Below are 57,134 nucleotides of genomic sequence, written 5' to 3'. Positions count from 1 at the left end.
CAGGGCGTGCAGCAGCGCGAACGCCTCGGAGCCGGGGAGTTCGGTGAGTTCGTCCTCTTCGAGGGGGGCCGCGCCGAGCAGGTCCAGGGCGGCTCCGGCGCGGTCCTGGAAGGCCAGGAACTCCTGGCGGAAGCGGTCGGCGGGGTCGATCCGGCGGGCGTGCAGACCGTGGGCGATCTCGGTGGCCCTGTCGGCGGCGAGGCGGCAGCCGAGCACCGCCTCCGGCGCGGCACTCCCGGTCGCGAGCAGCAGGACGCGCACTCCCCGCCGGGCACCTGCCAGGGCGGTGGCGGCGGCGAGCGTGGTGCGGCCCGCGCCGCCGGGGCCTGTGACGAGGACGGTGCGCACGTTCAGAGCTTCTTGGCCTCGTCGGCGGGCGCCTCGGGGCCGCTCTCGACGCGCTTCTTCAGTCCGGCCAGGGCGCGGTCGATGATGACCTTCTCGGCCTTGCGCTTGATCATGCCGAGCATCGGGATCTTGACGTCGACGGTGAGCTGGTACGTCACCTCGGTGCCGGCGCCGCCGTCGCGCGGGGCGAGGCGGTAGGAGCCGTCGAGGGCGCGCAGCATCTGCGACTTGACCAGTGACCAGCTGACCTCGTTCTCGCCGGTCCAGGTGTAGGCGAGGGTGTGGTCGTCCTTGATCGCGCCGGCGTCGAGCAGCAGGCGCACCTGCTCGGCGCGGCCCTGGGCGTCCTTGGCCAGCACCTCTGCCTCTTTGACCTCTCCGGTCCACTCCGGATAGCGGTCGAAGTCGGCGATCACTCCCATCACCTCGGCGGGTGCCGCCGCGATCGTGATGCTAGAGCTGGTGTGTTCGGCCATCGCCGTGACTCCTCCATGCCGATTCATGCCGGTCCGCCGACACGCGTCAAACTCGGTGTCTCTGCTGCTGAAGGCTACCGCGCGGGGAAAGGGCGGCGGACACCAGCAGGCCCCGCGCGACCGGGCCGTCGACTACCGGCCACCCCTCGCGGTGCCCGGGGCGGACCGCCCCCCGCTCGCGCCGCCCGGTTCACCACTCCAGGACGTACGGCGTCCCGGTCGCGTTGAAGTGCCCGACGTTGACGCATTCCGTCCCCCCGATGCGGACCCGGCGGGCCAGCGGCTGATGGACGTGACCGAAGAGGGAGTAGCGGGGGCGGGTGGTGCGGATGGCGTGCAGGAGCGCGGCACTGCCGCGCTCGAAGCGGCGGGCGACGGTGTCGTAGCAGAGCTCCGGGACGTCCGGCGGGATGTGGGTGCACAGCACGTCCACCTCGCCGACCGCCTCGATCTTGGCGGCGTACTCCTCGTCGCTGATCTCGTAGGGGGTGCGCATCGGCGTGGTCAGACCGCCGCCGACGAAGCCGAAGACCCGGCCGCCGATCTCCACCCGCTCGCCGTCGAGGACCGTGGTGCCGGGCCGGGCGTACTCGGGCCACAGGCGCGGGATGTCGACGTTGCCGTAGGTGGCGTAGGTGGGGGTGGGCAGCGCGGCGAAGAGGTCGGCGTACTGCTTGCGGACCGCCTCCTCGATAACCGACTCCCGGCTCGCGCCGTCGCGGTCCAGCTCGCCCCAGAGCCGGCGGCCCAGCTCGCGGGCCTCCTCGAAGCGGCGGGCGGTGCGCAGTTGGACCAGGGCGTGGGCGTTGTCCACACCGAAGAGGTCGGGGAAGATGCCGCGCGAGTGGTCGGCGTAATCGAGGAAGAGAACGAGGTCACCGAGGCAGACCACCGCGTCGGCTCCGGTGCCGGCCTCGGCGAGGTCCCGGCTGTTCCCGTGTACGTCACTGACCACATGCACGCGCATGGCGCCACCCTAGAGGGCCCCGGCCGCTGCCGGGAGAGGTCCTGGACCTGCGGTTACTTTCGGGTCACCAAGGGCCTGGTCTAGTCTTCGCGGTGCAGTCCGAAGGCGTGTCCCCAAGCGTGTGACGCATAAAACATCTGGGCGTGACCCCCTATCCCTGGAGCAATACCGGTGGGTAACGTCCGGGCAGTCCGATCCCCCTTGCATGATCATGGACCGCAGCCGGTGTACACACAGCGTCGTGGCGCCGGCGCCAATGAGGAGCAGCAGTCTTGCGCGAGTTCAGCCTTCCGGCCCTGTACGAGGTCCCCGCGGACGGCAATCTGACGGATCTCATCCGCCGAAATGCCGCGCAGCACCCGGATGTTGCGGTCATGGCACGCAAGGTGAACGGTGTGTGGCAGGACGTCACCGCCACCACCTTCCTCGCCGAGGTCCGTGCCGCGGCCAAGGGCCTGATGGCCTCCGGCGTCCAGCCCGGTGACCGGGTGGGCCTGATGTCCCGCACCCGCTACGAGTGGACACTGCTGGACTTCGCCATCTGGAGCGCGGGCGCGATCACCGTCCCGGTCTACGAGACCAGCTCCGCCGAGCAGATCCAGTGGATACTCGGCGACTCGGGCGCGGTGGCCTGCCTGGTGGAGTCCCCCGCGCACGAGGCCGCGGTCGAGTCGGTCCGCGACCGGCTGCCCGGCCTGGAGAACATCTGGCAGATCGAGCGGGACGCCATCGCACGGCTGCGGGCCGCGGGTGACGGCATCGCCGACGAGGAGGTGGACGCGCGCAGCGCCCTCGCCGACGCCGACTCCCCCGCCACCATCGTCTACACCTCCGGCACCACCGGCCGCCCCAAGGGCTGTGTGCTCTCCCACCGCAGCTTCTTCGCCGAGTGCGGCAACATCGTCGAGCGGCTGCGCCCGCTGTTCCGCACCGGCGATTCCTCGGTGCTCCTCTTCCTCCCCATCGCGCACGTCTTCGGCCGCCTGGTGCAGGTCGCCTCGGTGATGGCCCCCATCAAGCTGGGGCACGCACCGGACATCAAGCACCTCACCGACGATCTCGCCTCCTTCCGGCCGACGATGGTGCTGGGCGTTCCGCGGGTCTTCGAGAAGGTCTACAACTCGGCGCGCGCCAAGGCCCAGGCCGACGGCAAGGGCAAGATCTTCGACAAGGCGGCGGACACCGCGATCGCCTACAGCCGTGCGCTGGAGACCCCCGAGGGCCCGGCGTTCGGCCTGAAGGTCAAGTACAAGGTCTTCGACCGGCTGGTCTACGGCAGGCTGCGCGCCGTCCTCGGCGGCCGCGCCACGCACGCCATCTCCGGCGGTGCCCCGCTCGGTGAGCGCCTGGGCCACTTCTTCCGCGGCATCGGCTTCACGGCGCTGGAGGGCTACGGCCTGACGGAGTCCTGTGCGGCCACCGCCTTCAACCCGTGGGACCGGCAGAAGATCGGCACCGTCGGCCAGCCGCTGCCCGGCTCCGTGGTGCGGATCGCCGACGACGGCGAGGTGCTGCTGCACGGCGAGCACCTGTTCTCGGGGTACTGGAACAACGAGACGGCGACCCAGGAGGCCCTGTCCGACGGCTGGTTCCACACCGGCGACATCGGCACCCTCGACGAGGACGGCTACCTCGCCATCACCGGCCGCAAGAAGGAGATCCTGGTCACCGCGGGCGGCAAGAACGTCGCACCGGCCGTGATCGAGGACCGTATCCGGGCGCACGCCCTGATCGCCGAGTGCATGGTCGTCGGCGACGGCCGGCCGTTCATCGGCGCGTTGGTCACCCTCGACGAGGAGTTCCTGCCCCACTGGGCCGAGGAGCACGGCCACCCGGCCGATGTGACGCCGGCCCAGGTCGCCTCGGACCCGGAGCTGTTGGCCGCGGTGCAGCGCGCGATCGACGACGGCAACTCCGCGGTCTCCAAGGCCGAGTCGGTGCGCAAGTTCAGCGTGCTGCCGACCCAGTTCACCGAGGAGTCCGGCCATGTCACGCCGTCGCTGAAGCTCAAGCGGAACGTCGTGGCGAAGGACTTCTCCGAGGACATCGAGGCGCTCTACCGCGGCTGAAGCGGTCGTTGCGTACGGCCCACCGGACCGGTGGGACCGGGTGGACCGGTACGGCCGCAGGGGCCGCACCGGTCGGGGCTCGCTACAGCAGCTCCTTGAGGCGCTCCGCGAGCAGGTCCCAGCGCCATTTCTCCTCCACCCACGCGCGGCCGCGCTCGCCCATCCTGTGCCGCAGCTCCGGGTCGCGGAGCAGGGCGACGAGCCGTTCGGCCGCGGCGGCCGGCGAGCCGCCGGGCACCACCCAGCCGGTCTCGCCGTCCAGCACCGCGTCCGGTGCGCCGCCCGAGTCGCCCGCCACCACGGGCAGCCCGGTGGCGGACGCCTCCAGGTAGACGATGCCCAGCCCCTCGACGTCGAGCCCGCCGCGTCGGGTGCGGCACGGCATCGCGAAGACATCGCCCGCGCCGTAGTGCGCCGGCAGCTCCTCCCAGGGCACGGCGCCCGTGAAGCGCACCGCGTCGCCCACGCACTTCTCGCGGGCCAGCGCCCGCAGTTCCTTGTCGTACGGGCCGCCGCCGACGATCAGCAGCACCGCGTCGGGCACCTCGGCCAGGATCGCGGGCATCGCCTCGATGAGCGTGTCCTGTCCCTTGCGGGGCACCAGGCGGGAGACGCACACCACGACCGGCCGGCCGGCGAGCCCGAGGCGGGCGCGGACCGCCTCGCCGCCCGAGCCGGGGTGGAAGGTCTTCTCGTCCACGCCCGGCGGGAGCTGCACCATCCGCGCGGCGGCCTCGTCGGAGAGCGCGCCGGCGATCCGCGAGCGGGTGTACTCACCGAGGTAGGTGAGGGTGTCGGTGCCCTCGCCGATCCGGCGCAGCAGCTGCCGGGCGGCCGGCAGCTGCGCCCAGCCCGCCTCATGGCCGTGGGTGGTCGCCACGATGCGCCGGGCGCCGGCCGAGCGGAGCGCGGGCGCCATCAGCCCCAGGGGCGCCGCCGCACCGAACCACACCGAGGAGCAGCCGTGCTCGCGCAGCAGCGCGGTGGCCCGCCGGGTCACCCGCGGGGTGGGCAGCAGCATCGTCGTACGGTCGCGGATCACCGGGAACGGCTGCTCCGCGTCGAAGGCGGCGGTGGCCTCGGTGCCTTCCCTGCCGCGCTTCCAGGTCGAGGCGTACACGACGACCTGGGTGGGGTCGAGGCGCAGCGCCATGCTGTGCAGGAAGGCCTGGATGCCGCCGGGACGGGGCGGGAAGTCGTTCGTGACGATCAAGGTCTTGTGCACGATGGTCTCTCGGCGGTCGGGGCGGCGGGCGGTCCGCGCAGGCGGGCCCGGCGGGTCGGGGCCGACAGTACCGCTTGGCCCACGGACGACGGCGGGCCGCCTGCCCGCTGCGGGAGGGGCGTCCCCGCCACGCCGGGCATCTGTTCTACGGTCGTGACCGGCCACTACCGGCATCATGCAGTCAGGCGGGACCAGTGATCCATCATGCAGTCGGCGGCGCCGGCGGCCACCGGCGGACGACCGGCGAGGTGACGATGACCAGCACCAGCACCAGCACCGGGCCGCGACGGCGGTGGCTCCCGATCCTGGCCTGGGCCGTGACCCGCGCCGTGCTCCTGCTGTGCGCCGAGAAGGTGCTGGTGCTGCCGGGCCCGGATGTCACCAGCGATATCAGCGTGATCTACCGGGGCTGGTTCGAGGTCCTCAAGACCGGCACCTTCCCGCTGGACGACGTCACCTGGCAGTACCCGCCGGCCGCCGCCCTGGCGGTGCTGGGCCCCGGACTGCTGCCCTTCCTCGACTACACCTCCGCCTTCTTCGTCCTGGTCCTCCTCGCCGACGCCGCGGCCCTCGCGCTCTTCCTGCGCGCGGGCCGGCGCCCCGGCAACCGGCAGCTCGGCGCCTGGGTCTGGATCGCAGGGGTCGCGCTGCTCGGGCCGACCGCCTATGCGCGCTACGACCTGATGGTCACGGCCGTCGCCGTCGCGGGCCTCTTCGCGGCGGCCCGGCGGCCCCGGGTGGCGGGAGCGCTCATCGCGTTCGGCGCCCTGCTGAAGGCGTGGCCGGTGCTGCTCCTGACCGGCGCGGCGGTGCGCGGCCGGCGGGCGCGGTCCCTGTGGGTGGCCGCGGCCGGCACCGCGGCAGCGGTGACCCTCGCGTTCGTCAGCGCCGCTCCCGGCGCGCTCGCCTTCCTGACCTTCCAGCGGGACCGCGGTACGGAGATCGAGTCGCTCGGTGCGCTGGTCTTCCATGTGGCCCGGCACTTCGGGTGGAGCGGCGAGGTGCTGCTGAACTACGGCTCGGTGGAGTTCCTCGGACCGGGGGTCGCGTTCGTCAGCACCCTCGCCCAGCTGCTGACCGCGGCGGCCCTGGGCTGGCTGCTGCTGTGGCGGCTGCGTGCCCGGGAGTTCACCGCCGCGACGCTCGCCGACGCCGCCTTCACCGCCACGCTGCTGTTCACGACCACCAGCCGGGTGATCAGCCCGCAGTACCTGCTCTGGCTGGTGGGCCTCGCGGCGGTGTGCATGACCGCGCGGGCGAGCCGACAGGCGCTGCCCGCCGGTCTGGTGCTCCTGGCCACCGGTGTCACGCTGCTGGAGTTCCCCGTCTGGTTCGGCCATGTCGTGGCGAGCGACTGGCAGGGCGTCGGTGTGCTCCTGCTCCGCAACGCCCTGCTGGTCGCCGCCTCGCTGATCGCCTGCCGTCGGCTGTGGGTGTCGACGCGCGCCGGTGGGCGGGCCGCGCCCGCGAAGGACACCCCGCCGGCCGAGGAAGCGACCGCGTCCGGCGGCCGGGCGGACGCGGACAGCTGTGCGTCAGGTGCCTGTCGACCGTCGCCCGCCGCGGGCGGCGCCGACCCGCCCCGGACCGCCCGGACGAGCTGAGAAGCGCGGCGGCTGCGGGCGGCTCAGCGCAGCTGCCCCTTCACGTACGCCCGCCACCGCACCGTGAACTCCGCCAGCCCGACGCCCAGTTGGGAGCGCATGGCGCGGTCGAGACGGTCGGCACGAGCCGGCTGCCGCTTGCCGTCACCGGTCTCGGGGGACGCGCCGGCGGCGGGCCCTTCCGTCGCCGGCGCCTGGGTCGCCTCGATCGGGGCGGCCGCGCCCCCGGCGACGGCACTCCGGCTCCGGCCCACCTCCCGGTAGAAGCCGATGAGCTTCTTCTCTCCCCATTTGTCGGCGATCATCCGGCAGGCCAGCCAGCCGCCCTCGTAGGCCTTCGCCAGCCGGTCAGCGCCGGCTTCGAAGCCGAAGTCGTCATCGGTGGGCAGCCGGGCGGGGATCTTGCCGGTCGCGACGGCACGGGAGAGCTCGGGTGCGGCGGTGGCGGCCTTGCGGCGCGTGCCGCGGTAGGCGACCCAGTCGGCGAGGCCCTCGGAGAGCCACAGCGGGGTGGTCTGCGTGGTGACCGTGCGGGTGGCGACATGGGTGGTCTCGTGGGTGAGGACGACCGCACGGCCGAGGTCGTTGAGTTCCTCGTAGGCCTCCGGGTTGACGATCACCCGGTCCGCGGGGGCGCTGGTGGAGGCGCTCGCCTCCCCGGTCGTGACGGCCGCGATCTCCTCGTATCCGGACGGATCGTCGCTGCCCAGCAGCTGCGCCATCCCCACGACCGAGTCCGGGGCCTCCACCACCACCTTGCGCGACCACTTCCCCCGCCAGGCGGCGGAGACCGCGGGCACCGCCGCGTCGACCCGGTCCGCCAGCTCGCGCAGCCGCCGCGGCTCGGCGGCGCCGCCGAGGACCAGGCTGTGCCGGCCGTGGACGATGCGTACCGGTCCCTGGTCCCACAGCTGACGGGGGCCGGTCCGCCCGGCCGCCGCGCCGTCGGTGTCCGACGAGATCCGCCAGCGGCCCTCACGCTCGCTCAGCGTGAGGTACTGGAAGGAGGCGACCGGCACGGTGTCGTAGCCCTTCAGGCGGTAGCTCAGCCGCACCTTCGCGGCCAGCCGCTCGCCGGTGCCGCCCGCCGGGAGCGGGAAGTCGCCGGTCGAGACGAGCTCGTAGTGCCAGTCGGCGAGCGGTACCGAGCCGAGGTTGCCGAACAACTGTCGCTGCCGTGAGCGGTAGGTGGTGGCCTGCGGGTCGACGGACTCCAGGAACGCGTCGGCGTCCCGGCCCTCGACGGCCCGCGCCCGGGCGTCGAGCATCCGCTGGACGTCCGGGAAGCGGTCACGCGAGGCCGGCGCCGGCGCGCAGCCGAGGAGCTGGGCGAGGACCGCGAGCAGCACCGCGGCGCAGCCCGCCGCCACCGCTCGCGGCCGCGTCCGTATCGCCCGCTGACCTGACATGCGGCCGATCGTATGTGCGGCCGGGCCGGGGCAACACCGCGGGGGATCCGCCTCAGGGCCGGGTGATGGAGGAGATCGGCATCATTCCGACCGGGTCGTAGCGCACCCGCGCGCCGGGGTAGGGCGCGTGCACGACCTGGCCGTTGCCGACATACATCCCGACGTGGCTGGCGTCCGAGCGGTAGACGACCAGGTCTCCCGGCTGTGCCTCGCCCAGCGACACCTGCCGCCCGGCGCCCCGCTGCCCCTGCGACGTCCGCGGAATGGAGACGCCGGCCCGGCCGTAGGCCCATTGGGTGAGTCCGGAGCAGTCGAAGGCCGAGGGACCCGAGCCTCCCCAGGAGTACGGGGAGCCCACCGCGGCCCGCGCCGCGGCGACCGCCGCTGCGGCGCGCCCCGAGGACGGCAGGGCCTCCGAGAGATCCGGGAGGGTCCCGTCCCGCCCGAGGGCCCTGGAAGCCCGGTCGTAGGCCGCGCGCACGTCCGCGGGAAGCCCGTTCAGCATCCGCCGCGCGGCGGCGAGCTTGCCCTGCACGGCCTTCTTGTGACGCGCGACCGCCTTGCGGCCGGCCTCCAGATCGGCCAGCCGGGCGACGGTCTCCCGGCGCTGCTGTTCCAGGGCCCGCTGGGCCACCTGGAGTTCGTGCAGCTCCCCGGCCTGGGTGCGGTGCAGCCGGTCGAGCGCGGAGGCCTTCTCCAGATACCGGTCCGGCCCTTCGGAGAGCAGCAGCTGCAGGGTGGGGTCGATGCCGCCGGCCCGGTACTGAGCGGCGGCCAGCACGCCGAGCCGGCCGCGCATCCGGTTGACCCGCTCCTGGGCACGGGCGGTGCGGTCCTGCAGGTTCGTCACCTGGACGCGGAGGCTGCGGGCCCGCTCGTGGGCGCCGTTGTACTTCTCGGTGGCGCGCTCCGCCTGCTCGTAGAGCTCGGTGAGCCGCGAGGCCGAGGCCGCCGAGTCGCGCCCGGCGGGGTTGTCAGCGGGGTCGGCGACGGCCGGTGTCGAGGTGAGCGCCGCGGCGGCGGTCGCCAGGGCGGCCGACAGGACGGTGACACCGGTGAGGGTGACGGGGCCGGGCTGCGAGGTACGGCGATGGGACACCACGAGGGCCGCACTCCTTCCGTGTGCAGCCCCTGCCGCCCGGAGGGCGGTCGGTGACCGGCAGCTGCGAGGGCAGACAGTAACCGCGCCGGTCCACACCGGCCAAAGAACTCCGCCCGTACGCAAAACGCCGCCCCGCCGGTGACTGTGCAGGTCACCGGCGGGGCGGCAAGTCAGCGGCGCAGGCCGCAATTCGCCCGTTCGGGCGGCAGAACGGGGCGGTTCAAACGCGGACCCCGAACATGAACGGCATGTTGTTGATCGACTCGTAGCGCACGGCCGCGCCCGGCTTGGGGGCGTGCAGGACCTGGCCGTTGCCGGCGTACAGGCCGATGTGGTGCAGGTCGCCGTAGAACAGCACCAGGTCGCCCGGCTTGAGTGCGTCCTGCCCCTGGATCCGGGTGCCGGCGTTGGCCTGCTCCTGGGAGGTACGCGGCAGGGACTGGCCGGCCTGCTGGTAGGCCCAGGAGGTCAGGCCCGAGCAGTCGAACGAGGACGGGCCGGTGGCGCCCCAGACGTAGGGCGAGCCTATCTTCGCCTGGGCGGCGGACAGGGCGGCCGCACCCCGCTGCGAGGCGGGTACGTCGCTGCCGAGGTCGATCCGGGAGTTGCTGCGGTTGGCGCGGTCCTCCTTGGCCTGCAGCGCGGCGCGCTCCTTGGCCGTGAGGGTGTTGAGCAGCTCCTGCGCCTTGCCGAGCTTGCCCTTGATCTCGTCCTTCTTGTCACCGAGCGCCTTGCGGGTCTCGGTGAGGTCCTCGATCTTGCTCGCGGCCTCGGCGCGCGCCTGGGCGAGCCGGCGCTGCTTGTCCGCGATGGTCTTCAGCTGGTCGGCCTGCTTGCCGCTCAACTGGTCGAGGGTGGCGGCCTTCTCGAGGTAGGAGTCCGGGTCGCCGGAGAGGAAGAGCTGGACGGAGGGGTCGATGCTGCCGCTGCGGTACTGGCCGGAGGCGACGGCGCCCAGGCCCTTGCGCATCTGGTTCAGCTCGCCCTGGCCGCGGGCGACCTTGTCCTGGAGGCTCTCGACCTCCTTCTGGAGCTTCTCCTGGTCTTCCTTGACGCCGTTGTACTTCTCGGTGGCCTGCTCCGCCTGCTCGTAGAGCTTGTCGACCTCGGCCTTGACGTCCTTCTTCGTCTGCTGCGGATCGGCCTGGGCGGCCTGCGACGAGAGGGCGACGGCCGCGGCCGCGGTCGCGGTCAGCACGGTCACACGAGTACGGCTCGGCTGCTTGGGTCGACGGTGGGACGCCACGAAGGCGAGCTCCTTCTTCCTCCAGCCGCCTACCGGGAAGTGGGGGGGGTGAGACCCCGGCTCCGCGTGAACGCTGCGGACTCGGCGGTTCCTTCACTGTTCATCCCGGTTGGATGATCACCTGCATGAAGGTTCGAGGCCTGACCTTAGTAACCGAGTTGTGATCGCTTCAAATCCTCACGGGAAAAAACTGCGTCACACGCCCAAGCTTTACCAACATCACACGGGCAGTAATGGGCATTTGACGCTCAGATACCGTCCGCGGCGATTCTCCCGCCGGTTTCCCGCCGGATTCCGCCCGGCTCAGGTCCGCGCAAGTCGCTTGAGAAGCAAGGCCGATGCGACCGGCCGGGCGCCGGCCTTCGCCACGCCGTCGGCCACTTCCCGGTCGGTGGAGACCACGACGACCGGGCGGCCGGGCGGTTCGGCCCTTACGAGCTGACGAATCAACTCATCGGCCGTTACGCCCGGTTTGCTGAACAGCACCCGCACCCCGCGCGGCGGCGCGAGCAGCACCGGCGCCGCCAGTTCCGCACCGTCGAAGACGCAGGTCATCTCCGCGCCGGTCTGCGCCGCGAGCACGGCGAGCCCGCCCAGCAGCCGCAGCCGCTGCTTGTCCAACGGCATCGTCGGATAGCCGGTCTTGGTGACGTTGTAGCCGTCGACCACCAAGTGCGCCTGCGGCAGGGCCAGAAGCTGGTCGAGCAGCGCCGGGTCCATGTCCGAAAGCGCCCGGGTTGCGACGTCCTTCGGTGTCATCTGGCCCGGCGCCACCGCCTCGACGGTGTCGGCAGGGTGAACGCTGGCGGGTGGCAGCGCAAGCTCGCGGCGCAGTCCCTGAGCCGCGTCCAGCACCGTGTCGAGCAGCAGCCGCAGCCGCATGTCCTCGACGCTGCGCCCCTCTCGGGCGGCCCGCCTGCTGGTCTCCAAGGACGCCTCGGTCTCGGCGATCCGGGCCTTGAGCCGGCGCAGCTCGCTGTCCGCAGCGGTCTTCTCGGTGGCCGCCTGGGACCGCCCGGCCTCCAGCGCGGCCTCGGCCTTGCGTACCGCCGCCTCGCCGCGCTTGACGTCGCTCAGCGCGCTGCGCAGCTTGCGCTGGAGGGACTCGTTCTCCTTGCGGGCGGTGTCGAGGTCCACCCGGATCCGGTCGGCTTCCGCACGGGCTTCGGTACGGGCCTGCGACAGCTCCTCGCGGAGCCTGGCCAGCTCCCGCTCGGCCTCCTCGCCGGCCCGCTCGGCACTGGCCCGCTGGGCCTCCTCGCCGGCCGCCGCGACGAGCTTGACCCAGCCGTCGGGGCGCAGGACGTAGGCCGCCGCCGCGACATCCAGCGGGTCGGCGGCGGCGGGCGGGGTGCCGTGGTCGAGGGCCGCGGCCAGCTCCGGCTGGGCCTCGCGGAGCTTGCCGGCGATGCGTTGCCGGAAGACCGCGTCGCTCTCCAGCGCAGCGGCCATCGCGTTACCGGCGAACTTGGCGCGGCGGGAGGGCGTGAAGCGGGCGTACTGCCGCAGCGGCGGCGGGAGTTCGGAGACGGTCAGGCCGCCGAACGAGTCCGCGGTGAGCGCCACCACACGGCGCCGGACGCCCTCGGGCAGCGGGCGGTCCAGCACGTCGTCGGCCGCACCCTCGGATGCGGCGGCACGCTCCGCCCCCGGCTCCCCTTCTGGACGCTCCACCACGGCTGCATCGCTCCGATCTCAGGCGCTCGCGCCCGGCCGGTCCACCAGCTCGATCTGGTCGACCGCGTTGCACCAGCGGCAGCGCACGGACTCGATGTTCTCACTCAGGACCTCGCGCTCCTCCACCTTCGGCTCCCCGGCCAGGTCGAGGTGGAGGTACTCCACCACCTTGGACTGGCGGGTCACATCGAAACGCGTGAGGTTGCCGCACAGCGTGCAGCGCCACCGGGTCTCGGCCGTCGGCAGGGGAACAGCCATCGTGTCGTCCTCTTTCGTGCTCGTCGTGCTCGTGCAGTTGTGCGGTTTCACGCGGTGCGCCGTCGGACTGCGGAAGTACGCAAAGTACTGCCTGTAACCCTACGGCCTGACGGGGGGCCGGTGCGGGTCCGCCCAGGAGCCGGGACGCGGCGAGGCACTCTGTCCCGATTGCCCGCATTGCGCCATGATCACTTCATGACGGCCCCGTCTCTGTTCCCCGGTGTCCCCCGGCCCCCGCACCCGGCCAGGTCCCTCGCCGTGGTGTTCTCGCGGGTGACGAACGTGCTGATCGGCCTGTGCTGCACGGTCTTCGTGATCGGCCCGGTCTCCGGCCTCAATCGGATGTACGGCACGGGCGACGCCCTGCTGCAGGCCCAGACCGCCTACTTCGAGCGCTGGGGCGTGATCCCCGTCGACCTGTGGAGCGGCTCGGTCGCCGTGCTCGCCACCCCGCTCAGCGCGCTGTTCGTCCACGGCAGCTGGCTGCACCTGCTGGGCAACATGCTGTTCCTGTACGTCTTCGGCGGGATGACCGAGGCGCGGATGGGCCGACTGCCGTTCGCCGTCTTCTACATCGCCACCGGCTATCTGGCACTTCTCGGCTACGCGGCCGCGCACGCGACGTCCGCCCAGACCCTGGTGGGCGCGTCCGGCTCGATCTCCGGGGTCCTCGGCGCCTTTCTGTACCTCTTCCCCAAGGCCCGGGTGACCAGCCTCTTCCCGTTCCTGTTCTTCCTGCCGCTGCGCTTCCCCGCCTGGATCGTGCTGCTCTTCTGGTTCGGCCTGCAGTGGCAGGCCGCGCGCCACGATCCCGGCGGCCCCGGGGTCGCCTACCTCGCCCATGTGGTGGGGTTCGCGCTCGGGTTCCTGTACGCATGGGTGCGCTACGGGAGGGATAGTGTGGAGGCCACCCGGGGGAACGAACCGGCGACCGAGGGAGAGAGCCAGCCGTGATCACGTCGATCGTGCTCATCAAGACCAGCGTGGACCAGATCCCGGAGATCGCCGAGAAGATCGCCGCGCTGGAAGGTGTCAGCGAGGTCTACTCCGTCACCGGTGCGCACGACCTGATCGCGATGGTGCGGGTGGCCGCCCACGACGACCTCGCCGATGTCATCCCCGGCCGGATCAGCAAGGTGCCCGGCGTCGCCTCCACCGAGACGCACATCGCCTTCCGCACCTACTCCCAGCACGACCTCGAAGCGGCCTTCGCCATCGGCCTGGACGCGTAGCAGGCGCGTCCGAAGGCCGGCGGCGAAGACCGCCGGGTCCCGCTGTCGGGCGGGGTGTCGCGCCGGTCAGGCCGAGGTGTCGGGCACGCAACGCCCGTCCTCGGTCCGGTAGTTCCAGCGCGCACCGTCCGCCACCAGTTCCTTGACGGCCCGCACGAACCGCTCGACATGCTCCTCGGGCGTTCCCGCGCCGAAGCTGACCCGGATGGCGTTCAGCGACCGCTCCCCCGGCGCCGCCTCCGGTGCGCCGCACTCGCCCGGCTCCTGCGGCTCGCTGCCCAGCAGGGTCCGCACGAGCGGGTGGGCGCAGAACAGGCCGTCGCGGACGCCGATGCCGTACTCGGCCGACAGCGCCGCCGCGAAGTGCGAGCTGTTCCAGCCCTCGATGACGAACGACAGGACGCCCACCCGCGGGGCGTCGTCTCCGAAGAGCGAGAGCACCTTCACCTCGGGCACCTCGGCCAGACCCTCCCGGAGGCGGGCGATCAGCGCCTGCTCGCGGGCGACCAGGGTCTCGAAGCCGGCCTCGGTCAGCGCCTGGCAGGCGGAGGCGATGGAGTAGGCGCCGATGACATTGGGCGAGCCCGCCTCGTGCCGGGCCGCGGTGGTGTGCCACTCGACGTCCACGCCGCCGTCCGCACGCCGCGAGACCTTGCGGCTCGCGCCGCCGCCCGCGAGGTAGGGTTCCGCGGCCTGCAGCCAGTCCGCGCGGCCGGCCAGCACTCCGGCACCGAACGGGGCGTACAGCTTGTGTCCGGAGAAGGCGACCCAGTCCACGTCCAGGGTGGCGATGTCGACCGGGTGGTGCGGCGCGAGCTGGGCCGCGTCCAGCACGATGCGGGCGCCGTGCGCATGCGCCGCGGCGGCCAGCTCCCGCACCGGCCACAGCTCACCGGTCACGTTCGAGGCACCTGTCACGCACACCAGCGCCGGGCCGCGCCCTGCTGCCGCCCGGCCGGCCAGGGCCTTCTCCAGGGTCTCCACCGCCTGCTGCGGGGTGCGCGGCGCGTTCAGGTACGTCACGACGGTGTCCGCACGCTGCTCCCACGGCAGCAGCGAGGCGTGGTGCTCGGTCTCGAAGACGAAGACCTCGGTGTCCCGCGGCAGGGCGGCAGCCAGCAGGTTCAGCGAGTCGGTCGTCGAACGGGTGAAGACCACCTGGTCGTCGGCGCGGCAGCCGAGGAAGCCGGCGATGGTGGCGCGGCTGTTCTCGAACAGGTCGGTGGACAGCTGCGAGAGGTACCCGGCACCGCGGTGCACGCTGCCGTAGTACGGCGCGTAGCCGGCCACGTCGTCCCAGACCCGCTGCAGGGTCGGCGCGCTGGCGGCGTAGTCGAGCGCGGCGTAGTCGACCTCGCCGCCGGTCACGAGCGGGACGAGGACGTCCCGGCCCAGAACCGGCAGCGGGGCACAGAGCGAACGGTCGGCGGCGACGGCGGAAACAGACATGGCGAACTCCCCTGGGAGATAAGCGAATTCGCTGCGAAAAGGCCACGGGCACAGAAAGCCGCGGCGGCGCAGCGCAAAGAGAAAAGGGTGCGGAAAAGGGGCCGTCGGGCCCTATCGCATTCGCTGAATCACGGAGAGATCTCCCTCGACAACCAGGATCCCTGGCGAGGGATCCGCGCTTGCCACAGACCTCGCTGCCTGCGGCCTGGTCATCACCCGGGGCACCCCGCCACGGAAGGAGGGTTGCCGGACAGCGGGCCGGGGCCTGCATCGCTGTCACTCGTGACCTGCGCAGAATCATGCCACACCGGCGAACGGGCGCAAGCCCCGGTCCGAAGGACGGACCGAGGCCTGCGTCACACCGTGGCCGGTCAGGCGTTGCTTGCGGCCACCCAGCGCTCCAGGGCCCGCTTGGCCGCCCCGGAGTCGATCGACCGGGCCGCCTTCTCGATGCCGGCCCGGATCTGCTCCGCCAAGGGCGCGTCGGAAGGCTCCAGGGCCACCAGGGCGGCCGCGGAGTTCAGCAGCACCGCGTCGCGCACCGGCCCGCCCTCGCCCTCCAGCAGCCGGCGGGCCACATCGGCGTTGTACGACGCGTCCGCGCCGCGCAGCGCCTCCACCGGCACCAGGGGGATCCCGACGTCCCTGGGGTCGAAGGACTCCTCGCGCACCGCGCCGTCCCGCACGATCCACACCCGGGAGGTCGCCGTCGTCGTCAGCTCGTCCAGCCCGTCGTCACCGCGGAAGACCAGCGCCGAGGAACCACGCTCGGCGAGCACCCCGGCGAGGATGGGAGCCATCCGGGCGTCCGCCACACCGGTCGCCTGCGCGCGCACCTTCGCCGGGTTGGTCAGCGGGCCGAGCACGTTGAAAGTGGTACGGATGCCCAGCTCGCGCCGCGCGGGCGCGACATGCCGCAGCGACGGGTGGAACTTCACCGCGAAGCAGAAGGTGATGCCCGCCTCCTGGGCGACCTCGGTGACCCGCTGCGGGGTGAGATCGAGGTTGACCCCGAGCTTCTCCAGCACATCGGACGCGCCGCTGGCGGACGAGGCCGCGCGGTTGCCGTGCTTGACGACCTTCGCGCCGGTGCCGGCCACCACGATCGCGGACATCGTGGAGATGTTGACGGTCTTGGCGCCGTCGCCGCCGGTGCCGACGATGTCGACGCTCGGCCCCGGTACCTCGATCAGCCGGGCGTGCCGGTACATCGTCCGTACCAGCCCGGAGATCTCCGCGACGGTCTCGCCCTTGGCCCGCAGCGCCACCGCGAAACCGGCGATCTGCGCGTCGCTGGCCTCGCCCCGCATGATCCGGTCCATCGCCCACGCGGTGTCGTCCGCGGCGAGGTCACGGCCGTCGAGCAGGGCATTCAGCACGTCCGGCCAGGTGTGGGCCGCCACGCTGTCGCCGCCGACCGGGGTCACAACGTTCATGGTCCACACTCCTGGATCGTCTCCTGCTAATGCCGTCAGCCTACCGAGGCCCCGGCAGGCCGGAGGGCCCCGTCCATTCGCCGGACGGGGCCCTCTGGGTGGCGTACTACCTGCCGTGGCTACACGGCGCTGTGGGGATCAGTGGTGGCCGTGGCCACTGGTGATCTCCTTGTACTCCTCGGCCGTGGGCTTCGGAATGACGCTGTCCTCGCCGTAGTACGACTTCGACAGCTTGGCGCGCAGCTTCTGCCCCCGCGACACCTTGCGGGCGACGCCGTTCTCGTCGACCTCCGGACCGAGCTCCACGGGCTTGGGCTGCTCGTGCTGCGTGAGCGTGTGCAGCTGCTCCTGGTCGAGCGGCTCGTGCACCTCGATGAACTCACCGTGCGGCAGGCGCTTGATGATGCCGGACTCGCGTCCGTGCAGCACCTTGTCCTTGTCGCGACGCTGCAGACCCAGGCAGATCCGCTTGGTGGCGATGAAGGCCAGCACCGGAAGGACGAAGAAGCCGATCCGGACGAACCAGGTGAGGGAGTTGAGCGACAGGTGGAAGTGCGTGGCCCAGAGGTCGTTGCCACCACCGATCAGCATCACGAAGTACGCGACCAGCCAGGCGACGCCGAAGCCGGTACGGGTCGGGACGTTGCGCGGACGGTCCAGGATGTGGTGCTCGCGCTTGTCGCCCGAGACCCAGGACTCCACGAACGGGTAGACCGCGATGGCGACCAGGACCAGCGGGAAGACCACGATCGGGATGAGCACACCGAAGTTCACGGTGTGGCCCCAGAAGTTCCACTCCCAGCCCGGCATCACACGCACCAGACCCTCGGCGAAGCCCATGTACCAGTCGGGCTGGGCGCCGGTGGACACCTGGTCCGGCCGGTAGGGGCCGATCGCCCACACCGGGTTGATGCTGGCGATCGCGGAGATCACCGAGATCACGCCGAAGACCAGGAAGAAGAAGCCTCCGGCCTTGGCCATGTAGACCGGCAGCAGCGGCATACCGACGACGTTGTTGTTGGTCTTGCCGGCACCCGGGAACTGCGTGTGCTTGTGGTAGAAGACCAGGATCAGGTGCGCCACCAGCAGGCCGAGCATGATGCCCGGTAGCAGCAGGACGTGCACCGTGAAGAACCTCGGGATGATGTCGTGCCCCGGGAACTCCCCGCCGAAGATGAAGAACTGCAGGTACGAACCGACCAGCGGCATCGCCAGGATGACGCCCTCGATGAACCGCACGCCGGTGCCGGAGAGCAGGTCGTCGGGGAGCGAGTAGCCGGTGAAGCCGGTGAACATGCCCAGCACCAGCAGCAGGAAGCCGAAGAGCCAGTTGACCTCACGCGGCTTGCGGAAGGCGCCGGTGAAGAACACCCGCATCATGTGGACCATCATCGCGGCCAGGAAGACCAGGGCCGCCCAGTGGTGGATCTGCCGGATGAGGAGTCCGCCCCGGACGTCGAAGCTGATCTCCAGCGTCGACTCGAAGGCCTGCGTCATCCGGACCCCGTGCATGGGCACGTAGGAGCCGTGGTAGACGACCTCGGCCATGCTCGGGTGGAAGAACAGCGTCAGGTAGACGCCGGTCAGGATGATGATGATGAAGCTGTAAAGCGCGACCTCACCCAGCATGAAGGACCAGTGGTCCGGGAAGATCTTGCGCATGTTGGACTTGGCGAGGCTGTAGATGCCCAGCCGGCCGTCCGCCCAGTCGGCGACCCGCTCGCCCGCGGGCGCTTTGCCGCGGCGCGTGGTGGTCGCGCTCGTCTCGTTACTCATCCGCGCTCCCAGAAGCTCGGGCCGACGGGCTCACCGAAGCCGCTTGCGGCCTCCAGGAAGCCGTCCTTCTCCGTGATGTGCAGCTGCGGCAGGGCGTGACCCGCCGGACCGAAGATCACCCGGCCGCCGTCGGAGAGGTCGAACGTCGACTGGTGGCACGGGCAGAGCACGTGGTGCGTCTGCTGCTCGTACAGGCTGATCGGGCAACCCACGTGGGTGCAGATCTTCGAGTACGCCACGATGCCCTCGTGCGACCAGGACAACTCTCGCTTGTCCTTGATGTTCTGCGGCTGAATCCGCACGAGCATCAGGGCGTCCTTGGCGATCTGCTGGTTGAAGTCCTCGTCGTGCTCCTCCAGGCCCTCGGGCTTGGCGAAGGTGAGCGAGCCGACCGCGATGTCCTCGGGACGCAGCGGGAGGTTCGTCGACTGGTTGACCAGGCGTACGCCCTTCTTCCAGCCGGTGGTGCGCAGCTTCGTCCCGGGCAGCGGGCCGAGGTCGCGCAGCAGGACGACGCCGGAGAGCGGCACCAGGGCCAGCGCGCCGAACATCGTGTTGCGGATCAGCTTGCGCCGGCCGAACTGCGACTCCTTGGCACCCTGCGCGAAGTCCGCGAGCACCTTGGCCTTGACCTCGGGCGCGGCCTCGATGGGATGCCGCTCGTCGGCGACCTCCTCGTCCGACATCAGCGTGCGGGCCCAGTGGACGGCGCCGGCGCCGATGCAGAAGAGCGCCACACCGAGGGTCATCCCGAGCGCGAAGTTCAGCGCGCTGATGTGACCGATCGGCCAGATGTAGACGATCTTCTCGATCGGGAAGATCACGTACGAGGCGATGAAGCCGACCGTGGCGAGCATGGACACCAGGAACAGGAAGGCGACGGCACGCTCGGAGCGCCGCGCGGCCTTGTCGTCGATGTCCTGGATGCGGTGCTCGTGCGGCGGCAGGCCCGGGTCCGCGAACGGGTTGCCCGCCGTCTCCACCGCGGTGTCGTGAGCCGTCTCCCGCTCACTGGGAAGGGTTTCTTCCGGCACGTCTTGGTGTCGTCCAGTCTCACTCATGACTTCTTGGCCTTCGTAGTCCGGGCAGCGACCCAGATGGCGACCGCGATCAACGCACCAAGGCCGAAGACGTAACCGAAGAGACCCTCACTGACCGGCCCGAGACCGCCGAGGTCCAGACCGCCGGGGCTCTCGGATTCGTCGCCGTTGACGGCGTCGAGGTACGCGATGATGTCCTTCTTGTTTTCCTTCGTCAGCGAGCCGTCACCGAACGAAGGCATGTTCTGCGGGCCGGTTTCCATGGCCTCGTAGATGTGCTTCGGGTCCACGCCCTCGAGCGTCGGTGCGTACTTGCCGTTGGTGAGGGCGCCGCCCTTACCGGTGAAGTTGTGGCACTGCGCGCAGTTCGTGCGGAACAGTTCGCCGCCCTTGCCGATGTCGGCACCGTCGGGGCTGTACTGCTCCTTGTCCGGCACGGTGGGGCCGGCGCCCAGCGACGCGACGTACGCCGCGAGCTGGTCGATCTCGGCCTGGTTGTAGATGTTCTTCTTCCGCGGAACCTGGGCGCCCGGCTGCTGAGCCGGCATGCGGCCGGTGCCGACCTGGAAGTCGACGGCGGCAGCGCCCACGCCGACCAGGCTCGGGCCGTCGGAGGTGCCCTGACCGCCGGTGCCGTGGCAGCTGGCGCAGCCCACGGCGAAGAGCTTCTTGCCCTCCTTGATGGCAAGAGACTGGGCGGCGTCATCGGCCTGAGCCCTGTCCGCCGGCGCGAACGCGGCGTACAGCCCCCCAGTGACCGCCAGCGCGAAGAGTAGGACGACGAGCGCCGCCAGCGGATGGCGCCGTCGTGCGGAGAGCTTTTTCACGGATTACCCCGGTGTCAGGATCTTCTGCGTCGATGCTTTGGCTATGTCTGAAATGCGAGTCCGGCCTGGACCGGTTACTTGATCAGGTAGATCGTGGCGAAGAGGCCGATCCAGACGACATCGACGAAGTGCCAGTAGTAGGACACGACGATGGCCGCGGTGGCCTGTTCGTGGGTGAACCTCTTGGCCGCGTACGTCCTGCCCAGGACCAGCAGGAAGGCGATCAGACCGCCCGTCACGTGCAGTCCGTGGAAGCCGGTGGTCAGGTAGAACACCGAGCCGTACGGGCCGGACGAGAGCGAGAGGCCCTCGTGCTTGACCAGCTCCGTGTACTCGAAGACCTGACCGCCGATGAAGATCGCACCCATGATGAAGGTGATCACGAACCACGTTCGCAGCTTCTTGACATCGCCGCGCTCGGCCGCGAAAACACCGAGCTGGCACGTCAGCGAGCTGAGCACCAGGATGGTGGTGTTCGTCGCGGAGAACGGAAGATTCAGCGCATCGGCGGATTCCTTCCAATACTCGGCCCCGGTCACCGATCGGAGGGTGAAGTACATCGCGAAGAGGGCCGCGAAGAACATCAGCTCGGAACTCAGCCAGATGATGGTTCCGACGCTGGTGAGGTTCGGCCGATTGACCGACGGGTGCGCGTGCCCGGTTTCTACTGTCGTTGCTGTCGCCACGACCGACATTATGTCGGTCGCTTATCCCGCCCTCACTCCGGGGGGTGCCGTTCGGTGTGTCAAGGACGTATGCCCTGCTCGTACGGCCCATTCCGCGAGTCGCTCGAAGGAGGGAAGCAACGCCTCCGCGGCGGCCCCCCGGCCGCCTCGCGACCAGTCCTGACGGGCCGTCGGGCAGATCTTGGATCCGTCCGAACCCTCCTGCGAGTGCCCGGTGCGGGAGTAGCATCCGTGGCTACCTACGGTGGGCCTCTCCCATCCTGTGCCGCGACGAAGCGTGGAGGAACGATGCAGCCGACTGCCACGGTGCTGGTCTACAGCGACAACGCCCACACCCGGGAGCAGGTCCGGCTGGCGGCCGGCCGGCGCCCCGCCGCCGACGCCCCGCAGATCGAGATCCTGGAGTGCGCCACCCAGCCCGCCGTCCTGGAGGCCCTGGAACAGGGCGGCATCGACGTCTGCGTGCTGGACGGCGAGACCGCGCCCGTGGGCGGGATGGGCGTCTGCCGGCAGATCAAGGACGAGATCTTCCGCTGCCCGCCGGTGCTGCTGCTCATCGGCCGCCCCCAGGACGCCTGGCTTGCCACCTGGAGCCGCGCGGACGCCGCTGTGACGCACCCTGTGGACCCGGTGGCGTTCGCGGACTCCCTGGCTTCCCTGCTGCGCCGCAAGCTCCTCACGGAGGCCTGAGCCGCCCGCTGAGGGGTCCTCAGAACTGCGGGCGCAGTCGGGCGGCATCTGCGGGCCCCCGCTGCTGCTCGGCCGCTCCTGTGGTGGTGGACGCCTTGTTCTTCAGCGCGCTGCCGTCCCGCCATTCCTTCCAGGGCATGTTCCAGTCGCCGAAGCCGTTGTCGAAGGCGGTCATGTTCTCGCCGTCGCTGTTGACGACCTTGACGATGTCACCGACGCGCACCATGTTGAAGAACCACTCGGCGTTTCCGGTGGACATGCCCGTGCAGCCGTGGCTGACGTTGGCGGCTCCCTGGGAGCCCACCGACCAGGGAGCGGCGTGCACGTACTCGCCGCTCCAGGTGACCCGGGTGGCCCAGTAGACGGGCAGGTCGTAGAAGTCGGAGGCGCCGATGCTGGCGCTCGTCATCCGGACGAAGCTCTCCTTGCCCAGGATCACCTTGACGCCGTTGCGGGTGTCGTAGCCGGGCTTGCCGGTGGTGACGGGGATGGTGTTGACCTCTTCCCCGTTGCGCAGCACCGTCATCTGATGCGATCCGGCGTCGGTGATGGCTTCGATCCGGTCGCCGGTGCTGAGCCGAACGGGCTTGGCCGGGCCACCGTAGAGCTTCTTGGTGATCTTCAGCCCGTCCAGGTTGCTGTGCACCGCGATGGTGGCGTGGGCCGGCCAGTAATCCTTCGGCCGGAAGTGCAGTGACTTGCCGTCCACCCAGTGCCAGGAGCCCTCGACGCGCGGCGCGGAGTCCACCTTCAGGGCGCTCTCGACGACGGCCCGCGCCTTCGGGTCGTTGATCGGCTTGCTCAGCTCAGCGGTGACCGGCTGGCCCACGCCGTACTCGCCGCTGTCCGGGCCAAACTTGACGCTCAGCCGGTCGTCGGCGTCGGTGGTCTCCACGACGAGGGTCTTGCGGCCGGGCGCGCCGTCCTCGTCCTCGGTGCTCACCCGCACCGTGTAGCGGGTTCCGGCGGCCAGCGGCACGGTGGTGCGCCAGCGCCTGCCGTCCGCGCTCAGTTCGCCGCTGATGTAGCGGCCGGAGGCGTCGGTGGCGGTCACGTCCGTGATCCGCGCCTCGTCACCCTTGACGGTGACCTCAAGAGGCTTGTCCGGATCCGCTTTCTGCTTGCCGTCCGGGGTGTTGGCCGAGATCTGGTCGGCCGCGTCGTAGGGCTTGGCGGAGAGCGGTTCCGACGACGAGCCCCCGCAAGCGGTGGCACTCACCGCAAGGGGCACGAGCAGGAGTCCGCAGCTCAGCACCGTCCGGGTTCGAGGTCTGTTACTCATGACCCAAAAATATGAAGAATCACCTGATTCAGCCCGTTGGAGGACTGCAAATGGGGTCGACCTCAAGGCGCAAAAGGGGCGGGCCCGGACACCTGTTGGGGTGTCCGGGCCCGCCCGTACGGCCTGTGGGCCGCGTTTACTGCGTGCGGTTCTCACCGCGGTAGTACTCGAAAACCCATCCGAACAGACCGACGAGGATCACCGGCATGGAGAAGTACAGCAGCCACCAGCCGAAGACGACGCCCATGAAGGCGAGCGCGCCACCGATGGCCAGGGACAGCGGCTGCCAGCTGTGCGGGCTGAAGAAGCCCAGCTCGCCCGCGTCGTCCGAGACCTCGGCGTTCTCGTTGTCCTGCGCACCCGCGTCCACCCGCCGGGCCGTGAAGGCCAGGTAGTAGCCGATCATGATGCACAGACCGAAGGCGAGGAACAGTGCGGTGGTACCCGCGGGCTCCTTCGACCAGACGCCATAGACGACCGCCATGGCGAGGACGAAGACAGCGAGCCAGATGAACATCTTGCCCTGGATCTTCACTTGCCCTCCTCCTTACCGCCGATGACGGCCTTGGCGACCTCGGAGCCGTGGGGCTTCTCCAGCTCCTCCAGAGCGGCGATCTCCGGGTGGTGGAGGTCGAACGCCGGGGATTCGGAGCGGATGCGCGGCAGCGTGAGGAAGTTGTGCCGCGGCGGCGGGCAGGACGTAGCCCATTCCAGCGAACGGCCGTAGCCCCAGGGGTCGTCGACCTCGATCTTCTCGCCGTACTTCGCCGTCTTCCAGACGTTGTACATGAAGGGCAGGATCGACAGGCCCAGCAGGAACGAGCTGATCGTCGAGATGGTGTTCAGCGCCGTGAAGCCGTCAGCGGCGAGGTAGTCCGCGTAACGCCGCGGCATGCCTTCCGCGCCGAGCCAGTGCTGGACGAGGAACGTGCCGTGGAAGCCGATGAACAGCGTCCAGAACGTGATCTTGCCCAGCCGCTCATCCAGCATCTTGCCGGTGAACTTCGGCCACCAGAAGTGGAAGCCGGCGAACATCGCGAAGACGACCGTGCCGAAGACGACGTAGTGGAAGTGCGCCACCACGAAGTACGAGTCGGAGACGTGGAAGTCCATCGGGGGCGACGCGAGGATGACGCCCGTCAGACCACCGAAGGTGAACGTGATCAGGAACCCGATCACCCACAGCATCGGCGTCTCGAAGGACAACGAGCCCTTCCACATCGTGCCGATCCAGTTGAAGAACTTCACACCCGTCGGCACCGCGATCAGGAACGTCATGAAGGAGAAGAACGGCAACAACACGCCGCCCGTCACATACATGTGGTGCGCCCAGACCGTCACCGAAAGACCGGCAATCGAAATCGTCGCCGCGATCAGACCGATGTAACCGAACATCGGCTTCCGCGAGAACACCGGAATGACCTCGGAAACGATGCCGAAGAACGGCAACGCGATGATGTACACCTCCGGATGCCCGAAGAACCAGAACAGGTGCTGCCACAACAGAGCGCCACCATTGGCCGCGTCGAAGACATGCGCACCGAATTTACGGTCCGCCTCCAGCGCGAACAGCGCCGCCGCCAGCACCGGGAACGCCAGCAGAACCAGCACACCGGTCAGCAGCACGTTCCACGTGAAGATCGGCATCCGGAACATCGTCATGCCAGGCGCACGCATGCAGATGATCGTCGTGATGAAGTTGACCGAACCGAGGATCGTGCCGAAGCCCGAGAAGGCCAGACCCATGATCCACATGTCCGCACCGACACCCGGCGAACGCACCGCGTCCGAGAGCGGCGAGTACGCGAACCAGCCGAAGTCCGCCGCACCCTGCGGGGTGAGGAAGCCGGCCACAGCGATCAGCGAGCCGAAGAGATAGAGCCAGTAGGCGAACATGTTCAGCCGCGGGAACGCCACGTCGGGCGCGCCGATCTGCAGCGGCATGATCCAGTTCGCGAAACCGGCGAACAGCGGCGTCGCGAACATCAGCAGCATGATCGTGCCGTGCATCGTGAACGCCTGGTTGAACTGCTCGTTCGACATGATCTGCGTGCCGGGACGGGCCAGCTCGGCGCGCATGAGGAGCGCCATCAGGCCGCCGACGCAGAAAAACGCGAACGACGTGACCAGGTACATCGTGCCGATGGTCTTGTGGTCAGTGGTCGTGAGCCACTTCACCACGGCGATACCCGGTTGCTTCTTGCGTACGGGCGGTGCTGCCGGAGCCGAATCGGCGGCGGCACCCTGAGGTTCGTTGAGGATGCTCACTGGTTTTTGGTCTCCGCGTTCCTGGCGTGATCCGTCTGCTCGATGCCCGACGGCAGGTAACCGGTCTGGCCCTTCTTCGCCAGGTCCTTCAGGTGCTCCCGGTACCGCTCGGGGGAGACGACCTTGACGTTGAAGAGCATCCGGGAGTGGTCGACGCCGCAGAGCTCGGCGCACTTGCCCATGAAGGTGCCCTCGTGGTTCGGGGTCACCTCGAAGACGTTGGTGTGGCCCGGGATGACGTCCTGCTTCATCAGGAAGGGCACCACCCAGAAGGAGTGGATGACGTCACGCGACGTCAGGACGAACTGGACGGTCTCGCCCTTGGGCAGCCACAGGGTCGGCCCCGGGTTGCCCGTCTGCGGATTCCGCTCGCCCGGAGTGCCCTCGTCGTAGACGCCGTCGGCGCCGGCGGGAGCACTCTTCTTCCACTTGTCGGGGATGGCGGAGAGTTCCTTGGAGTCGATCGCCGAGGTCGACTTGTTGCCGTCCACGTCCTCCAGATAGTTGAACGCCCAGCTCCACTGGAAGCCCACCACGTTCACGACGTGGTCCGGCTTCTTGGAAGTCTTGAGGAGTTCGCTCTCATCACGCGCGGTGAAGTAGAAAAGCACCGCGATGATGATGAACGGGACGATCGTGTACAACGCCTCGATCGGCATGTTGTACCGCGTCTGCGCGGGGACCTCCACCTTGGTCCTGCTGCGACGGTGGAAGATCACGCTCCAGATGATCAGGCCCCAGACCAGCACGCCCGTTGCGAGGGCGGCGGCCCAGGAGCCCTGCCAAAGAGAGAGGATCCGCGGCGCCTCGTCGGTGACGGGCGTTGGCATGCCGAGGCGGGGGAAGTCCTTATATGTGCAACCAGTCGCGGTCGCCAGGACCAGGCCCGCAGCAAGCACCTGCGGCAGCTTCCGCCGCATCGGGCGCCGCGACGAGCGGTCGGAGCCGTTGGGACTCACGTAGCGCCTTCCCGAGAGTCTCGCCCGCGAGACCGGCTGCGGCCGTCTCGCTGGTCGGTCGCCGGCCCTGGCACGGGCAGGGGTTTGGATGTTTATGCGGACCAAACCCTACTGGACGCTATTTGGGGCCGCGCGGGGAGGGTGCCCAACGCGCCGCACGGCACCCCGAAGGGGTGGCCGGGCCCTTCCCGCGCGGCCCTCAGAACTCCCGAATCGCCGCTTCCACCAGGCATCTGACGACGCGCCCGACACTCGGCCCGGCGGCGCCCCCCTGCCCTCTCGCCCGCCCGCCCGCCTCCGCGCCCTGCGCCTGGAGCGGTGGCCCGGGCGGTCATCTAACGTCTCGTACGTGCCCTACTTCGACGCCGCATCCGCCGCTCCCCTGCATCCCGTCGCCCGGGACGCGTTGCTCGCCTCCCTGGACGAGGGCTGGGCCGACCCGGCCCGCCTCTATCGCGAGGGACGGCGGGCCCGGCTGCTGCTGGATGCCGCGCGGGAGGCGGCGGCGGAGGCCGTGGGGTGCCGCCCCGACGAGCTGGTTTTCACCCCTTCGGGGACGCAGGCCGTACATTCCGGAATTTTCGGCGCGCTCGCGGCCCGTCGGCGTGTCGGGCGCCGGTTGCTGCACTCCGCGGTCGAGCACTCCGCGGTGCTGCACGCCGCGGCGGTGCACGCGGCCGCGGGCGGCACGGTGTCGGAGGTGGCCGTGGACCGTGCCGGCCGGGTGGCGGCCGAGGAGGTCGCCGCCGCGCTGCAAGCGGACACCGCGCTCGCCTGCCTGCAGTCCGCCAATCACGAGGTGGGAACCGAACAGCCGGTCGAGGAGGTAGCTGCGCTCTGCCGGGAGGCGGGCGTGCCCCTCCTGGTGGACGCCGCACAGTCCCTGTTGTGGGGAAAGGTCCCCGGCCCCTGGTCGCTGCTGGCGGGGAGCGCGCACAAGTGGGGCGGACCGCCCGGCGTCGGACTACTCGTGGTCCGTAAGGGCACCCGGTTCTCGCCCCAGGGGCCCCTGGACGAGCGGGAGTCGGGGCGCGCACCCGGATTCGAGAACCTCCCGGCGATCGTGGCCGCGGCGGCGTCCCTGCGGGCGGTGCGCGCCGCCGCGGAGTCCGGACCGGACGAAGGGGCGCGGCTGCGGGGGCTGGTGGAGACGATCCGGGCCCGGGTGCCGGAGCTGGTACCGGATGTGGAGGTCGTCGGCGACCCGGTTCACCGGCTGCCGCACATGGTGACCTTCTCGTGTCTCTATGTGGACGGGGAGACGCTGCTGCACGAGCTGGATCGTGCGGGCTTCTCGGTTTCGTCGGGTTCCTCGTGCACCTCCAGCACGCTGATCCCGAGCCATGTGCTGCGCGCGATGGGGGTGCTGTCCGAGGGCAATGTGCGGGTCTCGCTGCCGTACGGCACGCCCGAGGCGGAGGTGGACCGGTTCCTGGAGGTGCTGCCGGAGACGGTGCGCTCGGTGCGGGAGCGGCTGGGTGTGCCCGCCGGGGAGTCCGCGGCGACGGCCACGGCCGCTGAGGACGGGGCGGGAGCGGGAAGCACGCCGGAGGCGGCGGTCGCGACGGCTCCGGCGGCCGGCTCCGACTCCCCCACCGGGATGGTGGTCGACGCACTCGGCAGGCGCTGTCCGATCCCGGTCATCGAGCTGGCGAAGGTGATCGGCCTGGTGGCGGTCGGTGACACCGTGACGGTGCTGTCCGACGACGAGGCGGCGCGGCTGGACATTCCCGCCTGGTGCGCGATGCGCGAGCAGGAGTACGTCGGCGAACGGGCAGCGGAACGCGGCGCCGCGTACGTCGTGCGGCGCCGCGTCTGACCGGTGCGGGCGGCTCAGCCCAGGTGGGCCTGGATCTCGCCCGCGGCCTCGTGGCCGTATGCCTTGGTGAAGCGGTCGAGGAAGTGGCTGCGGCGCAGCTCGTACTCCTGGGTGCCGACGGTCTCGATGACCAGCGTCGCCAGCATGCAGCCGACCTGCGCGGCGCGCTCCAGGCCGACGCCCCAGGCCAGGCCGGACAGGAAGCCGGCGCGGAAGGCGTCGCCCACGCCGGTCGGGTCGGCCTTGGTGGTCTCCTCCGGGACGCCGACCTCGATGGCGGGCTCGCCGACCCGCTCGATGCGGACGCCGTTGGCGCCCAGGGTCGTCACCCGGGTGCCGACCTTGGCGAGGATCTCGTCGGAGGTCCAGCCGGTCTTGGACTCGATCAGGCCCTTTTCGTACTCGTTGGAGAAGAGGTAGGCCGCGCCCTCCATGAGCGTGCGGATGGCCTCGCCGTCCATGCGGGCGATCTGCTGCGAGAAGTCGGCAGCGAAGGGGATCGCGCGGCTGCGGCACTCCTCGGTGTGCCGGATCATCGCCTCGGGGTCGTCCGCGCCGATCAGTGCGAGGTCGAGGCCGCCGACCCGCTCGGCCACGGTGTGCAGCTCGATCAGCCGGGCCTCGCTCATGGCGCCGGTGTAGAAGGAGCCGATCTGGTTGTGGTCGGCGTCGGTGGTGCACACGAAGCGCGCGGTGTGCAGGACCTCGGAGATGCGCACCGAGCGGGTGTCCACGCCGTGCCGGTCCAGCCAGGCGCGGTACTCCTCGAAGTCGTTGCCCGCGGCACCGACCAGGATCGGCGCGGTGCCGAGCTGGCCCATGCCGAAGCAGATGTTGGCGGCGACGCCGCCGCGGCGGACGTCGAGCTGGTCGACCAGGAAGGAGAGGGAGACCGTGTGCAGCTGATCGGCGACCAATTGGTCGGCGAAGCGGCCGGGGAAGGTCATCAGATGGTCGGTGGCGATGGAGCCGGTGACTGCGATACGCACGACGGGTCTGCTCCTGCGGAAGGCGTGAGGGCGGGCGGACGGAGAGCAACGCTACCCGGTGGCACGAGGCCCTCCTACCTGACAAAACTACCCAATAGTAGGGCTTTCTCCGCAGGCCGAGGGGTGCGTACCGTTCCGCTATGGCCAACAATGTGAAAGCCGTCACCCCTCGTTCCGCCGCGGTTTCCACCGGGGACCCGGAGTCGCTCGACCAGCTGCGCGGGGACTGCGCGCGGATGGCACCGCACTGGAAGGCCGGTGAGCGGTCCGCGCCGGCCCCGGGCAGCGCGTCCGATCTGCGCGGTATCAAGGTCTCCGCGGCTTCCGCTGCACTGGTCGACGGTATGTCCGAATACGGCGACTGAACAGGCATCTGAAGGGAACCGCACGCACCCCCGGCCCGTCCCATCGGCGTCCCCCTCACGGAGGATGGCACGTCAGATGTCCAGCGGAGCCGAAGGAGCGATGCGGTGAACACCGAGGACACCACCGAGACCCCGACGTCCACGGAGCGCAGGCGGCGCACCCCCCTGGTGGTCGCCTCGATGGCCGCTGCGGTGCTGCTCGCCGGGGGCGGCGCGGCGTACTGGGCGTCGTCCGCGTCCAGTGGCGGGGACTCCGCCGCGGGCGCCGGGGCGAAGAAGGACCCGCCGCCACTGGCGCTCGACGGCTACGGCGGCGGCGGGATCGCCGCCGGGGAGCCCAACCCGCAGGGTGCGAACTACCGGGCGGTGGAGAAGCTGCCGGACGGGCCCGACTCCGCGCCGGTGTACCGCCCCCAGGGGCAGATCGGCAAGGCGGCCGTGGAACGGCTGGCCAAGGCTCTGGATGTGGCCGGAAAGGTCCGGTCGGAGGGCAACACCTGGAAGGTCGGAGGGCTGACGCGGGATGCCCGCAGCCCCGTCCTCCAGGTGAACAAGACCGGCTCGGGCTCGTGGACGTACACGCAGTACGGCACCCCGGGCGGGACGAACTGCGCGCTGCCCGCGAACCCCAAGGGCGATGCCGAGGAGGGCTCGGACCCGTCGAGTCGGCCCGGCTGCCCGTCCTACCGCGGCGGCGGGGACGCCTCGACGGAGGACGACGGCAGCGGCAAGGGCGCGGTGTCGCAGGAGAAGGCGAAGCAGGCGGTGCAGCCCGCGCTGAAGGCGCTCGGCCGACAGGACGCGAAGTTGGACGCGAGCGGACTGTCCGGCGCGGTGCGGATCGTGACCGCGAACCCGGTGCTCGGCGGGCTGCCGACGTACGGCTGGCAGAGCGATCTGCAGGTCGGCTCGGACGGCCAAGTGGTGGGCGGCAGCGGCCAGTTGGCGAATCCGGTCAAGGGCGCGGACTATCCGGTGCTGAACGCGGACAAAACGCTGGACCGGCTGAACTCGCGGGACGGCCGCAACAAGCCCGGTGACTGCGCATCTCCGCAGACCGAGAAGGGCCGCAGCGGTGGCGGTGTCGCGCCCTGCGAGCCGGCGCCGACGCGGGCACAGAAGCCGGCCGAGGTGACCGGCGCGGCCTTCGGGCTCTCGGTGCAGTACGTGGACGGCCGGCAGGCGCTGGTGCCGTCGTGGCTGTACAAGGTGCGTCAGCCGGGCGCGAGCAACGGCGGCCCGGACGCGGTGTCGACGGTCGCGCACCCGGCGGTGGACCCGGCGTATCTGGCGCACCGGGACGACTACGGCGCGTCGCAGAGCCCGGGGCAGTCGCCGCAGAAGCCCTCCGGCAAGCCCGGGGCGATGGCGCTGGAGTCCTACGCCGTCTCCGATGGCGGCAAGACGCTCACGCTGCACTTCTGGGGCGGCGTGTGCAGCACGTACTCGGTCAGCGCCAAGGAGTCGGGCAAGACGGTGAAGACCAAGGTGACCGGCAAGGACAAGAAGCCGGGCCAGGTCTGCGTCAAGATCGCCAAGGAGTTCACCAAGACGGTGACGCTGGACAAGCCACTGGACGGCCGGAAGGTCGTCGATGTGTCGACCGGTGAGTCCGTGCCGAAGCAGTGACGAGGGCCGGGAACGGCGAAAGGCGGCGCCCCTCGGGGCGCCGCCTTTCTTCCCGCTGACTCTTAACTGAAGGAGTCGCCGCAGGCGCAGGAGCCGGTGGCGTTCGGGTTGTCGATCGTGAAGCCCTGCTTCTCGATGGTGTCCACGAAGTCGATCGAGGCACCACCCAGGTAGGGGGCGCTCATCCGGTCGGTGACGACCTTGACGCCGTCGAAGTCCTTCACGACGTCACCGTCGAGCGAGCGCTCGTCGAAGAAGAGCTGGTAGCGCAGTCCGGAGCAGCCACCGGGCTGAACGGCCACCCGCAGCGCGAGGTCGTCCCGGCCTTCCTGCTCCAGCAGGCCCTTCACCTTCGACGCGGCCGCGTCGGACAGGATGATGCCGTCGCTGACGGTGGTCTCGTCCTGAACGCTCATCTACATCTCTCCCGGGTTGTACGGACCGCTTGTCATCGGATGCAGAACTCTGCAACCAAAGACTTCCCGGATAAATTCCGGCTGGGCTCAACTTGTCGAGAAGCCTTCCGGACACTGCCCGCAAGGGTTCTCTCTTCATGCTCGCACACCGGCGCGCGGTTGACTGTGGCCGCCCGCACGAGCGGCGGGGCGGATGCGTCACATCGACACAATGGCCATCGTCAAAGTGACGTGAAGGAGCTATGATAGATAGCGTCAAATAGACGAAAAGGCTCCCGGTGTGCACGCACCGGCTCCACTGGTGTGCGGCTGCGCCGCGCTCATCGAAGAAAAGAGAGGGTGCGTGTCGTGACCACCGCCCAGCCCCTGGACGTCCAGCCGAGCCCGCTCGCGCTGCTCCTTCTCGGCCGCGAGGCCGATCCGAAGAGCGAGCGCGGCGTGGACTGCCCCGGCGACCTGCCGGCTCCGTCCGACCCCGACCTCGTCGAGCGCGCCCGCGCGGCCAAGGCGAAGCTCGGGGACAAGGTCTTCATCCTCGGGCACCACTACCAGCGGGACGAGGTCATCGAGTTCGCCGATGTGACCGGTGACTCCTTCAAGCTGGCGCGGGACGCCGCCGCACGGCCGGACGCCGAATACATCGTCTTCTGCGGTGTGCACTTCATGGCGGAGTCCGCGGACATCCTCACCACCGACGACCAGCAGGTCGTCCTCCCCGACCTGGCCGCGGGCTGCTCCATGGCCGACATGGCCAGCGCCGAGCAGGTCGCCGAGTGCTGGGACGTGCTGACCGAGGCCGGCATAGCCGAGCAGGTCGTGCCCGTGTCGTACATGAACTCCTCGGCCGACATCAAGGCGTTCACCGGCAAGCACGGCGGCACGATCTGCACCTCCTCCAACGCCAAGCGGGCGCTGGAGTGGGCGTTCGAGCAGGGAGACCCCTCGACGAGCAAGGTGCTCTTCCTGCCCGACCAGCACCTGGGCCGCAACACCGCCGTCCGCGACCTGGGCATGTCGCTGGAGGACTGCGTCGTCTACAACCCGCACAAGCCGGGCGGCGGGCTGACCGTCGAGCAGCTGCGGAACGCCAAGATGATCCTGTGGCGCGGGCACTGCTCGGTGCACGGCCGCTTCTCGCTGGAGTCGGTCGAGGACGTGCGGGCACGGATCCCCGGCGTGAACGTCCTGGTGCACCCCGAGTGCAAGAACGAGGTCGTGGCGGCCGCAGACCACGTCGGGTCGACGGAGTACATCATCAAGGCCCTGGAGGCCGCGCCCGCCGGTTCGAAGTGGGCGATCGGCACCGAGCTGAACCTCGTCCGGCGGCTGGCGAACCGGTTCGCCGCGGAGGACAAGGAGATCGTCTTCCTCGACAAGACGGTCTGCTTCTGCTCGACCATGAACCGCATCGACCTGCCGCACCTGGTCTGGACGCTGGAGTCGCTGGCGGCCGGCAAGGTCGTCAACCGCATCGAGGTCGACAAGGAGACCGAGAGCTTCGCCAAGCTGGCGCTGGAGCGGATGCTGGCGCTGCCGTAGGCGCGCCGGAAGCCGAAGGGCCGGGCCCGCACCGTTGAGGTGCGTGCCCGGCCCTTCGTGTCGTCCACGTGGCCCGAGGGGCGGTCAGACGCCCGCCGGCTCCGGTGTGCGGTCGTCCTTCCCGGCCGGGGTCTCGTCCGCCTTCCCGGCCGCCTTCTTCTTCGCGCGGCGCTCCTTGCGCAGCTCGATCATGGCGTAGAGCGTCGGGACGAGGAGCAGCGTCAGCAGCGTCGAGGTGATCAGACCGCCGATCACCACCACCGCGAGGGGCTGCGAGATGAAACCGCCGTCCCCGGTGATGGACAGCGCCATCGGCAACAGGGCGCAGATGGTCGCGAGCGCCGTCATCAGGATCGGGCGGAGCCGGTGCCGGCCGCCCTCGATGACCGCCTCCACCACGCCGTGGCCCTGCGCCCGGTACTGGTTGATCAGGTCGATCAGCACGATGGCGTTGGTGACCACGATGCCGATCAGCATCAGCATGCCGATCATCGCCGGCACGCCCAGCGGGGTGCCGGTGGCGACCAGCAGGCCGATCGCGCCGGTCGCCGCGAAGGGAATCGAGACCAGCAGGATCAGCGGCTGCACCAGCGACTTGAAGGTCGCGACCAGCAGCATGAAGACGATCGCGATGGCCGCGAGCATGGCCAGTCCGAGCGAGGTGAACGCTTCGGTCTGGTCCTGCGAGACGCCGCCGACCTCCGCGGTCGCGCCGTCCGGCAGGTCGAGCGCCTTGATCTCGCTCTGCAGCGCGGTGCTGACCGCGCCGGTGTTGTCACCGGTCGGCTTGGCGGTGATCGTCGCCGAGCGCGCGCCGTCGATCCGGGTCTTCTGGACCGGGCCGGGGACGGTCCGCACGGTGGCGATCTCGCCGAGTTCGACCGGGCCTGCCGGCGTCGGGACGGCAAGGTCGCGCAACTCGGCCTCGGTGGTGGCCGGGTGGGCCGCCATGATGACGATGTCGCGCTCGGTGTCGTCCAGCAGCGCCTTGCCGCTGGTGGTACCACGGACCGCCTGCGCGACCGCCGCGCCGAGGGTGGCCTGGTTGTAACCGGCCGCCGCTGCCTTGGCGTTGGCCTTGACGGAGATCCGCGGCACGCTCTGCGCCAGGTCGCTCTGCACATCGGTGACGTCGTCGAGACCGGCGACGGCCTTGCGCACCTTCTCCGAGGCGGCCTGCAGGACGTCGGCGTCACCGGCCTTGACCACCACGCTCAGGTCCTGGCTGCCGAAGCCGCCGCCCGCGGTGACCGTCGTCTCGCCGATGTCCTTGCCGAGCTTGTCGAGCCCGGCCCGCAGGTCGTCGGAGACCTTGCCGGAGTCCGCGTCGGACGCGAGCTTGAGCTGGTAGGAGGCCTGGTTGGCGCCGGTGCCGCCGCCGAAGGCCGCCATGAAGCCGGAGGAGCCGACGGTGACCTGGTAGTCCTCGACGCCGTCGGTGCCGGCCAGCAGCTTCTCGACCTTCTTGGCCTGCGCGTCGGCCGCGCCCAGGCTGGTGCCGGGCTTCAGCTCCTGCTTGACGGTGAGGGTGTCCTGGTCGCCCTGGTCGAAGAAGTTGGTCTTCAGCAGCGGCCCCATGCCGAAGGTGCCGATGAGGATGACGGCCGCGATCACCAGGCTGGTGACACGGCGGCGGGTGGCGAAGCGCAGCACCGGGACGTACATCCGCTGGAGGGGGCTGCGGGTCTCCTTGTCCTCCGCCGCGCGGCGCAGCTCCTCCGGGTCGGTGCCCTCGGGGATCTTCGGGGCGCGCAGGAACCAGTACGACAGCACCGGCACGACCGTCAGCGACACGATCAGGGACGAGAGCAGGGCGACGGTGACGGTGAGCGAGAAGGAGCCGAAGAGGGCGCCGACCATGCCGCCGACCACGCCGATGGGGAGGAAGACGGCGACGGTGGTGAGGGTGGAGGAGGTGATCGCTCCGGAGACCTCACGGACGGCGGTGAGGATGGCCGAGCGGCGCTCCTCGCCGTAGCCCAGGTGCCGCTTGATGTTCTCCAGGACGACGATGGAGTCGTCGACGACGCGGCCGATGGCGATGGTCAGCGCGCCGAGGGTGAGCATGTTCAGGGAAAGGTCCTGGGTCCACAGGACGATGAGGGTGATGACGACGGAGAGCGGGATGGAGACCGCCGTCACCAGCGTGGAGCGCAGGCTCAGCAGGAAGACCAGGATCACGATCACGGCCATGATCAGGCCGAGCAGGCCCTCGGTGGTCAGCGACTCGATCGACTTGGAGACGGCCGGGCCCTGGTCGGAGACGACCGTGACGTCGGTGCCCTTGCCGAGGTCCTGACGGATCTGGGGCAGCTTGTCCTTGACCGCGTCGGAGATGGCGACGGCGCTGCCGTCCTGGTCCATCGTCACCATGACGGCGAGGCTGGGCTTGCCGTCGGTGCGGGTCAGCGAGGTCGGCGCCGCCGGCTTCTCCTTGACGTTCGCGACGTCACCGAGCCGGACCGGCTCGGCCGCGCCGCCGCCCGGGGCCGCGGACGCGCCCGCCGCCGGGCTCGGGGCGATCATGAGATCCTGGATCTGACGGACCGAACTGAATCCCGCGCCGACCTGCACGGTCCTGCTCCGGCCGTCCTCGGCGAACGAGCCGGCCGGCACCGAGGTGCCACCGGCCTCCAGCGCCTGGCCGAGGGCGGCGGCGCTCAGCCCGGAGGCGGCGAGCTTCTTGTCGTCGGGGGTGACCGCGACGATCCGGTCCTGCACGCCGTCCACGGTGACCTGGCCGACGCCGTCGATGTTCTTCAGACCCGGGACGACGCTGCGGTCCAGCTGGTCGGCGAGGGTCTGCTGGTCCTTGCTGGTGGAGGAGAGGGCGAGGACGACGGTGGGTATGTCGTCCGTCGAGCCGGCCACCACCTGCGGGTCGACGTCCTTCGGCAGCTGCGCACGGGCCCGGTTCACAGCCTGCTGGACATCGGCGACCAGGCGCTTGGAGTCGTTGCCGTAGTCGAACTGCGCCATGATGACGCCGGAGCCCTCGCTCGACGTCGAGGTGACGCTCTTGATGCCGTCGACCGCCTGGATGCCGTCCTCCAGCGGCTCGATCACCTGCTTCTCGACGACGTCGGGGGACGCGCCCTGGTACGGCGCCAGCACGGACACCATGGGGAGTTCGATGGAGGGCAGGAGCTGCTGCTTGAGCTGGGGTATCGCGATGGCGCCGAAGGCGATCGCCACGATCGACATCAGCGCTATCAGGCCCCGTTGTACGAGGCTGAGTCGGGACAGCCAGGACATGGGTGACGTCTCTCTTCTGTTCTGAAAGGGTCGGCCGGGGCGCGCCGGAGGACCGGGGCGCGGCGGCCTGCTCCGCCCCCGTCCGGGTCGCGTCCCCGGGGGCCTGCACCGGCCCACCTACACCATCGCCCCTGGCAGGGCCGCTTTCCCTCGCTCGCAGGTCGGTTTCGGGGCCGGGGGCGTACAGCGTTCGGAGTACGGGCCCCGCGCCCTCACTGCACCCGTGGGCGTACGAGTCCCGATTCGTACGCGATGACCACCAGTTGTGCCCGGTCCCTGGCCCCGAGTTTCGCCATCGCACGGTTCACATGCGTCTTGACGGTCAGCGGACTGACGGCCAGCTGTTCGGCGATCTCGTCGTTGGACAGCCCGCCGGCCACCAGGACCAGCACCTCCCGCTCGCGGCCGGTGAGCGTCGAGAGCCGCTCGGCACCGCGGCCACCGGGACCGCCGTCGGCCGAACTGTCGCCCTGCGCGAGGAACTTGGCGATCAGCCCCTTGGTCGCGACCGGGGAGAGCAGCGCCTCGCCGGCCGCCGCGATCCGGATGGCGCTCAGCAGTTCGTCGGGCTCGGCGCCCTTGCCCAGGAAGCCGCTCGCACCGGCGCGCAGGGACTGCACCACGTAGTCGTCCACCTCGAAGGTGGTCAGGATGACCACCCGCACGCCGGTCAGCTTCGGGTCCTGGCTGATCATGCGGGTGGCGGCGAGGCCGTCCACGCCTGGCATCCGGATGTCCATCAGCACCACGTCGGGGACGCTCGACGCGGCCAGTTCGTATGCCTGGGCGCCGTCGGACGCCTCCCCGACCACCTCCATGTCGGGCTCGGAGTCGACGAGTATGCGGAACGCGCTGCGCAGCAGCGTCTGGTCGTCGGCGAGCAGTACCTTGATCGTCATGCGGTCTCCCCCGTACGGACGGTTTGCAGCGGCAGGGTGACCCGCACCTGGAATCCCCCGTCGGCGCGCGGCCCGGTCACGACCGTGCCGCGGAGCGCGAAGACCCGCTCGCGCATCCCGATCAGTCCGTGACCGCCGCCGTTCTCCTCCGGCCCGGCCGGCTCCGCCGCGGCGCCGTCGTCCAGGACGGTCACCGACAGCGCGGCGTCGGACCTGACGATCCGCACCGTCGCGCGGGCGCCTTCGCCGGCGTGCTTGTGGACGTTGGTCAGCGCCTCCTGGACCACCCGGTAGGCGGTGAGGTCGACGGAGGCGGGCAGGGCGTCGGGCGGCCGGGGAATCTCCAGTTCGACGGGGAGTCCGGCGCGGGTGAACCCCTCGACGAGCTGGTCCAGGACGCCGAGCCCCGGCGCCGGTTCGGTCGGCGCCTTCGGGTCGTCGGACTGGCGCAGCAGGCCGACCGTGGCGCGGAGTTCCTCCAGCGCCGAGCGGGACGCCTCGCGTACGTGCGCCAGCGCCTGCTTGGCCTGGTCGGGGCGGTTGTCCATGACGTGCGAGGCGACACCGGCCTGCACATTGACGAGCGCGATGTGGTGGGCGACGACGTCGTGCAGCTCGCGGGCGATGCGCATCCGTTCCTCGGCGACCCGGCGCCTGGCCTCCTCCTCCCGCGTCCGCTCGGCCCGCTCGGCGCGCTCGCGGATGGCGTTGACGTAGGCCCGGCGGCTGCGCACCGCGTCGCCCGCCGCCGCGGCCATGCCCGTCCAGGCGAAGATCCCGAGGTTCTCCTGCGCGTACCAGGAGCTCGCGCCGTAGAGCATCGCGGCGGCGGTCAGCACGACGACGGTCAGCGCGCCGACCCGCCAGGTGGTGGGCCGGTCGGTGCGCGAGGCGAGGGTGAAGAGGGCGACCACGGAGGAGGCCGCCACGGGGGCCCGCGGATCGCTGGACTGCACGACGAGTTCGACGATGGTCAGCGAACCGGTGGCGGCCAGGACCGATCGCGGCAGCCGGCGGCGCAGCACCAGCGCGGAGCAGGCCAGGGCGGCCAGCACCACGGTCGTGGCCGACAGCTCGCGGGCGCCGAACCGCGGGCCGTGCGGGCCGTGCGGGTCGGCGACCGCGCCGCACAGGATCGCCGCGAAGACGCCCACCGCCAGGACGGCGTCGAACGCGAGCGGATGCGTCCGGTACCACGGGAAGCGGCCCACGCGGGGCGCGTCCTGGCCGGGTTCGGGTGAGGTCACAAGAGCAAACGGTAACGCCCCGGTCCCACGAGAGGGCCGGGGCGCTGTCGTTGTGCGCTGGATGGAAGGTGGCACACGGCCGGTACCGGACCGCGGGTCCGCGCCGGCCGGGCGCTCAGCCCGGGATCAGACCGTCGTCGCTGAGCATCTCCCGGACTTCTTCGAGGGTCGCGTCCGGAGACGGCAGGATGAGTTCGGACGGCTCCAGTGCGTCGTCGGGCAGGGGGGTGCCCATCCGGCGCACCGCGTCCAGCAGGGCGCCGAGCGTCCGGCGGAAGCCGTCGTCGTCGCCGCTCTCCATCTCGGCGAGCAGCTCATCGTCCAGCTTGTTCAGCTCGGTGAAGTGGGCATCGTCCAGCTTCACCTGGCCCTCCCCCATGATCCGTACGATCACGACGGTCTCCCTTGGTCCGGTCCGACGATCTCTGCGAGGCTATCCGCCGCCGACCGTCACTGCTTGTCGAAACGCGGCTGGTCCTGCTGCTGCGACGGCTGGGCCTCGCCGCCCTGGCCCGGCTCGATGGCCTGCTTGCCGGCGGACGGGCCGCCCGCGAGCTCGGCCTTCATCCGCTGCAGTTCCAGCTCGACATCGGTGCCGCCGGACAGCCGGTCCAGCTCGGCCGTGATGTCGTCCTTGGCCATACCGGTCGGGTCGTCCAGCGCACCGGAGGCCAGCAGCTCGTCGATCGCGCCGGCCCGCGCCTGCATCTGCGCGGTCTTGTCCTCGGCACGCTCGACGGCCATGCCGACGTCGCCCATCTCCTCGGAGATGCCGGAGAAGGCCTCGCCGATCCGGGTCTGGGCCTGGGCCGCGGTGTACGTGGCCTTGATGGTCTCCTTCTTCGTACGGAAGGCGTCGACCTTGGCCTGCAGCCGCTGCGCCGCGAGGGTGAGCTTCTCCTCCTCACCCTGCAGCGTCTGGTGCTGCGTCTCCAGGTCGGTGACCTGCTGCTGCAGCGCGCTGCGACGGGAGAGCGCCTCGCGGGCGAGGTCCTCCCGGCCGAGCGCGAGCGCCTTGCGGCCCTGGTCCTCCAGCTTGGAGGACTGGCCCTGGAGCTGGTTGAGCTGCAGCTCCAGGCGCTTGCGGGAGGTCGCCACATCGGCGACGCCGCGGCGCACCTTCTGGAGCAGCTCCAGCTGCTTCTGGTACGAGTAATCGAGGGTCTCGCGCGGATCCTCGGCCCGGTCCAGGGCCTTGTTGGCCTTCGCGCGGAAGATCATCCCCATCCGCTTCATGACACCGCTCATGGGCCTCGCGCGCCCCCTTCTGACCGAGTTTTACATCGGGCTTAGGCTCCAGCACATCTACAGACCCCACAGTACGGGCCTTGGTTCCATTACCGCACTGTTCGGACCCGGATGCGCTCCTCCTCCAGGACGATCAGGGAGTACCTGTTCTCCCGCCCAGGGAGTAGGAAGCGCCGGAGAACCGCCGTGGCGCCCGCTCTGTCCTGGTACGCCACCGAGCGTGGGACACGCCGTTGCCGGATCGTTCCCCGTCGGACGATGGCCCACACCCGCCGACCACGTACCCTTGGGTGTTGTGTTCCGAAGCCGTTCGAAGGATGAGCAGGCCGCGACCGCCAAGGTGACCGCGGACCAGCCCCAGCAGCCCCGCGACCCGCAGGCCCCCAAGGGGCGGCCGACGCCGAAGCGCAGCGACGCCCAGTCGCAGCGCCGCTCGCGTGCGCATACGCCGACCAACCGCAAGGAGGCGTCCAAGGCCCAGCGCGAGGCCCGACGTGTCGACATGGCCAAGCAGCGCGAGGCCATGGCCAGCGGTGATGAGCGCTACCTGCCGGTGCGCGACAAGGGACCGGTGCGCCGGTTCGCCCGCGACTTCGTCGACTCGCGCTGGTGCGTCGCGGAGTTCTTCCTGCCGATGGCCGTGGTGATCCTGGTGCTCACCATGGTCCGCGTCCCGCAGATCCAGAACATCGCGCTGCTGCTCTGGCTCGTGATCATCGTCCTGATCGTGCTCGACTCGGTCGGCATCTGGTTCCGCCTCGGCAAGCAGCTCACCGCGCGCTTCCCGAACGAGAGCCAGAAGGGCGTCAAGGCCTACGCGGTCATGCGCACCCTCCAGATGCGTCGACTGCGGCTGCCGAAGCCGCAGGTCAAGCGCGGAGAGCGGCCCTGAGCCGGAGTCCGTCCGGGTTCCGTGGCGGGGCCGACGCCTGGCTCGGTGGCCTGGGCGGACTGCGCAACACCGTCCGCCAGGAACTGGTGGCACGCCAGCTGGAGGAGCAGATAACCGCGCGCTTCCCGGTGGGGCAGCGGCTGCGGGTGCTCGACGTGGGCCCGGGGCAGGGCACGCAGGCCCTGCGGCTGGCACGGGCGGGCCATCAGGTCACCGGACTGGAATCCGACCCGAAGATGCTCCGGGCCGCGCAGGAAGCGCTGGCCACGGAGCCGGCCGGAATCCAGGACCGGGTCCGGCTGATGGAGGGCGACGGCCGGGAGACCGGCGTGCACTTCCTGCCCGGCTCCTTCGACGTCGTGCTCTGCCACGGCGTCCTGATGTACGTACCGGACCCGGACCCGATGCTGGCCGGCCTCGCCCGGGTGCTGGCGCCCGGCGGCCTGCTGTCCCTGGTCGTCCGTAACGCCGACGCGCTGGCCATGCGGCCCGGGCTGTCCGGCGACTGGGCAACGGCGCTGGCCGCCTTCGACTCGCCCGCCTACACCAACCGCCTCGGGCTGACGGTGCGCGCCGACCGGCTGGACGCGCTGCGGGCCACCCTCGCCGGGATCGGCGCTCCGCTGCACACCTGGTACGGCGTCCGGGTCTTCACCGATCTCGCGGTGGACGCCACCGCCCCGGAGTCCGCCGACGAACGGCAGCAGCTGCTGGCCGCGGAGGACCGCGCGGGCCGCACGGACCCCTACCGCGCGGTCGCCGCGCTGCTGCACCTGTGCGGCGTCCGCGGCTGACGGTCCCGGCCGACCGGTTCTGACGACGACAAGGGGCGCCCGCAGGACCGAAGTCCTGCGGGCGCCCCTTGGTCGATCGGCTCGCGGACTCAGTCCGCGTCGGCGTGCAGACTCATCGGCGCCGTGTAGATCTCCGTGCCGTCCTCGAAGAGCCTGACCTGGTCCACCCCGCCGTCGAGCAGGGCTTTCCACTCCTCACCGACCCAGGACTCCGCGTCCCCCTGCGTGGTGAACTCCTCCGGCTCCACCGCGGGCGCCGTCTCCGAACCGTCCGCCTTCTCGAACCGCCACGTCCACGCCATGTCCGCCTCCTGGATCCCACCGAGTACGTGTCTGTGCCACCGCGGGCCGCGGCCTGCCGCAGCCGTGGTGTCGTGCTTTCGTGCTGATCCGCAGCCTAACGGCCGTGTCGAGAGGTCCCCCCGCGCGCCCGCGCGGCACGGACGCGAGAAACTCGGCAGGTGGAACTGACTCTCCTTGGCACCGGAGCCCCGCAGGGGCTGCCGCGCCCCGGCTGCCCGTGCGCCGCCTGTGCCACCGCCGTCGGCGGCGAGGCGCGGGCGGCGACCGCGCTGCTCATCGACGGCGCGCTGCTCATCGACCTGACGCCGGGCCCCGCCTTCGCGGCCGCCCGGGCCGGCCAGTCGCTGGCCGGCGTACGGCAGGTGCTGCTCTCGCACCCGCACGACGGTCCTGCGCTGGAGGTGCCGGCCGGGTTGCCGCAGCCGGGCCGGGTCGCGGACGGGCGGGAGCTGGCGCTGCTCGACGGCCACCGGGTACGGGCCATCGCCGTGGACATTCCCGGCACCGGCTACGAGGTGGGCGGCTCCGGCGGGGAGCGGCTGCTGTATCTGCCCCCGGGCGCCGCACCGGCCGGGCTCGGCGGGGAGCACCGGGGCGGCGGCTACGAGGGCATGGGCGGCAGCGGCCCGTACGACCTGGTGCTGCTGGATGTGCTGGAGCGGCCGGATGCCCTGGCCCGGCTGCGCGCGAGCGGGGCGGTGGACGCGGCGACCGATGTGGTCGCGGTGCACATCGACCACGGTGTGCCGCCGGGCCCCGAGCTGCACCGCAGGCTGGCTGCGGCGGGCGCCCGCGCCGTGCCGGACGGCAGCTCGCTGGTGGTCGGCGAATATCACGCCGTGCCCGATCTGCCGCGCCGCACCCTGGTGCTGGGCGGTGCGCGCAGCGGCAAGTCGGCGGAGGCGGAACGGCGGCTGGCGACCTTCCCCGAGGTGCTGTACGTGGCCACCGGTGGCACCCGGGAGGGCGATACGGAGTGGGCGCAGCGGGTGTCGCTGCACCGCGAGCGGCGCCCCGCCGGCTGGCGCACCGAGGAGACCTGCGATCTGGTGCCGCTGCTCGCGGACACCGGCCCCGGCGCCGACCCTGGCACAGGGCGGCCTGCCGACGCCTCGCCGCTGCTCATCGACTGCCTCGCACTGTGGCTGACGCACGCCATGGACGAGGTCGGGGCGTGGGACGACGAGACGTGGGAGGCCGGTGGCCGGCGCGCGCTGCGGGAGCGGACCGACGCCTTGGTCGCGGCTCTCCGGGCGACCCGGCGCCCGGTGGTGGCGGTGAGCAACGAGGTGGGGTCCGGGGTGGTCCCGGCCACCGCGGCGGGCCGCCGCTTCCGCGATGAACTCGGAAGACTGAACGCCGCGTTCGGCGCCGAGTGCGAGCAACTGCTGCTGGTCGTCGCGGGCCAGGCGATTGCGCTGCGTGGATGACAGGGCGCGGGAGCGCTCGTGTCCACTTGCCCGGGGCCGTCGGGACGGGTGCCCTTGACCCGTGACCGAATCCGAACCGACCACGACCGTATCGGCGGCTGCGACGGGCCGCGCGGCATCCACCGTCCGCAGCGCGCGGGAGCCGCGGTGCGCCGCCGACACCGAAGGGGACGCCGGCGGTTTGCGGGCCCCGGGGCCGCGGGAGCGGTGTTTCGATGCGGCGGTCCTGGCCTACGTGGCGCGCTCTCCGCAGGCGACGGTGGTCGCGCTCGGCGAGGGTCTTGGCACCGGCTTCTGGCGGCTGGACAACGGGCGGCTGACCTGGCTGACGGTGCAGCCGCCGGCGACCGCCGCGATGCGCCGGATGCTGCTGCCGGACGGCCCCCGGCGGCGTACGGTCCCGTGCGCGGTGACCGATCACCGGTGGCTGGATGCGGTGCCGCAGCCGGATCGCGGGGTCGTCGTCGTGGCGCCGGGGGTGCTGACGCGGATGCCGCCGCCCGCGGCGCGGGCGTTGTTCGCGGCCTGCGCGGAGCGGTTTCCCGGCGGTGCGCTGGTCTTTGACGCCCTGCCACGGCGCGTCACCGCGCTGGCACGGTGGTGCGCAGGGCTGTCCGACGGCCGGTGGCCGGCGTCGCGGTGGGGCCTTGACCGGGCCGACCTGCCGCGGGTGGCGAGTGCCCATCCGGGTATCGCCGCGGTGCGTGAACTCCCCTTTTTCCGCGGATTGTCGGCGGGGCCCGAGAGGCGGCGGCCGACCCGGCTGCCGGGCGTGCGCGCGGTGGCGCCCCTGGTGGTCGAGGTGCGGTTCGCGGCACGGTAGCGGCGGGTGCGACCCGAGGGCGGGCGGATATCCGGTGGATCGCCGCGAGGCCGACGGGCCGCGCCGACGCGGCCGACCGGGCCGCGCAGGTGGGACAGGCAGGCCGGCGGGTGGGGCCGACCGGCACCGGGCCGCTTCGCCTGCGGCACGATGCCGGTAATCTGCGCCCAATGAGCGCCCTGAACCTCGATGACTTCGCCCAATTGATCGAGCGCCCCGACGGCGGCGTGCGCCGTGACGCCGAGGAGCGCCGGGCCCGGCTGGCGGTGCCGCCGGGTGCGCTCGGCCGCCTCGACGAGCTGGGCGAGTGGCTGGCCGCCGCCCAGCACCAGGTGCCGGTGCGCCCCGTCGCGCAGCCGCGGGTGCTGCTGTTCGCCGGCGACCACGGGGTCGCGAAGCTGGGCGTCTCGGCCCGTCCGGCCGGCACCTCCAAGGACCTGGTGCGCGCTGTGCTGGACGGCGCGAGCCCGGCCGCCGTGCTGGCGCGCGGCGCCGGGGTGCCGGTGCGCGTGGTGGACATGGCGGTGGACTGCGAACTCGACGAGCTGCCCGCTGAGGTCTCCCGCCACCGGGTGCGCCGCGGATCCGGTCGGATCGACATCGAGGACGCGCTGACCGCCGAGGAGGCCGAGGCGGCGTTCCGGGCCGGTATGGCCATCGCGGACGAGGAGGCGGACGCCGGCACCGATGTGGTGGTCCTCGGCGATCTCAGCGTCGGCGGGACGACCGCCGCGAGCACGCTGATCGCTGCCCTGTGCGGGACCGACGCCTCGGTCGTCACGGGGCGCGGCGGGGCACCGATCGACGACCTGGCCTGGATGCGCAAGTGCGCGGCGATCCGCGACGCGCTGCGCCGGGCCCGGCCGGTGCTCGGCGATCAGCTGGAGCTGCTGGCCACGGTCGGCGGCGCGGACCTGACGGCGATGACGGGCTTCTTGCTGCAGAGCGCGGTACGCCACACGCCGGTGATCCTGGACGGCGTGGTCGGCGCGGCCTGTGCGCTGGTCGCGCAGCGCGTGGCGTTCCGCGCGCCGGACTGGTGGGTGGCCGGGCAGACGAGCGGCGAGCCCGCCCAGGGCAAGGCGTTGGACCGGATCGCGCTCAACCCCCTGCTCGACCACGGCGTCACTGCCGGGGAGGGGACGGGGGCGCTGCTGGCCCTGCCATTGGTGCGGGCGGCGGCGGCTCTGGCGGCGGAACTGCCCGTACGCGACTGAGCATCACCGGCCGGTAGCGGCCGGCCGGCACCACGGATCGGAGCGGTCACCCCATCGGGACCGCTCCGGTCCGCCAGTGGCATCCCCATAAGATCGCTCTTCATGGGAGATGTCGCTTGAGTCCGGATGATGACCGCCCTGCGGTTCCTTGGTGGCGGCGCCGCGCCGCGCACACGGCGGCGCGGGCAGTGCGACGGAGTGCTCCCCCGGTGGCGGTCACGGGCGCCGGCGAATCAGGCGGCACGACGCACGCCGACCGCGGTACGGCGCCGGAGCGGGCGGGCGCAAGAGGCGCAGATCACCCGGATCCCACTGAACTCCGCGATGTCACCTTCCGTCTTCGCTCGCGGATCGCGATTCGACGCGGGCCCGGTGCGGTGCCGGTGGCGCGCGCCGCTCAGCCTCTCCTCCCGGCGGTGGCAGATGGAATCGCTCTCTCGCACCCCTGCGAAATACCGCCCGCCGCGGAATCCGCGGGCCATGCTCTTCGCCATGCGCACCGCTTCGCCGCGTACCGGGGCCGTATCCGCCCGCGCGGAGGTCCGCCCGGCCGCACCGGGGCTGCCGACGGGGCGGCTCCGCGAGCACCGGGGGAACGCGAGATGAGCGAGCCGGCCCTGCGCCGCGCGGCGCGTGCGGAGTGGGGACCGCTCCTGCGAACCGTGCGGTCCGCGCTGGCCGCGCGGAAGCTGCGCGCGATCGCGATGACGCTCACCGCGGTGTGCCTGACCCTGACCTTCCAGTTCGTGCAGAACCAGTCGTGGGGTTACCGGCCGATCCAGAACATCGGTTCGGTGCAGGCCGACGAGCACCTGTGGCTGGCGCTGCTGCGTACCCCCTTGTCGCTGTTCGTCCCCGCGCTCGACCTGCCGGTCTGGGGCGCGCTGGCGCAGATACTGGTGGTCTTCGGGATCGCCGAGATCTGTCTGGGCCGGTGGCGGACGCTGGTGGTCGCCTACACCGCGACGCTCGCCGGGACGATGTACGCCCGGCTCGGCCTCTGGGCCGGCGCGGAGAGCCCCTTCGGCCTGCCCGACTCGGACGCCTACGTCATCGACACCGGTCCGTCGGCGGCCGTGGTGGGTCTGGCCGTCTTCGTGTGCTGGCACCACCGCGCCTGGCTGTCCTGCGCCCTGGTGTCGGCCGCGATGGTCGTCGAGGTGGTGTTCATCAAGAACAACCTGGCCGGCAAGGAGCATGTCGCGGCCGTGCTGGTGGTGCTGGTGGTGTGCGCCGTGGGAGAACTCGGGGGATTCGCCCGGCGCGGACCGGACGGCGCGCGGCGCGTCAGCGGCTCGGGGCGCCCCCGATGACGTACTCGATCTTGCGGCGGACCGTGTTCCAGCGCAGGTCGTGGCGGTACGCGCGGACCGTCGCGCGCGCCCGCGCCCTGGGCCGGTCGCGGTAGAGGCGTTTGGCCCAGGGCGAGTTGGGCCGGGCCAGCCGGACGGCCCCGAAGAGGGCCACGAACGGGACGAACGTCCCGACGACGGCCATCCGGGCCTTGCCCTTGACCAGCGCGATCAGCACGAAGAGGAAGTTGGCACCCACCGTCCGCACCACCTGGAGGCGGTCGCTGGTCTCGTCCGGGCTCAGCTCGTTGACGCCGAACGGCAGGAAGCCGCAGAGGATCAGGCCGGCCAGGGCGGCGGTGAGGATGACGATCTCCACACTCTTGGTGCCCGCCTCGGTCCAGTACACGTCGTCCAGGTGCAGGATCAGCGCGAACTCGTCCAGGACCAGGCCGACCCCCATGCCGAAGAGCACCGCCGCGACACCGGAACCGAAACCGCGCCTGCCCCCGGCGAGGGCGATGAAGCCACCGACGACCATGAGGATCACCCCGGGGACGACGTGGTGGATGTGCACCCCGCCGGGGGTGACGTTGCGGAAGGGGCCCTTGCCCGCGCGGATGAGGCGGGTGATGGCGCGGGTGACGAGGAAGGTGAACACGAAGGAGCCGAGGGCGAGGAGGAGCGGCAGCTTCCCGGGTTCGACGATGTTGCGGAACCACCAGTGATCCATCCCACATGCTCCCCATTTGTCGCGTAGGGGCCAATTTAGCGCCGCAGGGCCCGGGATAGCCTGCGCCGGTGAGCGACACCCCCGAGCCCCCGGCCCCCTCCGACGCCCTGCGGTTCGCCTTCGGGACGCTGACCGTGCTGCCGGTACACCTCACCCGCTGGGACCGGCCGACCGCCCGCGGCGGGATGCTCTGCGCCCCCCTGGCCGGTCTGGTCGTCGGCGTGGCCGCGGCCGCGTTCGGCGGTGCGCTGCTCCTGCTGGGCGGCAGCACGCTGCTCGCCGCCGTCGGAACCGCCGCGGTCCCCGCCGCCCTCACCCGCGGCCTCCACCTGGACGGGCTCGCCGACACCGCCGACGGTCTGGGCAGCGGCAAACCGGCCGAGGACGCGCTGCGCATCATGAAGCAGTCCGATATCGGCCCCTTCGGGGTGATCACCCTGCTGTTCGCCCTGCTGGCCCAAGTGGCCGCACTGGGCGAGCTGTACGCGCAGAGCTGGGGACACGGTGGGCTGGCGGCGGTCACCGCGGCGGTGACCGCGCGCTGCGCGCTGACCCTCGCCTCCCGCACAGGGGTGCCGGCCGCCCGGCCCGAGGGCTTGGGCGCCGCGGTCGCGGGCACCGTACCGGCCGGCGCCGCGCTGCTCTGCGCCACACTGGTCGCGGCCCTGTGCGCCGCCGGCGGCGCCGCGTTCGGCCCGTACGGCGCACTGCACGCAGGACTTGCCGTACTGCTCGGCCTCGGACTGTCCGAACTGCTGCTCCGGCATTGCCGACGGCGGTTCGGCGGGGTGACCGGCGATGTGTTCGGCGCGCTCGCGGAGTGCGCGGGACTGACGGCCCTGATCGCGCTCTCGCTCGGCTGAGCCGGCCGAGTCACCGCGAACACGCCCGGCCCGTGCTGACGTCACGTCACCGCCGTGTGGCGCACCTCTCATTCGGTCCGCTCGGCCCACCGTCCCGACCCTTCGGGTCAATACCTCCCAACCACCACAAAGCACTCAACTCCCCTTTGTCGGGAGCCGGTTCGACAGGGGGCGGGCGGGGGCCGTCAACGCCACGTGGCAGGCCGGCGCGGCATCGGGCGGGGCCTTGGGGCACCTCCGAGCGTAGGCTCGGCCGCAGCAGCGCCCTGGGCGCGAACGGATTCCCGGACGGAACAGGACCTTCATCACCGTGACTGCACTAACCCTCAGTACTTCCTCCGCCGCAACGTTGCGTGCGGACGCCGTCGTCGTCGGCGTGGCCAAGGGCGCCAAGGGCGTCGTTGCGGCCCCCGGTGCGGAGACCGTGGACAAGGCCTTCGGCGGCAAGCTCGCCGCCGTGCTGGAGACCCTCGGCGCGAGTGGTGCCGAGGGCGAGGTGACCAAGCTGCCGGCCGCCGACGGCCTCAAGGCTCCGGTCGTGCTGGCGGTCGGTCTCGGCGAGGCGCCGGCCAAGGGCGACGGTTACGACAACGAGACGCTGCGGCGCGCCGCAGGCAGCGCCGCCCGCGCGCTGGCCGGCACCAAGAAGGCCGCCTTCGCCCTGCCGGTGGAGGACGCCGAGGCGGCCGCAGCGGTCGGCGAGGGCGCGCTGCTGGGCGCGTACACCTTCACCGCGTACCGCAGCGGCGGCGCGCAGGGCTCCAAGGCCGGCAAGGGTGCCGACAACGGCAGGTCGGCGCCGCTCGCCGAGGCCGCGATCGTCGGCGCCAAGCCGCGCGACAAGGAGTTCAAGGCCGCCGTCGAGCGTGCCCAGGCCCTGGCCGCGGAGATCAACCGCGCCCGTGACCTGATCAACATGCCCTCCAACGACCTCGACCCCAAGGCGTTCGCGGCGCAGGCGCAGGCCGCCGGCAAGGAGTTCGGCCTCAAGGTCGAGGTGCTGGACGAGAAGGCGCTCAAGAAGGGCGGCTACGGCGGCCTGATGGGCGTCGGCCAGGGCTCCCAGGCGCCGCCGCGCCTCGTCCGGATCGCGCACACGCACGCCAAGGCCAAGAAGACCCTGGCGCTGGTGGGCAAGGGCATCACCTACGACTCGGGCGGCATCTCGCTCAAGCCCGCGGGCCACAACGAGACGATGAAGTGCGACATGAGCGGTGCGGCCGCGGTGTTCGCCGCCGTCGTCGCCGCCGCGAAGCTGGGCCTGGAGGTGAACGTCACCGGCTGGCTGGCGCTCGCCGAGAACATGCCCTCCGGTTCCGCCACCCGCCCCGGCGACGTACTCACCATGTACAGCGGCAAGACGGTCGAGGTGCTCAACACCGACGCCGAGGGCCGGCTGGTGCTGGCCGACGCGCTGACCCGCGCCTCGGAGGAGTCGCCGGACGCGATCGTGGACGTCGCCACGCTGACCGGCGCGATGGTGCTCGCCCTGGGCAACCGCACCTTCGGGATCATGGGCAACGACGACGCTTTCCGTACCTCGCTCCACGAGATCGCGGAGGAGGTCGGCGAGCAGTCCTGGCCCATGCCGATGCCGTCGGAGCTGCGCAAGGGCATGGACTCACCGATTGCCGACATCGCCAACATGGGTGAGCGGATGGGTGGCGGCCTGGTCGCCGGACTCTTCCTGAAGGAGTTCGTCGGCGAGGGCATCACCTGGGCGCACCTCGACATCGCCGGCCCGGCCTTCCACGAGGGCGCGCCCTGGGGCTACACCCCCAAGGGCGGCACCGGCTCCGCCGTGCGCACCCTGGTGCGCCTGGCCGAGCGCACCGCGGCGGGCGACCTCGGCTGAGTCGTTCCCCTCTCGCCTGATTTGTCCGTACGGCCCCGGACTCACCGTCCGGGGCCGTCGGTGTGCGTTCGCTGTCAACGAAATACGCACGCCCGTACGCACCAGTAACCCCCTGAGGCGGCTGTTCCGCCGCCCCCGGGCCCGGCCCGCCGTCCCGGCTTCGCGGAACAAGTGCGAAGATGGGTTCTCGGCAGGACAGGGCCCCCCTTACCCAGGGCCGAAGTTAAAGCGGCCGAACAACAGCCGCCGTCCGGTCATTGGAGACCGGCTCCGGCGTACCCATGCATGGAGGACGTGACGTGGCGAACGACGCCAGCACCGTTTTCGACCTAGTGATCCTCGGAGGCGGTAGCGGTGGTTACGCCGCTGCCCTGCGCGGGGCGCAGCTGGGCCTGGACGTCGCCCTGATCGAGAAGGGCAAGGTCGGCGGTACCTGCCTGCACAACGGATGCATCCCCACCAAGGCTCTGCTGCACGCCGGCGAGATCGCCGACCAGGCTCGCGAGAGTGAGCAGTTCGGCATCAAGGCCACCTTCGAGGGCGTTGACATCGAGGCGGTCCACAAGTACAAGGACGAGGTCATCTCGGGCCTGTACAAGGGCCTGCAGGGTCTGATCGCCTCCCGCAAGGTGACCTACATCGAGGGTGAGGGACGTCTCTCCTCCCCGACCTCCGTCGACGTCGACGGACGTCGCGTCGAGGGCCGGCACGTCCTGCTGGCGACCGGCTCCGTGCCGAAGTCGCTGCCGGGCCTGGAGATCGACGGCGACCGCATCATCTCCTCGGACCACGCGCTGAAGCTCAACCGCGTGCCGAAGTCCGCGATCGTGCTGGGCGGCGGCGTCATCGGCGTCGAGTTCGCCTCCGCGTGGAAGTCCTTCGGCACCGACATCACCGTCGTCGAGGGCCTCAAGCACCTCGTCCCGGTCGAGGACGAGAACAGCTCCAAGCTGCTGGAGCGCGCGTTCCGCAAGCGCGGCATCAAGTTCAACCTCGGCACCTTCTTCGAGAAGGCCGAGTACACCGCCGACGGCGTCAAGGTGACCCTCGCCGACGGCAAGACCTTCGAGGCCGAGGTGCTGCTGGTCGCGATCGGCCGCGGGCCGGTCTCGGCGGGCCTGGGCTACGAGGAGCAGGGCGTCGCGATGGACCGCGGCTACGTCCTGGTCGACGAGTACATGCAGACCAACGTGCCGACCATCTCGGCCGTCGGTGACCTCGTCCCCACCCTCCAGCTCGCTCACGTCGGCTTCGCCGAGGGCATGCTGGTGGCCGAGCGGCTGGCCGGTCTCAAGACCGTGCCGATCGACTACGACGGCGTGCCGCGCGTCACGTACTGCCACCCCGAGGTCGCTTCGGTGGGTATCACCGAGGCCAAGGCCAAGGAGCTGTACGGCGCCGACAAGGTCGTCGCACTCAAGTACAACCTCGCAGGCAACGGCAAGAGCCGGATCCTGAAGACCTCGGGCGAGATCAAGCTCGTCCAGGTCAAGGATGGCGCCGTGGTCGGCGTCCACATGGTCGGTGACCGTATGGGCGAGCAGGTCGGTGAGGCCCAGCTGATCTACAACTGGGAGGCCCTGCCGGCCGAGGTTGCGCAGCTCGTTCACGCGCACCCCACGCAGAACGAGGCACTCGGTGAGGCCCACCTGGCCCTGGCCGGCAAGCCTCTCCACTCCCACGACTGACCCCAGTCCCGGGCGCGACCACATCCGCACATTCGATAGGAGCAACTGAAACCATGGCGGTTTCCGTAACCCTGCCGGCGCTCGGCGAGAGCGTCACCGAGGGCACCGTCACCCGCTGGCTCAAGGCCGAGGGTGAGCGCGTAGAGGCCGACGAGCCGCTGCTCGAGGTGTCGACCGACAAGGTCGACACCGAGATCCCGGCCCCGGCCGCCGGCGTCCTTTCCTCCATCAAGGTGGCCGAGGACGAGACCGTGGAGGTCGGCGCCGAGCTGGCCCTCATCGACGACGGCACCGGCGCGCCGGCCGAGGCGCCGGCTCCGGCCGCCGCCGAGGCACCGGCCGCCCAGCCGCAGCCCGAGCCCACCCCGGCTCCGGCCGCCGAGGCCCCGGCCCCGGCCTCCGCCCCCGCCGGTGGTGCCCAGGGCACCGATGTCGTGCTCCCCGCACTGGGCGAGAGCGTCACCGAGGGCACCGTCACCCGCTGGCTGAAGGAGGTCGGCGAGGAGGTCTCGGCCGACGAGCCGCTGCTTGAGGTCTCCACCGACAAGGTCGACACCGAGATCCCCGCGCCGGCCTCCGGCACGCTGCTGGAGATCGTGGTCGGCGAGGACGAGACCGCCGAGGTCGGCGCCAAGCTCGCCGTCATCGGTTCGGCCGACCAGGCCGCCGCCCCGGCCGCCCAGCCGGAGCCCACCCCGGCACCGGCCGCGCAGCCCGAGCCCACCCCGGCTCCGGCGCCCGCTCCGGCTCCCGAGGCCAAGGCCGCTCCGGCGCCCGCCCCGGCTCCGGCTCCCGCGCCCGCCCCGGCCGCTCCGGCCCCGGCCGCTCCGGCCCCGGTCACCCCGGCTCCAGCCGTGGGTGAGGCCGAAGGCGCGTACGTCACTCCGCTGGTGCGCAAGCTCGCCGCGGAGACCGGCGTCGACCTCGCCGCGGTCAAGGGCACCGGTGTCGGTGGCCGCATCCGCAAGCAGGACGTCATCGCCGCCGCGGAGGCCGCCAAGGCCGCCGCCCCGGCCGCTGCCGCTCCGGCCGCCGCCAAGGCGGGCGCCCCGGCCATCGAGGCGTCGCCGCTGCGCGGTCAGACCGTCAAGATGCCGCGGATGCGCAAGGTCATCGGCGACAACATGATGAAGGCCCTGCACGGCCAGGCGCAGCTGACGTCCGTGGTCGAGGTGGACATCACCGCGATCATGCGGATGCGCAACAAGGCCAAGGACGGGTTCGCGCAGCGTGAGGGCGTCAAGCTCTCGCCGATGCCGTTCTTCGTCAAGGCCGCGGTCCAGGCGCTGAAGGCCCACCCGGTCGTCAACGCCCGGATCAACGAGGACGAGGGCACCATCACCTACTTCGACACCGAGAACGTCGGTATCGCGGTGGACGCGGAGAAGGGCCTGATGACCCCGGTCATCAAGGACGCCGGTGACCTCAACATCGCCGGTATCGCCCGTAAGACGGCGGACCTGGCGGGCAAGGTCCGCGCGAACAAGATCACGCCGGACGAGCTGTCCGGTGCGACCTTCACCATCAGCAACACCGGTTCGCGCGGCGCCCTGTTCGACACCGTCATCGTGCCCCCGAACCAGGTCGGCATCCTGGGCATCGGTGCGACCGTCAAGCGCCCGGTGGTCATCGACCACCCGGACCTCGGCGAGACCATCGCGGTGCGCGACATGACCTACCTCGCGCTCTCCTACGACCACCGTCTGGTGGACGGCGCCGACGCCGCCCGCTACCTGACCACGGTCAAGCAGATCCTGGAGGCCGCCGAGTTCGAGACCGAGATCGGTCTCTGAGTCCGGCAGGCACGCGCCAGGTGTGCCAAGGGTCGGCCCCGGTTCTTTTCGAGCCGGGGCCGACCCCTTTGCGTTTCCCGGATAATGGCCCCCTGCTCACCCCACGCTCTGAAGGAGCACGTCATGACCCCGCCCGTCATCCATTCGCTGCGCGAGCAGATCCGCGAGCACATCCTCGAGGGGATCGTCAGCGGCCGCTGGCAGCCGGGCGAGCGGATCGTGGAGCGGCGGATCGCGGTGGAGCTGGAGGTCAGCCAGACGCCCGTCCGTGAGGCGCTGCGCGAGCTGGAGTCACTGCAGCTGATCGAGTCGGCGCCGAACAAGGGCGTACGGGTACGCAATCTGACCGCTGCCGACCTCAAGGAGAGTTACCCGGTACGGGCCGGCCTGGAGCAGGTGGCCGCGGAACTGGCCGCCGTACGGCTGGCGCAGGACACCGCGGCGCTGGACACCGAGGTGGCGGCGCTGCGGGAGGCGGACCGGGCGGGCGACGGTGAGGCGCAGGTGCGGCACACGGTGGCCTTCCACCGGGAGATCGTGCGGGCGGCCGGTAACGCCGTGCTGCTGCACACCTGGGAGTCGCTGGGGATCGAGGTCTGGACGACGCTCTCCATCCGCTGGTTCAGCCCGGAGCCGCGTTCGCACGCCCAGGATCACCAGGAGATCGTCGACGCGTTCCGGCGGCGCGACCCGAAGATCGGCACCCTGCTCAAGACACATGTCCTGAGCTGCGCACCGAGGGTCTGAGGGCGCCGGGCAGGGGGCTCGCCGAGGTCTCCGGGGCCGCTCCCGGAGACCCGAATTCCCGTGGCACCGCGTGCCCGAAAATGCGGCACGCCGTGCCGACCTGCGGTTATTCGTCCCCGGACCGTTGATCGATCATCGATCAGAGGCGTATCGTCGCTTGCGGGGCGCGACACCCTGCCTGCCGAATTCCTGCCGAAGAACTCGTAGGGGGTGTCGTCGCAGCCCCGTCATCCGCCCCCGGGGCGGGGCCCGCGACATGTGGCGCGGCGCATCGCACAGGCGAAAGGTCCTCGCCGTACCAAGGCGTACGGGACGGCCGGACCGCCGCGGTGTGCCGTGCCGGGTACCGCGAGCCGGACGGGCGCTGGGACGACTCCCCCGAGCATCCCTCCCGTCCGGAAAGGGGCCACCCATGCCCGAACCCGTGCGCCTGCCGTACAGCCAGCTCGACCAGCTCCCGGACCGCGATCCCGAGGAGACGGCCGAATGGCGCGAGTCGCTCGACGCCGTCACCGAGGCAGCGGGCCCGCAGCGTGCCGCGTACCTGATGCGCCGTGCCCTGGAGCACACCGCGCGCAGCGAGGGCACCGCCCTCCCGTCCCTCCTGGAGACGGACTACGTCAACACCATCCCGACCTCCGCCGAGCCCGAGTTCCCGGGCGACGAGGCGATGGAGGCCAGGATCACCGCCTGGAACCGCTGGAACGCGGCCGCCATGGTCACCCGTGGCTCCAAGCTCGGCCTCGGCGGCCACATCGCCACCTTCGCGTCCGCCGCCTGGCTCTACGAGACCGGCTTCCAGCACTTCTTCCGTGGCAAGGAAGGCCTGGACGGCGACGGTGACTCCGGCGACCAGCTCTACATCCAGGGCCACGCCTCCCCCGGCATCTACGCCCGCGCCTTCCTCGAGGGCCGCCTCACCGAGGAGCAGCTCGACCACTTCCGCCAGGAGGCGGGCGGCGAGGGCCTGCCCTCCTATCCGCACCCGCGGCGGCTGCCCTGGATGTGGGAGTTCCCCACCGTCTCCATGGGCCTCGGCCCGCTCTCCGCGATCTACCAGGCGCGCTTCAACCGCTACCTGGAGCACCGCGGGATCAAGGACACCGCCAACTCCCACGTATGGGCGTTCCTGGGCGACGGCGAGATGGACGAGCCCGAGTCGACCGCCGCCCTGGCGCTGGCCGGCCGCGAGGGCCTGGACAACCTGACCTTCGTCATCAACTGCAACCTGCAGCGCCTGGACGGCCCGGTCCGCCCCAACTTCAAGATCGTGCAGGAGCTGGAGGCCCAGTTCCGCGCGGCCGGCTGGAACGTCGTCAAATCGCTGTGGGGCCGGGCCTGGGACGAGGTCTTCGCGCTCGACACCGACGGCGCGCTCGTCCGGCGCCTCGCCGAGACCCCCGACGCGCAGTTCCAGACGTACGCCACGCGCGACGCCGCCTACCTGCGCGAACACTTCTTCGGCAGCGAGCCGGCCCTGGAGGCCATCGGCCGCACGCTGTCCGACGACAAGCTGCTGGAGCTGTTCCAGACCTCCCGCGCCGGCCACGAGCCGCGCAAGGTGTACGCCGCCTACAAGGCCGCCGTCGACCACAAGGGCGGGCCGACCGTCATCCTGGCGCAGACCGTCAAGGGCTACACCCTCGGCGCGGGCTTCGAGTCCCGCAACGCCAACCACCAGATGAAGAAGCTGACCGGGCAGGAGTTCCGCGCGATGCGCGACCTCCTCGAACTGCCCATCCCGGACAGCGCGCTGGAAGGCGACCTGCCGCCGTACTGGCGCCCCGCCGAGGACTCCCCCGAGATGGTCTACCTGCGCGAGCGGCGCGCCGCGCTCGGCGGCCCCGCCCCGGCCCGCAAGGTCGTCGCCAAGCCGCTGCCGATGCCGGCGGACAAGAACTTCGACGCCCTGAAGAAGGGCTCCGGCAGCCAGGAGATCGCCACCACCATGGCGTTCGTCCGGCTGATCAAGGACCTGATGCGGGACAAGGAGACCGGCAAGCGCTGGGTTCCGATCGTCCCCGACGAGGCCCGCACCTTCGGCATGGAGTCGCTCTTCCCGACGGCGGGGCTCTACTCCCCCAAGGGCGCGACCTACGACCCGGTCGACCGCGACCAGCTCCTTTGGTACAAGGAAGCCAAGGACGGTCAGATCCTCAACGAGGGCATCACCGAGGCCGGCTCGCTGGCCGACTTCACCGCCGCGGCGACGTCGTACGCGACGCACGGCGAGCCGATGATCCCCTTCTACATCTTCTACTCGATGTTCGGCTGGCAGCGCACCGCCGACCAGTTCTGGGCGCTCGCCGACCAGCTGGGCCGCGGGTTCGTCATCGGCGCGACGGCCGGCCGGACCACGATGACCGGTGAGGGCCTCCAGCACGCCGACGGCCACTCGCACCTGATCGCGTCCACCAACCCGGCGGCGCTCTCCTACGACCCGGCCTTCGCCTACGAGGTCTCGGTGATCGTCAAGGAGGGTCTGCGCCGGATGTACGGCGGGGCCGACGGGGAGGACGCGGACGTCTTCTACTACCTGACGGTCTACAACGAGACCAAGGTCCAGCCGGCCATGCCGGAGGGCGTCGAAGAGGGCATCCTCAAGGGCTTGTACCGCTACCAGGAGGGCACCAAGCCCGCCGCCGACAGCCCGCAGCTCCAGCTGCTGGCCTCCGGTACCGCCATCCACTGGGCCCTGGAGGCGCAGCAGCTTCTGGCCGAGGACTGGGGCGTGGCCGCGGACGTCTGGTCCGCGCCCTCCTGGACGGAGCTGCGCCGCGACGCGCTGGAGTGTGACGCCGCCCGGCTCGACGGTGAGGACCGCATCCCGTACGTCACCCGTGCCCTGGCCGGTGCTCCCGGACCGGTCGTCGCGGTCAGCGACTGGATGCGGGCGGTCCCCGACCAGATCGCCCCGTGGGTCGAGCAGGACTGGGTGTCCATCGGCACCGACGGGTTCGGCCTCTCCGACACCCGCGACGCGGCCCGCCGGCACTTCGGTGTGGACCCGCAGTCGGTCGTCGTGCAGGCCCTTGCGGCGCTCTCCCGCCGCGGCGAGGTCAAGCCGGAGACCGTCAAGGAGGCCAAGGAGCGCTACGGCCTGTGAGCTGTGGGCGGCCCCGGCCGACACCGGGCGCCGCCCACCCCTGCTCCCGTGCGAAGACCACCCACCGCGCCCGGGGTCTTCGCACGGGAAACCACCGGCCCTGCCCGGTCACGCCCTGGAGGCGGTGACCGGGCAGGGTCCACCAGCCCCACCGGATCCCCCGCCA

At 71.1% G+C, this 57,134-nt stretch carries 49 protein-coding genes and 1 riboswitch (1 of these 50 cut by a window edge); of the genes, 21 read left to right on the top strand and 28 right to left on the bottom strand.

The genetic code is table 11. From position 1 onward, the window contains the following. From ACGFZW_RS08320 to ACGFZW_RS08310, 3 genes are all read right to left on the bottom strand, one after another. Positions 1 to 348, bottom strand: the start of a protein-coding gene (locus tag ACGFZW_RS08320) for an ArsA family ATPase (protein ID WP_393892240.1). 852 nt of this gene lie to the left of the window's left edge; only the first 348 of its 1,200 coding nucleotides appear in the window; its start codon is at positions 346 to 348; its stop codon lies beyond the left edge, outside the window. 2 nt (positions 349 to 350) lie between these two features. Then, the gene (locus ACGFZW_RS08315; RefSeq protein ID WP_393892239.1) at positions 351 to 824 is read right to left on the bottom strand and encodes an SRPBCC family protein; all 474 of its coding nucleotides are present in this window, start codon (positions 822 to 824) and stop codon (positions 351 to 353) included. A gap of 190 nt (positions 825 to 1,014) precedes the next feature. After that, positions 1,015 to 1,791, bottom strand: a complete 777-nt coding sequence (locus tag ACGFZW_RS08310; protein ID WP_393892238.1) for a metallophosphoesterase — start codon at positions 1,789 to 1,791, stop codon at positions 1,015 to 1,017. Between the two features lie 272 nt (positions 1,792 to 2,063). Between ACGFZW_RS08310 and ACGFZW_RS08305 the strand changes: the two genes are divergently transcribed. Further along, the gene (locus tag ACGFZW_RS08305; protein ID WP_393892237.1) at positions 2,064 to 3,860 is read left to right on the top strand and encodes an AMP-dependent synthetase/ligase; all 1,797 of its coding nucleotides are present in this window, start codon (positions 2,064 to 2,066) and stop codon (positions 3,858 to 3,860) included. A gap of 82 nt (positions 3,861 to 3,942) precedes the next feature. Here ACGFZW_RS08305 and ACGFZW_RS08300 read toward each other — a convergent pair whose 3' ends face one another. After that, positions 3,943 to 5,085 (bottom strand): glycosyltransferase family 4 protein, encoded by a 1,143-nt coding sequence (locus ACGFZW_RS08300; RefSeq protein ID WP_393892236.1) that lies wholly within the window; start codon positions 5,083 to 5,085, stop codon positions 3,943 to 3,945. 254 nt (positions 5,086 to 5,339) lie between these two features. Here ACGFZW_RS08300 and ACGFZW_RS08295 point away from each other — a divergent pair, with 254 nt between their 5' ends. Further along, the gene (locus ACGFZW_RS08295; protein WP_393892235.1) at positions 5,340 to 6,689 is read left to right on the top strand and encodes a glycosyltransferase 87 family protein; all 1,350 of its coding nucleotides are present in this window, start codon (positions 5,340 to 5,342) and stop codon (positions 6,687 to 6,689) included. A 23-nt stretch (positions 6,690 to 6,712) separates the two neighbouring features. On the opposite strand, the gene ACGFZW_RS08290 is transcribed toward ACGFZW_RS08295, so the two are convergent. From ACGFZW_RS08290 to ACGFZW_RS08270, 5 genes are all read right to left on the bottom strand, one after another. Next, on the bottom strand, positions 6,713 to 8,098 hold the full coding sequence (locus ACGFZW_RS08290; RefSeq protein WP_393892234.1) for a hypothetical protein: 1,386 nt from the start codon (positions 8,096 to 8,098) through the stop codon (positions 6,713 to 6,715). A 52-nt stretch (positions 8,099 to 8,150) separates the two neighbouring features. After that, positions 8,151 to 9,200 carry an NlpC/P60 family protein gene (locus ACGFZW_RS08285; RefSeq protein ID WP_393892233.1) on the bottom strand — a complete coding sequence of 350 codons (1,050 nt, stop codon included), beginning with the start codon at positions 9,198 to 9,200 and terminating at the stop codon, positions 8,151 to 8,153. A gap of 220 nt (positions 9,201 to 9,420) precedes the next feature. Then, entirely contained in the window at positions 9,421 to 10,446 is a 1,026-nt protein-coding gene (locus ACGFZW_RS08280; protein ID WP_393892232.1) for an NlpC/P60 family protein, read from the bottom strand. Positions 10,447 to 10,749: 303 nt separating this feature from the next. Beyond that, on the bottom strand, positions 10,750 to 12,123 hold the full coding sequence (locus tag ACGFZW_RS08275; RefSeq protein WP_393892231.1) for an NYN domain-containing protein: 1,374 nt from the start codon (positions 12,121 to 12,123) through the stop codon (positions 10,750 to 10,752). An 18-nt stretch (positions 12,124 to 12,141) separates the two neighbouring features. After that, positions 12,142 to 12,381 carry a hypothetical protein gene (locus ACGFZW_RS08270; RefSeq protein WP_393892230.1) on the bottom strand — a complete coding sequence of 80 codons (240 nt, stop codon included), beginning with the start codon at positions 12,379 to 12,381 and terminating at the stop codon, positions 12,142 to 12,144. A gap of 195 nt (positions 12,382 to 12,576) precedes the next feature. Here ACGFZW_RS08270 and ACGFZW_RS08265 point away from each other — a divergent pair, with 195 nt between their 5' ends. Together ACGFZW_RS08265 and ACGFZW_RS08260 are read left to right on the top strand one after the other, a co-directional pair. Beyond that, positions 12,577 to 13,335, top strand: a complete 759-nt coding sequence (locus tag ACGFZW_RS08265) for a rhomboid family intramembrane serine protease (RefSeq protein WP_393892229.1) — start codon at positions 12,577 to 12,579, stop codon at positions 13,333 to 13,335. Further along, complete coding sequence (locus tag ACGFZW_RS08260; protein WP_136741556.1) at positions 13,332 to 13,613, top strand: Lrp/AsnC family transcriptional regulator; 282 nt, start codon at positions 13,332 to 13,334, stop codon at positions 13,611 to 13,613. The genes ACGFZW_RS08265 and ACGFZW_RS08260 overlap by 4 nt, the downstream gene beginning before the upstream one ends. 66 nt (positions 13,614 to 13,679) lie before the next feature. On the opposite strand, the gene ACGFZW_RS08255 is transcribed toward ACGFZW_RS08260, so the two are convergent. The 6 genes from ACGFZW_RS08255 to ACGFZW_RS08230 form a co-directional block, all read right to left on the bottom strand. Then, positions 13,680 to 15,062 carry an aminotransferase class V-fold PLP-dependent enzyme gene (locus ACGFZW_RS08255; RefSeq protein ID WP_393892228.1) on the bottom strand — a complete coding sequence of 461 codons (1,383 nt, stop codon included), beginning with the start codon at positions 15,060 to 15,062 and terminating at the stop codon, positions 13,680 to 13,682. Between the two features lie 170 nt (positions 15,063 to 15,232). Continuing rightward, positions 15,233 to 15,350: riboswitch (SAM riboswitch) on the bottom strand. Between the two features lie 83 nt (positions 15,351 to 15,433). Beyond that, entirely contained in the window at positions 15,434 to 16,498 is a 1,065-nt protein-coding gene (gene trpD, locus ACGFZW_RS08250) for an anthranilate phosphoribosyltransferase (protein ID WP_393892227.1), read from the bottom strand. A 138-nt stretch (positions 16,499 to 16,636) separates the two neighbouring features. Further along, a complete protein-coding gene (locus tag ACGFZW_RS08245) occupies positions 16,637 to 18,274 on the bottom strand; it encodes a cytochrome bc complex cytochrome b subunit (RefSeq protein ID WP_393892226.1) in 1,638 nt (545 codons plus the stop codon). Further along, a complete protein-coding gene (locus ACGFZW_RS08240) occupies positions 18,271 to 19,335 on the bottom strand; it encodes a Rieske 2Fe-2S domain-containing protein (protein WP_393892225.1) in 1,065 nt (354 codons plus the stop codon). Before ACGFZW_RS08240 ends, ACGFZW_RS08245 begins: the two co-directional genes overlap by 4 nt. Further along, positions 19,332 to 20,141, bottom strand: a complete 810-nt coding sequence (locus ACGFZW_RS08235) for a c-type cytochrome (protein ID WP_393892224.1) — start codon at positions 20,139 to 20,141, stop codon at positions 19,332 to 19,334. Before ACGFZW_RS08235 ends, ACGFZW_RS08240 begins: the two co-directional genes overlap by 4 nt. A 74-nt stretch (positions 20,142 to 20,215) precedes the next feature. After that, a complete protein-coding gene (locus ACGFZW_RS08230) occupies positions 20,216 to 20,836 on the bottom strand; it encodes a heme-copper oxidase subunit III (protein WP_393892223.1) in 621 nt (206 codons plus the stop codon). 279 nt (positions 20,837 to 21,115) lie between these two features. Here ACGFZW_RS08230 and ACGFZW_RS08225 point away from each other — a divergent pair, with 279 nt between their 5' ends. Continuing rightward, a complete protein-coding gene (locus ACGFZW_RS08225) occupies positions 21,116 to 21,517 on the top strand; it encodes a hypothetical protein (RefSeq protein WP_393892222.1) in 402 nt (133 codons plus the stop codon). A gap of 19 nt (positions 21,518 to 21,536) precedes the next feature. On the opposite strand, the gene ACGFZW_RS08220 is transcribed toward ACGFZW_RS08225, so the two are convergent. From ACGFZW_RS08220 to coxB, 4 genes are all read right to left on the bottom strand, one after another. Beyond that, positions 21,537 to 22,799: an Ig-like domain-containing protein gene (locus ACGFZW_RS08220; protein WP_393892221.1), complete on the bottom strand. Its 1,263-nt coding sequence runs from the start codon at positions 22,797 to 22,799 to the stop codon at positions 21,537 to 21,539. A 136-nt stretch (positions 22,800 to 22,935) separates the two neighbouring features. Next, positions 22,936 to 23,334 (bottom strand): cytochrome c oxidase subunit 4, encoded by a 399-nt coding sequence (locus ACGFZW_RS08215; protein ID WP_393892220.1) that lies wholly within the window; start codon positions 23,332 to 23,334, stop codon positions 22,936 to 22,938. Further along, on the bottom strand, positions 23,331 to 25,067 hold the full coding sequence (ctaD, locus tag ACGFZW_RS08210; RefSeq protein WP_393892219.1) for a cytochrome c oxidase subunit I: 1,737 nt from the start codon (positions 25,065 to 25,067) through the stop codon (positions 23,331 to 23,333). Before ctaD ends, ACGFZW_RS08215 begins: the two co-directional genes overlap by 4 nt. Next, complete coding sequence (coxB, locus tag ACGFZW_RS08205; protein WP_393892218.1) at positions 25,064 to 26,026, bottom strand: cytochrome c oxidase subunit II; 963 nt, start codon at positions 26,024 to 26,026, stop codon at positions 25,064 to 25,066. Before coxB ends, ctaD begins: the two co-directional genes overlap by 4 nt. Positions 26,027 to 26,375: 349 nt before the next feature. On the opposite strand from coxB, the gene ACGFZW_RS08200 reads away from it, so the two are divergent. After that, positions 26,376 to 27,845 (top strand): cysteine desulfurase/sulfurtransferase TusA family protein, encoded by a 1,470-nt coding sequence (locus ACGFZW_RS08200; protein WP_393892217.1) that lies wholly within the window; start codon positions 26,376 to 26,378, stop codon positions 27,843 to 27,845. Between the two features lie 14 nt (positions 27,846 to 27,859). Here ACGFZW_RS08200 and ACGFZW_RS08195 read toward each other — a convergent pair whose 3' ends face one another. After that, positions 27,860 to 28,834, bottom strand: coding sequence for a carbohydrate kinase family protein (locus ACGFZW_RS08195; protein ID WP_393892216.1), 975 nt, complete (start codon positions 28,832 to 28,834; stop codon positions 27,860 to 27,862). A gap of 140 nt (positions 28,835 to 28,974) precedes the next feature. Here ACGFZW_RS08195 and ACGFZW_RS08190 point away from each other — a divergent pair, with 140 nt between their 5' ends. Together ACGFZW_RS08190 and ACGFZW_RS08185 are read left to right on the top strand one after the other, a co-directional pair. Beyond that, positions 28,975 to 29,199: a hypothetical protein gene (locus ACGFZW_RS08190; protein WP_393892215.1), complete on the top strand. Its 225-nt coding sequence runs from the start codon at positions 28,975 to 28,977 to the stop codon at positions 29,197 to 29,199. Between the two features lie 105 nt (positions 29,200 to 29,304). Next, positions 29,305 to 30,828 carry a hypothetical protein gene (locus ACGFZW_RS08185; protein ID WP_393892214.1) on the top strand — a complete coding sequence of 508 codons (1,524 nt, stop codon included), beginning with the start codon at positions 29,305 to 29,307 and terminating at the stop codon, positions 30,826 to 30,828. Between the two features lie 62 nt (positions 30,829 to 30,890). Here the strand turns inward: ACGFZW_RS08185 and ACGFZW_RS08180 are convergent, their stop codons facing one another. Continuing rightward, positions 30,891 to 31,244, bottom strand: a complete 354-nt coding sequence (locus ACGFZW_RS08180; protein WP_362614785.1) for an iron-sulfur cluster assembly accessory protein — start codon at positions 31,242 to 31,244, stop codon at positions 30,891 to 30,893. A gap of 339 nt (positions 31,245 to 31,583) precedes the next feature. Between ACGFZW_RS08180 and nadA the strand changes: the two genes are divergently transcribed. Then, positions 31,584 to 32,783, top strand: a complete 1,200-nt coding sequence (nadA, locus tag ACGFZW_RS08175) for a quinolinate synthase NadA (RefSeq protein WP_393892213.1) — start codon at positions 31,584 to 31,586, stop codon at positions 32,781 to 32,783. A gap of 84 nt (positions 32,784 to 32,867) precedes the next feature. Here nadA and ACGFZW_RS08170 read toward each other — a convergent pair whose 3' ends face one another. The 5 genes from ACGFZW_RS08170 to ACGFZW_RS08150 all read right to left on the bottom strand — a co-directional run bounded on the left by ACGFZW_RS08170 (position 32,868) and on the right by ACGFZW_RS08150 (position 39,432). Then, the gene (locus tag ACGFZW_RS08170) at positions 32,868 to 36,038 is read right to left on the bottom strand and encodes an efflux RND transporter permease subunit (RefSeq protein ID WP_393892212.1); all 3,171 of its coding nucleotides are present in this window, start codon (positions 36,036 to 36,038) and stop codon (positions 32,868 to 32,870) included. A gap of 212 nt (positions 36,039 to 36,250) precedes the next feature. After that, on the bottom strand, positions 36,251 to 36,937 hold the full coding sequence (locus ACGFZW_RS08165; RefSeq protein ID WP_393892211.1) for a response regulator: 687 nt from the start codon (positions 36,935 to 36,937) through the stop codon (positions 36,251 to 36,253). Beyond that, on the bottom strand, positions 36,934 to 38,184 hold the full coding sequence (locus tag ACGFZW_RS08160) for a sensor histidine kinase (RefSeq protein WP_393892210.1): 1,251 nt from the start codon (positions 38,182 to 38,184) through the stop codon (positions 36,934 to 36,936). The genes ACGFZW_RS08165 and ACGFZW_RS08160 overlap by 4 nt, the downstream gene beginning before the upstream one ends. Positions 38,185 to 38,299: 115 nt before the next feature. After that, a complete protein-coding gene (locus ACGFZW_RS08155; protein ID WP_393892209.1) occupies positions 38,300 to 38,578 on the bottom strand; it encodes a hypothetical protein in 279 nt (92 codons plus the stop codon). A gap of 56 nt (positions 38,579 to 38,634) precedes the next feature. Further along, complete coding sequence (locus tag ACGFZW_RS08150) at positions 38,635 to 39,432, bottom strand: PspA/IM30 family protein (protein ID WP_393892208.1); 798 nt, start codon at positions 39,430 to 39,432, stop codon at positions 38,635 to 38,637. A 295-nt stretch (positions 39,433 to 39,727) separates the two neighbouring features. On the opposite strand from ACGFZW_RS08150, the gene ACGFZW_RS08145 reads away from it, so the two are divergent. Both ACGFZW_RS08145 and ACGFZW_RS08140 read left to right on the top strand, forming a co-directional pair. Next, entirely contained in the window at positions 39,728 to 40,324 is a 597-nt protein-coding gene (locus ACGFZW_RS08145; protein WP_393892207.1) for a DUF3043 domain-containing protein, read from the top strand. Positions 40,325 to 40,383: 59 nt separating this feature from the next. Further along, the gene (locus ACGFZW_RS08140) at positions 40,384 to 41,118 is read left to right on the top strand and encodes a methyltransferase domain-containing protein (RefSeq protein ID WP_393892375.1); all 735 of its coding nucleotides are present in this window, start codon (positions 40,384 to 40,386) and stop codon (positions 41,116 to 41,118) included. An 89-nt stretch (positions 41,119 to 41,207) separates the two neighbouring features. Here ACGFZW_RS08140 and ACGFZW_RS08135 read toward each other — a convergent pair whose 3' ends face one another. Beyond that, a complete protein-coding gene (locus ACGFZW_RS08135) occupies positions 41,208 to 41,420 on the bottom strand; it encodes a hypothetical protein (protein WP_393892206.1) in 213 nt (70 codons plus the stop codon). Positions 41,421 to 41,579: 159 nt separating this feature from the next. On the opposite strand from ACGFZW_RS08135, the gene ACGFZW_RS08130 reads away from it, so the two are divergent. From ACGFZW_RS08130 to ACGFZW_RS08115, 4 genes are all read left to right on the top strand, one after another. Beyond that, a complete protein-coding gene (locus tag ACGFZW_RS08130) occupies positions 41,580 to 42,851 on the top strand; it encodes a bifunctional adenosylcobinamide kinase/adenosylcobinamide-phosphate guanylyltransferase (RefSeq protein WP_393892205.1) in 1,272 nt (423 codons plus the stop codon). Positions 42,852 to 42,912: 61 nt separating this feature from the next. After that, on the top strand, positions 42,913 to 43,674 hold the full coding sequence (locus ACGFZW_RS08125) for a class I SAM-dependent methyltransferase (protein WP_393892204.1): 762 nt from the start codon (positions 42,913 to 42,915) through the stop codon (positions 43,672 to 43,674). Positions 43,675 to 43,844: 170 nt separating this feature from the next. Continuing rightward, positions 43,845 to 44,891, top strand: coding sequence for a nicotinate-nucleotide--dimethylbenzimidazole phosphoribosyltransferase (gene cobT / locus ACGFZW_RS08120; RefSeq protein ID WP_393892203.1), 1,047 nt, complete (start codon positions 43,845 to 43,847; stop codon positions 44,889 to 44,891). Positions 44,892 to 45,493: 602 nt separating this feature from the next. After that, positions 45,494 to 46,204, top strand: a complete 711-nt coding sequence (locus ACGFZW_RS08115; protein ID WP_393892202.1) for a hypothetical protein — start codon at positions 45,494 to 45,496, stop codon at positions 46,202 to 46,204. Here the strand turns inward: ACGFZW_RS08115 and ACGFZW_RS08110 are convergent. Continuing rightward, the gene (locus ACGFZW_RS08110) at positions 46,179 to 46,916 is read right to left on the bottom strand and encodes a hypothetical protein (RefSeq protein WP_393892201.1); all 738 of its coding nucleotides are present in this window, start codon (positions 46,914 to 46,916) and stop codon (positions 46,179 to 46,181) included. The two genes, ACGFZW_RS08115 and ACGFZW_RS08110, sit on opposite strands and share 26 nt — an antisense overlap. Positions 46,917 to 46,984: 68 nt before the next feature. Between ACGFZW_RS08110 and ACGFZW_RS08105 the strand changes: the two genes are divergently transcribed. From ACGFZW_RS08105 to aceE, 6 genes are all read left to right on the top strand, one after another. Further along, complete coding sequence (locus ACGFZW_RS08105) at positions 46,985 to 47,779, top strand: adenosylcobinamide-GDP ribazoletransferase (protein WP_393892200.1); 795 nt, start codon at positions 46,985 to 46,987, stop codon at positions 47,777 to 47,779. A gap of 310 nt (positions 47,780 to 48,089) precedes the next feature. Next, positions 48,090 to 49,634 carry a leucyl aminopeptidase gene (locus tag ACGFZW_RS08100; protein ID WP_393892199.1) on the top strand — a complete coding sequence of 515 codons (1,545 nt, stop codon included), beginning with the start codon at positions 48,090 to 48,092 and terminating at the stop codon, positions 49,632 to 49,634. A 299-nt stretch (positions 49,635 to 49,933) separates the two neighbouring features. Next, entirely contained in the window at positions 49,934 to 51,322 is a 1,389-nt protein-coding gene (gene lpdA / locus ACGFZW_RS08095; protein ID WP_393892198.1) for a dihydrolipoyl dehydrogenase, read from the top strand. Between the two features lie 53 nt (positions 51,323 to 51,375). After that, positions 51,376 to 53,115 (top strand): 2-oxoglutarate dehydrogenase, E2 component, dihydrolipoamide succinyltransferase, encoded by a 1,740-nt coding sequence (gene sucB / locus ACGFZW_RS08090; protein WP_393892197.1) that lies wholly within the window; start codon positions 51,376 to 51,378, stop codon positions 53,113 to 53,115. Positions 53,116 to 53,238: 123 nt separating this feature from the next. Next, on the top strand, positions 53,239 to 53,862 hold the full coding sequence (locus ACGFZW_RS08085; RefSeq protein ID WP_393892196.1) for a GntR family transcriptional regulator: 624 nt from the start codon (positions 53,239 to 53,241) through the stop codon (positions 53,860 to 53,862). A gap of 412 nt (positions 53,863 to 54,274) precedes the next feature. Continuing rightward, positions 54,275 to 56,968 carry a pyruvate dehydrogenase (acetyl-transferring), homodimeric type gene (aceE, locus tag ACGFZW_RS08080; RefSeq protein ID WP_393892195.1) on the top strand — a complete coding sequence of 898 codons (2,694 nt, stop codon included), beginning with the start codon at positions 54,275 to 54,277 and terminating at the stop codon, positions 56,966 to 56,968. Positions 56,969 to 57,134 lie beyond the last annotated feature (166 nt).

Source organism: Streptomyces sp. NPDC048248 (assembly GCF_043201875.1).
In the GTDB taxonomy this organism is placed as follows: domain Bacteria; phylum Actinomycetota; class Actinomycetes; order Streptomycetales; family Streptomycetaceae; genus Streptomyces.
The sequence above is the reverse complement of the archived record's forward strand: the minus strand, read 5'-3'. Positions and strand labels throughout refer to the sequence as shown.

What these genes read in the sequence shown, in the direction of transcription:
- ACGFZW_RS08230 (WP_393892223.1), bottom strand. Translation starts at nt 20,836, where the DNA reads ATGTCGGTCGTGGCGACAGCAACGACAGTAGAAACCGGGCACGCGCAC.
- ACGFZW_RS08135 (WP_393892206.1), bottom strand. Translation starts at nt 41,420, where the DNA reads ATGGCGTGGACGTGGCGGTTCGAGAAGGCGGACGGTTCGGAGACGGCG.
- ACGFZW_RS08150 (WP_393892208.1), bottom strand. Translation starts at nt 39,432, where the DNA reads ATGAGCGGTGTCATGAAGCGGATGGGGATGATCTTCCGCGCGAAGGCC.
- ACGFZW_RS08110 (WP_393892201.1), bottom strand. Translation starts at nt 46,916, where the DNA reads ATGGATCACTGGTGGTTCCGCAACATCGTCGAACCCGGGAAGCTGCCG.
- ACGFZW_RS08270 (WP_393892230.1), bottom strand. Translation starts at nt 12,381, where the DNA reads ATGGCTGTTCCCCTGCCGACGGCCGAGACCCGGTGGCGCTGCACGCTG.
- ACGFZW_RS08295 (WP_393892235.1), top strand. Translation starts at nt 5,340, where the DNA reads ATGACCAGCACCAGCACCAGCACCGGGCCGCGACGGCGGTGGCTCCCG.
- ACGFZW_RS08310 (WP_393892238.1), bottom strand. Translation starts at nt 1,791, where the DNA reads ATGCGCGTGCATGTGGTCAGTGACGTACACGGGAACAGCCGGGACCTC.
- ACGFZW_RS08085 (WP_393892196.1), top strand. Translation starts at nt 53,239, where the DNA reads ATGACCCCGCCCGTCATCCATTCGCTGCGCGAGCAGATCCGCGAGCAC.
- ACGFZW_RS08240 (WP_393892225.1), bottom strand. Translation starts at nt 19,335, where the DNA reads ATGAGTGAGACTGGACGACACCAAGACGTGCCGGAAGAAACCCTTCCC.
- sucB (WP_393892197.1), top strand. Translation starts at nt 51,376, where the DNA reads ATGGCGGTTTCCGTAACCCTGCCGGCGCTCGGCGAGAGCGTCACCGAG.
- ACGFZW_RS08245 (WP_393892226.1), bottom strand. Translation starts at nt 18,274, where the DNA reads ATGAGTAACGAGACGAGCGCGACCACCACGCGCCGCGGCAAAGCGCCC.
- aceE (WP_393892195.1), top strand. Translation starts at nt 54,275, where the DNA reads ATGCCCGAACCCGTGCGCCTGCCGTACAGCCAGCTCGACCAGCTCCCG.
- ACGFZW_RS08225 (WP_393892222.1), top strand. Translation starts at nt 21,116, where the DNA reads ATGCAGCCGACTGCCACGGTGCTGGTCTACAGCGACAACGCCCACACC.
- ACGFZW_RS08170 (WP_393892212.1), bottom strand. Translation starts at nt 36,038, where the DNA reads ATGTCCTGGCTGTCCCGACTCAGCCTCGTACAACGGGGCCTGATAGCG.
- ACGFZW_RS08290 (WP_393892234.1), bottom strand. Translation starts at nt 8,098, where the DNA reads ATGTCAGGTCAGCGGGCGATACGGACGCGGCCGCGAGCGGTGGCGGCG.
- trpD (WP_393892227.1), bottom strand. Translation starts at nt 16,498, where the DNA reads ATGAACGTTGTGACCCCGGTCGGCGGCGACAGCGTGGCGGCCCACACC.
- ACGFZW_RS08255 (WP_393892228.1), bottom strand. Translation starts at nt 15,062, where the DNA reads ATGTCTGTTTCCGCCGTCGCCGCCGACCGTTCGCTCTGTGCCCCGCTG.
- ACGFZW_RS08265 (WP_393892229.1), top strand. Translation starts at nt 12,577, where the DNA reads ATGACGGCCCCGTCTCTGTTCCCCGGTGTCCCCCGGCCCCCGCACCCG.
- cobT (WP_393892203.1), top strand. Translation starts at nt 43,845, where the DNA reads ATGAGCGCCCTGAACCTCGATGACTTCGCCCAATTGATCGAGCGCCCC.
- ACGFZW_RS08165 (WP_393892211.1), bottom strand. Translation starts at nt 36,937, where the DNA reads ATGACGATCAAGGTACTGCTCGCCGACGACCAGACGCTGCTGCGCAGC.
- ACGFZW_RS08115 (WP_393892202.1), top strand. Translation starts at nt 45,494, where the DNA reads ATGAGCGAGCCGGCCCTGCGCCGCGCGGCGCGTGCGGAGTGGGGACCG.
- ACGFZW_RS08220 (WP_393892221.1), bottom strand. Translation starts at nt 22,799, where the DNA reads ATGAGTAACAGACCTCGAACCCGGACGGTGCTGAGCTGCGGACTCCTG.
- ACGFZW_RS08190 (WP_393892215.1), top strand. Translation starts at nt 28,975, where the DNA reads ATGGCCAACAATGTGAAAGCCGTCACCCCTCGTTCCGCCGCGGTTTCC.
- ACGFZW_RS08180 (WP_362614785.1), bottom strand. Translation starts at nt 31,244, where the DNA reads ATGAGCGTTCAGGACGAGACCACCGTCAGCGACGGCATCATCCTGTCC.
- ACGFZW_RS08315 (WP_393892239.1), bottom strand. Translation starts at nt 824, where the DNA reads ATGGCCGAACACACCAGCTCTAGCATCACGATCGCGGCGGCACCCGCC.